59 protein-coding genes (1 of these 59 running past the window's edge) are annotated in these 57,671 nt (G+C 45.6%); 23 read left to right on the forward strand and 36 right to left on the reverse strand.

Going from position 1 to position 57,671, the window contains the following annotated elements; translation table 11 throughout:
* Nucleotides 1-547 precede the first annotated feature (547 nt).
* Nucleotides 548-1,093 (forward strand): gamma carbonic anhydrase family protein, encoded by a 546-nt coding sequence (locus tag BCT34_RS18940; RefSeq protein WP_076654358.1) that lies wholly within the window; start codon nucleotides 548-550, stop codon nucleotides 1,091-1,093.
* Here the strand turns inward: BCT34_RS18940 and BCT34_RS18945 are convergent.
* From BCT34_RS18945 to BCT34_RS18960, 4 genes are all read right to left on the reverse strand, one after another.
* Nucleotides 1,090-1,359 carry a DUF1488 domain-containing protein gene (locus BCT34_RS18945; protein ID WP_076654357.1) on the reverse strand — a complete coding sequence of 90 codons (270 nt, stop codon included), beginning with the start codon at nucleotides 1,357-1,359 and terminating at the stop codon, nucleotides 1,090-1,092. The two genes, BCT34_RS18940 and BCT34_RS18945, sit on opposite strands and share 4 nt — an antisense overlap.
* 16 nt (nucleotides 1,360-1,375) lie before the next feature.
* Nucleotides 1,376-2,206: a shikimate dehydrogenase gene (aroE, locus tag BCT34_RS18950; RefSeq protein WP_076654356.1), complete on the reverse strand. Its 831-nt coding sequence runs from the start codon at nucleotides 2,204-2,206 to the stop codon at nucleotides 1,376-1,378.
* Nucleotides 2,207-2,280: 74 nt separating this feature from the next.
* Nucleotides 2,281-3,198 (reverse strand): oxygen-dependent coproporphyrinogen oxidase, encoded by a 918-nt coding sequence (gene hemF, locus BCT34_RS18955; protein WP_076654355.1) that lies wholly within the window; start codon nucleotides 3,196-3,198, stop codon nucleotides 2,281-2,283.
* Nucleotides 3,199-3,217: 19 nt separating this feature from the next.
* A complete protein-coding gene (locus tag BCT34_RS18960; RefSeq protein ID WP_076654354.1) occupies nucleotides 3,218-3,775 on the reverse strand; it encodes an L-threonylcarbamoyladenylate synthase in 558 nt (185 codons plus the stop codon).
* Between the two features lie 194 nt (nucleotides 3,776-3,969).
* Between BCT34_RS18960 and purE the strand changes: the two genes are divergently transcribed.
* Together purE and BCT34_RS18970 are read left to right on the forward strand one after the other, a co-directional pair.
* Entirely contained in the window at nucleotides 3,970-4,455 is a 486-nt protein-coding gene (gene purE / locus BCT34_RS18965; protein ID WP_004735777.1) for a 5-(carboxyamino)imidazole ribonucleotide mutase, read from the forward strand.
* Between the two features lie 5 nt (nucleotides 4,456-4,460).
* Entirely contained in the window at nucleotides 4,461-5,591 is a 1,131-nt protein-coding gene (locus BCT34_RS18970) for a 5-(carboxyamino)imidazole ribonucleotide synthase (RefSeq protein WP_076654353.1), read from the forward strand.
* A gap of 105 nt (nucleotides 5,592-5,696) precedes the next feature.
* On the opposite strand, the gene BCT34_RS18975 is transcribed toward BCT34_RS18970, so the two are convergent.
* Genes BCT34_RS18975 through BCT34_RS18990 form a run of 4 tightly spaced genes read right to left on the reverse strand, consistent with a single transcriptional unit; the run spans nucleotide 5,697 to nucleotide 8,958 of the window.
* Nucleotides 5,697-6,266, reverse strand: a complete 570-nt coding sequence (locus BCT34_RS18975; protein ID WP_076654352.1) for a topoisomerase DNA-binding C4 zinc finger domain-containing protein — start codon at nucleotides 6,264-6,266, stop codon at nucleotides 5,697-5,699.
* A 12-nt stretch (nucleotides 6,267-6,278) separates the two neighbouring features.
* Entirely contained in the window at nucleotides 6,279-6,755 is a 477-nt protein-coding gene (locus BCT34_RS18980) for a DUF494 family protein (protein ID WP_029235095.1), read from the reverse strand.
* Nucleotides 6,756-6,757: 2 nt separating this feature from the next.
* The gene (dprA, locus tag BCT34_RS18985) at nucleotides 6,758-7,870 is read right to left on the reverse strand and encodes a DNA-processing protein DprA (RefSeq protein WP_076654351.1); all 1,113 of its coding nucleotides are present in this window, start codon (nucleotides 7,868-7,870) and stop codon (nucleotides 6,758-6,760) included.
* The gene (locus tag BCT34_RS18990; RefSeq protein WP_076654350.1) at nucleotides 7,867-8,958 is read right to left on the reverse strand and encodes a LysM peptidoglycan-binding domain-containing protein; all 1,092 of its coding nucleotides are present in this window, start codon (nucleotides 8,956-8,958) and stop codon (nucleotides 7,867-7,869) included. The genes dprA and BCT34_RS18990 overlap by 4 nt, the downstream gene beginning before the upstream one ends.
* A 140-nt stretch (nucleotides 8,959-9,098) precedes the next feature.
* Here BCT34_RS18990 and def point away from each other — a divergent pair, with 140 nt between their 5' ends.
* The 6 genes from def (at nucleotide 9,099) to BCT34_RS19020 (ending at nucleotide 15,543) form a co-directional block, all read left to right on the forward strand.
* Nucleotides 9,099-9,611 (forward strand): peptide deformylase, encoded by a 513-nt coding sequence (gene def, locus BCT34_RS18995; protein ID WP_017058772.1) that lies wholly within the window; start codon nucleotides 9,099-9,101, stop codon nucleotides 9,609-9,611.
* 37 nt (nucleotides 9,612-9,648) lie between these two features.
* On the forward strand, nucleotides 9,649-10,596 hold the full coding sequence (gene fmt / locus BCT34_RS19000; RefSeq protein ID WP_076654348.1) for a methionyl-tRNA formyltransferase: 948 nt from the start codon (nucleotides 9,649-9,651) through the stop codon (nucleotides 10,594-10,596).
* 91 nt (nucleotides 10,597-10,687) lie between these two features.
* On the forward strand, nucleotides 10,688-11,968 hold the full coding sequence (gene rsmB, locus BCT34_RS19005) for a 16S rRNA (cytosine(967)-C(5))-methyltransferase RsmB (RefSeq protein WP_076654347.1): 1,281 nt from the start codon (nucleotides 10,688-10,690) through the stop codon (nucleotides 11,966-11,968).
* A 109-nt stretch (nucleotides 11,969-12,077) separates the two neighbouring features.
* A complete protein-coding gene (gene trkA / locus BCT34_RS19010) occupies nucleotides 12,078-13,454 on the forward strand; it encodes a Trk system potassium transporter TrkA (protein ID WP_004735766.1) in 1,377 nt (458 codons plus the stop codon).
* Nucleotides 13,455-13,531: 77 nt separating this feature from the next.
* Nucleotides 13,532-14,977 carry a TrkH family potassium uptake protein gene (locus BCT34_RS19015; RefSeq protein ID WP_076654346.1) on the forward strand — a complete coding sequence of 482 codons (1,446 nt, stop codon included), beginning with the start codon at nucleotides 13,532-13,534 and terminating at the stop codon, nucleotides 14,975-14,977.
* 26 nt (nucleotides 14,978-15,003) lie between these two features.
* The gene (locus BCT34_RS19020) at nucleotides 15,004-15,543 is read left to right on the forward strand and encodes a DUF3157 family protein (RefSeq protein WP_076654345.1); all 540 of its coding nucleotides are present in this window, start codon (nucleotides 15,004-15,006) and stop codon (nucleotides 15,541-15,543) included.
* A 19-nt stretch (nucleotides 15,544-15,562) separates the two neighbouring features.
* Here the strand turns inward: BCT34_RS19020 and BCT34_RS19025 are convergent, their stop codons facing one another.
* Nucleotides 15,563-16,216, reverse strand: coding sequence for a hemolysin III family protein (locus BCT34_RS19025; protein ID WP_076654344.1), 654 nt, complete (start codon nucleotides 16,214-16,216; stop codon nucleotides 15,563-15,565).
* A 156-nt stretch (nucleotides 16,217-16,372) separates the two neighbouring features.
* Nucleotides 16,373-17,164 carry a sporulation protein gene (locus BCT34_RS19030; protein WP_076654343.1) on the reverse strand — a complete coding sequence of 264 codons (792 nt, stop codon included), beginning with the start codon at nucleotides 17,162-17,164 and terminating at the stop codon, nucleotides 16,373-16,375.
* A gap of 283 nt (nucleotides 17,165-17,447) precedes the next feature.
* Here BCT34_RS19030 and BCT34_RS24490 point away from each other — a divergent pair, with 283 nt between their 5' ends.
* From BCT34_RS24490 to BCT34_RS19055, 6 genes are all read left to right on the forward strand, one after another.
* A complete protein-coding gene (locus BCT34_RS24490) occupies nucleotides 17,448-17,615 on the forward strand; it encodes a hypothetical protein (protein ID WP_165690302.1) in 168 nt (55 codons plus the stop codon).
* A gap of 131 nt (nucleotides 17,616-17,746) precedes the next feature.
* The gene (locus tag BCT34_RS19035; protein ID WP_009848104.1) at nucleotides 17,747-18,010 is read left to right on the forward strand and encodes a YihD family protein; all 264 of its coding nucleotides are present in this window, start codon (nucleotides 17,747-17,749) and stop codon (nucleotides 18,008-18,010) included.
* Between the two features lie 326 nt (nucleotides 18,011-18,336).
* The gene (gene ccoG, locus BCT34_RS19040) at nucleotides 18,337-19,755 is read left to right on the forward strand and encodes a cytochrome c oxidase accessory protein CcoG (protein ID WP_076654342.1); all 1,419 of its coding nucleotides are present in this window, start codon (nucleotides 18,337-18,339) and stop codon (nucleotides 19,753-19,755) included.
* A gap of 73 nt (nucleotides 19,756-19,828) precedes the next feature.
* Nucleotides 19,829-20,815, forward strand: a complete 987-nt coding sequence (locus BCT34_RS19045; RefSeq protein WP_076654341.1) for a serine/threonine protein kinase — start codon at nucleotides 19,829-19,831, stop codon at nucleotides 20,813-20,815.
* Nucleotides 20,816-20,870: 55 nt separating this feature from the next.
* Nucleotides 20,871-21,470, forward strand: a complete 600-nt coding sequence (locus tag BCT34_RS19050) for a thiol:disulfide interchange protein DsbA/DsbL (protein ID WP_017631540.1) — start codon at nucleotides 20,871-20,873, stop codon at nucleotides 21,468-21,470.
* 139 nt (nucleotides 21,471-21,609) lie between these two features.
* Entirely contained in the window at nucleotides 21,610-22,566 is a 957-nt protein-coding gene (locus BCT34_RS19055) for a DUF2860 domain-containing protein (RefSeq protein WP_076654340.1), read from the forward strand.
* A gap of 73 nt (nucleotides 22,567-22,639) precedes the next feature.
* On the opposite strand, the gene BCT34_RS19060 is transcribed toward BCT34_RS19055, so the two are convergent.
* On the reverse strand, nucleotides 22,640-24,163 hold the full coding sequence (locus tag BCT34_RS19060) for a YifB family Mg chelatase-like AAA ATPase (RefSeq protein WP_076654339.1): 1,524 nt from the start codon (nucleotides 24,161-24,163) through the stop codon (nucleotides 22,640-22,642).
* Nucleotides 24,164-24,635: 472 nt separating this feature from the next.
* Between BCT34_RS19060 and ilvG the strand changes: the two genes are divergently transcribed.
* The 5 genes from ilvG to ilvA are packed head-to-tail and all read left to right on the forward strand — an operon-like array spanning nucleotide 24,636 to nucleotide 30,956.
* Nucleotides 24,636-26,282 carry an acetolactate synthase 2 catalytic subunit gene (ilvG, locus tag BCT34_RS19065; RefSeq protein WP_076654338.1) on the forward strand — a complete coding sequence of 549 codons (1,647 nt, stop codon included), beginning with the start codon at nucleotides 24,636-24,638 and terminating at the stop codon, nucleotides 26,280-26,282.
* A 1-nt stretch (nucleotide 26,283) separates the two neighbouring features.
* Nucleotides 26,284-26,568: an acetolactate synthase 2 small subunit gene (ilvM, locus tag BCT34_RS19070; RefSeq protein ID WP_009848112.1), complete on the forward strand. Its 285-nt coding sequence runs from the start codon at nucleotides 26,284-26,286 to the stop codon at nucleotides 26,566-26,568.
* Nucleotides 26,569-26,580: 12 nt separating this feature from the next.
* On the forward strand, nucleotides 26,581-27,534 hold the full coding sequence (locus BCT34_RS19075) for a branched-chain amino acid transaminase (RefSeq protein WP_076654337.1): 954 nt from the start codon (nucleotides 26,581-26,583) through the stop codon (nucleotides 27,532-27,534).
* A 33-nt stretch (nucleotides 27,535-27,567) separates the two neighbouring features.
* On the forward strand, nucleotides 27,568-29,409 hold the full coding sequence (gene ilvD / locus BCT34_RS19080) for a dihydroxy-acid dehydratase (RefSeq protein WP_076654336.1): 1,842 nt from the start codon (nucleotides 27,568-27,570) through the stop codon (nucleotides 29,407-29,409).
* Nucleotides 29,410-29,411: 2 nt separating this feature from the next.
* A complete protein-coding gene (ilvA, locus tag BCT34_RS19085) occupies nucleotides 29,412-30,956 on the forward strand; it encodes a threonine ammonia-lyase, biosynthetic (protein ID WP_076654335.1) in 1,545 nt (514 codons plus the stop codon).
* A 99-nt stretch (nucleotides 30,957-31,055) separates the two neighbouring features.
* Here the strand turns inward: ilvA and punR are convergent, their stop codons facing one another.
* Entirely contained in the window at nucleotides 31,056-31,970 is a 915-nt protein-coding gene (gene punR, locus BCT34_RS19090; protein ID WP_017058788.1) for a DNA-binding transcriptional activator PunR, read from the reverse strand.
* Between the two features lie 163 nt (nucleotides 31,971-32,133).
* Between punR and punC the strand changes: the two genes are divergently transcribed.
* Complete coding sequence (punC, locus tag BCT34_RS19095) at nucleotides 32,134-33,345, forward strand: purine nucleoside transporter PunC (protein WP_076654334.1); 1,212 nt, start codon at nucleotides 32,134-32,136, stop codon at nucleotides 33,343-33,345.
* A 78-nt stretch (nucleotides 33,346-33,423) separates the two neighbouring features.
* Here punC and BCT34_RS19100 read toward each other — a convergent pair whose 3' ends face one another.
* The 24 genes from BCT34_RS19100 to BCT34_RS19220 all read right to left on the reverse strand — a co-directional run bounded on the left by BCT34_RS19100 (nucleotide 33,424) and on the right by BCT34_RS19220 (nucleotide 55,453).
* Nucleotides 33,424-35,043, reverse strand: a complete 1,620-nt coding sequence (locus tag BCT34_RS19100; protein WP_076654362.1) for a sensor domain-containing diguanylate cyclase — start codon at nucleotides 35,041-35,043, stop codon at nucleotides 33,424-33,426.
* A 219-nt stretch (nucleotides 35,044-35,262) separates the two neighbouring features.
* Nucleotides 35,263-36,621: a bifunctional UDP-N-acetylglucosamine diphosphorylase/glucosamine-1-phosphate N-acetyltransferase GlmU gene (glmU, locus tag BCT34_RS19105; RefSeq protein ID WP_076654333.1), complete on the reverse strand. Its 1,359-nt coding sequence runs from the start codon at nucleotides 36,619-36,621 to the stop codon at nucleotides 35,263-35,265.
* Between the two features lie 181 nt (nucleotides 36,622-36,802).
* Nucleotides 36,803-37,225, reverse strand: a complete 423-nt coding sequence (locus BCT34_RS19110) for a F0F1 ATP synthase subunit epsilon (protein ID WP_076654332.1) — start codon at nucleotides 37,223-37,225, stop codon at nucleotides 36,803-36,805.
* A gap of 18 nt (nucleotides 37,226-37,243) precedes the next feature.
* Nucleotides 37,244-38,647 (reverse strand): F0F1 ATP synthase subunit beta, encoded by a 1,404-nt coding sequence (gene atpD / locus BCT34_RS19115; protein WP_019825544.1) that lies wholly within the window; start codon nucleotides 38,645-38,647, stop codon nucleotides 37,244-37,246.
* Nucleotides 38,648-38,681: 34 nt separating this feature from the next.
* Nucleotides 38,682-39,548 carry a F0F1 ATP synthase subunit gamma gene (gene atpG / locus BCT34_RS19120; RefSeq protein ID WP_076654331.1) on the reverse strand — a complete coding sequence of 289 codons (867 nt, stop codon included), beginning with the start codon at nucleotides 39,546-39,548 and terminating at the stop codon, nucleotides 38,682-38,684.
* A 48-nt stretch (nucleotides 39,549-39,596) separates the two neighbouring features.
* The gene (atpA, locus tag BCT34_RS19125; protein WP_076654330.1) at nucleotides 39,597-41,138 is read right to left on the reverse strand and encodes a F0F1 ATP synthase subunit alpha; all 1,542 of its coding nucleotides are present in this window, start codon (nucleotides 41,136-41,138) and stop codon (nucleotides 39,597-39,599) included.
* 13 nt (nucleotides 41,139-41,151) lie between these two features.
* The gene (gene atpH, locus BCT34_RS19130; protein WP_076654329.1) at nucleotides 41,152-41,685 is read right to left on the reverse strand and encodes a F0F1 ATP synthase subunit delta; all 534 of its coding nucleotides are present in this window, start codon (nucleotides 41,683-41,685) and stop codon (nucleotides 41,152-41,154) included.
* 15 nt (nucleotides 41,686-41,700) lie between these two features.
* Nucleotides 41,701-42,171 carry a F0F1 ATP synthase subunit B gene (gene atpF, locus BCT34_RS19135; RefSeq protein WP_010433231.1) on the reverse strand — a complete coding sequence of 157 codons (471 nt, stop codon included), beginning with the start codon at nucleotides 42,169-42,171 and terminating at the stop codon, nucleotides 41,701-41,703.
* 58 nt (nucleotides 42,172-42,229) lie between these two features.
* A complete protein-coding gene (gene atpE / locus BCT34_RS19140) occupies nucleotides 42,230-42,487 on the reverse strand; it encodes a F0F1 ATP synthase subunit C (RefSeq protein WP_004411110.1) in 258 nt (85 codons plus the stop codon).
* A 51-nt stretch (nucleotides 42,488-42,538) separates the two neighbouring features.
* Complete coding sequence (gene atpB, locus BCT34_RS19145; RefSeq protein WP_009848124.1) at nucleotides 42,539-43,336, reverse strand: F0F1 ATP synthase subunit A; 798 nt, start codon at nucleotides 43,334-43,336, stop codon at nucleotides 42,539-42,541.
* 8 nt (nucleotides 43,337-43,344) lie between these two features.
* Entirely contained in the window at nucleotides 43,345-43,734 is a 390-nt protein-coding gene (locus BCT34_RS19150) for a F0F1 ATP synthase subunit I (protein ID WP_017058798.1), read from the reverse strand.
* A 192-nt stretch (nucleotides 43,735-43,926) separates the two neighbouring features.
* A complete protein-coding gene (locus BCT34_RS19155) occupies nucleotides 43,927-44,808 on the reverse strand; it encodes a ParB/RepB/Spo0J family partition protein (RefSeq protein ID WP_076654328.1) in 882 nt (293 codons plus the stop codon).
* Nucleotides 44,809-44,831: 23 nt separating this feature from the next.
* A complete protein-coding gene (locus BCT34_RS19160; protein WP_019825554.1) occupies nucleotides 44,832-45,605 on the reverse strand; it encodes a ParA family protein in 774 nt (257 codons plus the stop codon).
* Between the two features lie 14 nt (nucleotides 45,606-45,619).
* Complete coding sequence (gene rsmG, locus BCT34_RS19165; RefSeq protein ID WP_076654327.1) at nucleotides 45,620-46,252, reverse strand: 16S rRNA (guanine(527)-N(7))-methyltransferase RsmG; 633 nt, start codon at nucleotides 46,250-46,252, stop codon at nucleotides 45,620-45,622.
* Entirely contained in the window at nucleotides 46,252-48,147 is a 1,896-nt protein-coding gene (gene mnmG, locus BCT34_RS19170; protein ID WP_076654326.1) for a tRNA uridine-5-carboxymethylaminomethyl(34) synthesis enzyme MnmG, read from the reverse strand. The genes rsmG and mnmG overlap by 1 nt, the downstream gene beginning before the upstream one ends.
* 482 nt (nucleotides 48,148-48,629) lie before the next feature.
* Nucleotides 48,630-49,064 (reverse strand): FMN-binding protein MioC, encoded by a 435-nt coding sequence (gene mioC, locus BCT34_RS19180; protein WP_076654324.1) that lies wholly within the window; start codon nucleotides 49,062-49,064, stop codon nucleotides 48,630-48,632.
* 50 nt (nucleotides 49,065-49,114) lie between these two features.
* Nucleotides 49,115-50,476: a tRNA uridine-5-carboxymethylaminomethyl(34) synthesis GTPase MnmE gene (mnmE, locus tag BCT34_RS19185; protein WP_076654361.1), complete on the reverse strand. Its 1,362-nt coding sequence runs from the start codon at nucleotides 50,474-50,476 to the stop codon at nucleotides 49,115-49,117.
* Between the two features lie 130 nt (nucleotides 50,477-50,606).
* Entirely contained in the window at nucleotides 50,607-52,226 is a 1,620-nt protein-coding gene (yidC, locus tag BCT34_RS19190) for a membrane protein insertase YidC (protein ID WP_076654323.1), read from the reverse strand.
* Between the two features lie 2 nt (nucleotides 52,227-52,228).
* Nucleotides 52,229-52,486 carry a membrane protein insertion efficiency factor YidD gene (yidD, locus tag BCT34_RS19195; RefSeq protein WP_004735802.1) on the reverse strand — a complete coding sequence of 86 codons (258 nt, stop codon included), beginning with the start codon at nucleotides 52,484-52,486 and terminating at the stop codon, nucleotides 52,229-52,231.
* The gene (rnpA, locus tag BCT34_RS19200) at nucleotides 52,453-52,776 is read right to left on the reverse strand and encodes a ribonuclease P protein component (RefSeq protein WP_241902817.1); all 324 of its coding nucleotides are present in this window, start codon (nucleotides 52,774-52,776) and stop codon (nucleotides 52,453-52,455) included. Before rnpA ends, yidD begins: the two co-directional genes overlap by 34 nt.
* A 45-nt stretch (nucleotides 52,777-52,821) precedes the next feature.
* Nucleotides 52,822-52,956, reverse strand: coding sequence for a 50S ribosomal protein L34 (rpmH, locus tag BCT34_RS19205; protein ID WP_004735800.1), 135 nt, complete (start codon nucleotides 52,954-52,956; stop codon nucleotides 52,822-52,824).
* Nucleotides 52,957-53,162: 206 nt separating this feature from the next.
* The gene (locus tag BCT34_RS19210; protein ID WP_060983465.1) at nucleotides 53,163-53,900 is read right to left on the reverse strand and encodes an amino acid ABC transporter ATP-binding protein; all 738 of its coding nucleotides are present in this window, start codon (nucleotides 53,898-53,900) and stop codon (nucleotides 53,163-53,165) included.
* A complete protein-coding gene (locus tag BCT34_RS19215) occupies nucleotides 53,897-54,568 on the reverse strand; it encodes an amino acid ABC transporter permease (RefSeq protein WP_076654322.1) in 672 nt (223 codons plus the stop codon). The genes BCT34_RS19210 and BCT34_RS19215 overlap by 4 nt, the downstream gene beginning before the upstream one ends.
* Nucleotides 54,569-54,703: 135 nt before the next feature.
* Nucleotides 54,704-55,453 (reverse strand): amino acid ABC transporter substrate-binding protein, encoded by a 750-nt coding sequence (locus BCT34_RS19220; protein WP_009848135.1) that lies wholly within the window; start codon nucleotides 55,451-55,453, stop codon nucleotides 54,704-54,706.
* A gap of 310 nt (nucleotides 55,454-55,763) precedes the next feature.
* Here BCT34_RS19220 and dnaA point away from each other — a divergent pair, with 310 nt between their 5' ends.
* Together dnaA and dnaN are read left to right on the forward strand one after the other, a co-directional pair.
* Nucleotides 55,764-57,185, forward strand: coding sequence for a chromosomal replication initiator protein DnaA (gene dnaA / locus BCT34_RS19225; protein WP_076654321.1), 1,422 nt, complete (start codon nucleotides 55,764-55,766; stop codon nucleotides 57,183-57,185).
* 81 nt (nucleotides 57,186-57,266) lie between these two features.
* Nucleotides 57,267-57,671, forward strand: partial view of a DNA polymerase III subunit beta gene (gene dnaN / locus BCT34_RS19230; RefSeq protein WP_017058809.1) — the start only. The gene runs 696 nt beyond the window's last position; 405 of the gene's 1,101 nt are visible here — the first part of the coding sequence; the start codon lies at nucleotides 57,267-57,269; the stop codon falls past the right edge of the window.

Raw genomic sequence — 57,671 nt, forward strand, 5'->3', positions numbered from 1 at the left:
AATACTGACTTCAAAACTACTATGTAATTTTAAAGCTATTACCATTCCAACAGAATGATAATGAATTGACTGTGCCAAATAACCCCTCTCTATATAGAAAGTAATTATTCGTATTGGTCACTCAGTTCATTGAAATCAATTTGTTACCGAAGTAACTGCTATTACCTAAGTAATAACGTTTTGATATTCATCAACGAGTGCCCACACAGATTGATAGGTTTAAATTGTTAAAGAGCTTTTCCTTTTTGAGCTTCGCTCAAATCGGACGGCCATTTTAGCGATTTAAGTTTTAGTGTCAACCACTATTTTCAAAACTTTTTTCAAGCGCTTAGCTTGGCTAATTTGACCTGCTGATTCGTTTGGGTTTCCTAAGAAGCCATCCCGTGTCAGCGAGGTGGCATTATAGAGATTTCGATCACACTGGCAAGCCCTTTTTGAAGTTTTTCTTACTTTTTTGATTGTTCGAGCGTTTTTTGTTCAAAACACCCCATTTTCACTAGTATTCCCCTTAATTAAGGGCTTAAGGTGCCTATATAAAGGAGGATTTATGAGTTCAATACGCAGTTATAAAGGGATATCACCCCAAATTGGGCAAGGTGTCTATATAGATACAAGTTCGGTACTGGTTGGTGATATCAAAATCGGGGATGACTCTAGTGTATGGCCTTTGGTTGCAGCTCGAGGGGATGTGAACCACATACATATAGGCGATAGAACCAATATCCAAGACGGCAGTGTCTTGCATGTCACCCATAAGAATGCAGAAAACCCTGACGGTTATCCTCTATTAATAGGTAATGATGTCACTATCGGACATAAAGTAATGCTGCATGGCTGTACTATTGAAGATCGTGTACTTGTTGGTATGGGAGCTATCGTGCTTGATGGCGTGGTTATTAAAGAAGATGTGATGATTGGTGCTGGTAGCTTGGTTCCGCCTAATAAGGTACTTGAAAGCGGTTATCTATATGTAGGAAGCCCAGTTAAGCAAGCACGCCCATTAAACGATAAAGAACGTGCTTTCTTGCAGAAGTCGGCTGACAATTATGTTCAGAATAAAAATGATTACCTAGACTCAGTGCTTCCTGTTTAAAGCGCTTTGATCTGAATTCGATTAGAGGAGTCATACTCCTCTTCTTCTATTAGCTCTTCTGCTAATTCTTCAATATCAAAACGAAGCTCAGAAAATATAGCCAACGCTTGTTCACCTTCTTCTATATCTTTACCTGCCAATAGTGATAATTCTTCAATAGACATGACACATTCGATCAATGCACCCGACTGTTGTGCTGGAAAAACGATTGACTGACTCTCTTCATCCCAATCTTGGATATCAGGAAATAAGATTGATTGATTCATTTTTATAAGTACCTTGTTACATCTCTAGATTTCTACGTAGTTCTCTTAAGATCTGCTTGGTTCCCGGACGAAGACCACGCCAGAGCATGAAGCTCTCTGCAGCCTGACCCACCAGCATACCTAAACCATCATAAGCAGCATGAACACCATTATCTAATGCCCATTGATTAAATACTGTAGTTCCCGATCCGTAAACCATGTCATAAACGGCACTATTAGAATTGAAAATAACGTCAGACACTTCAGGAAGCTGTCCGCTTAGACCAGAAGAAGTCGAATTAATAATGACATCAAAGCCTTCGTTCACATCACTTAGCCCCATACCTTTGATATTTCCATGCGACGAAAACATCTCAGCCAATAGTTCTGCCTTTGAACTGGTTCGGTTGGCGATAACCAACTGCTGCGGTTTTTGGTCAAGCAGAGGTTGAATCACTCCTCTCGCTGCACCACCAGCACCTAACAAGAGAACTCGAGCACCCTCTAATATTACCTGATGCTGAAGCAAATCCTGAACGAGACCCTCACCATCAGTGTTATCACCGATGATCTCTCCGTCATCTAACTTCTTCAATGTATTAACTGCACCAGCTAGTTGAGCCCTTTCCGTTAAGCGATTAGCAAACTGATAAGCGTCTTCTTTAAATGGCGCAGTGACATTACACCCTCTACCGCCTTCGCTAAAAAAAGCGTTAGCCGCGGTAATGAATTGACCATGTTCTGGCTGCAGTGCTGTATAGGTAAGTTGTTGATTGGTTTGGCGAGCAAATAATGTGTGAATAAATGGCGATTTGCTTTGCCCAATAGGGTTGCCGAAAACGGCATAACGATCTACTTGCTGTGTCATATCCTTACCTAACAGAAATAAAAAGGGTCATCTATATAGATGACCCTATCACTATCGCTATAAGGAAGGAAGAACTACCAAACTCGAGGCTTTAGGTAGTCACTATAAAGCAGAGCTTCTGGTGAACCCTCTTGAGGTTCGTAGCGATATTCCCAACGAGCCAATGGTGGCATAGACATCAATATAGACTCTGTGCGGCCACCACTCTGTAGACCAAATAGGGTGCCACGGTCATACACAAGGTTAAATTCAACATAGCGACCACGACGATAAAGCTGGAAGTCACGCTCACGTTCACCATAAGGTGTCTCTTTGCGTCGTTCTACAATTGGTAAATACGCGGCAGCAAAACCTTCACCGACCGCTTGCATATAAGAGAAACTCTTCTCAAAGCCCCACTCGTTAAGATCATCAAAGAACAGACCACCAACACCGCGTGTTTCATCTCTGTGAGGCAGATAAAAGTATTTATCACACCACTCTTTATGCTCTTGATAAACATCATCACCAAACGGCGCACACAGATCTTTAGCTGTTTGATGCCAAGACTGGCAATCTTCATCAACCGGATAGAATGGTGTTAAATCAAAACCACCACCGAACCACCAAATAGGGTCTTCCCCTTCTTTTTCCGCAATAAAGAATCGAACATTCGCGTGTGAGGTTGGGATGTATGGGTTTTTAGGGTGGATAACTAATGAGACGCCCATTGCCTCAAACTTACGCCCAGCTAATTCAGGACGATGAGCGGTGGCTGAGGCTGGCATGGCCTTACCCGCTACGTGAGAGAAATTAACCCCACCTTGCTCGAATACCGCACCGTTGGTCATCACACGAGTACGACCGCCGCCACCGAGACGTTCACCAGGTTCACGCTGCCATGCGTCTTCTTCAAACAACGCACTACCATCAGCTTGCTCAAGCTGCTGGCAAATCGAATCTTGTAGGCTCAGTAAAAACTGTTTTACTGCTTCTTTATCAATTGCTGACATCTTTCTTCCTCTGCAGGGTTTAACCCTGTCTTAATATTTTCGACGTTTTTGCATCTCTAATTTCGCTTGGCTTCTCACGACCACCCGTTTGACCTTCTAAAATAGCCACCAAATGTTGGCCAAGTTGCAGCTGAACTTCTTCAGTCGTCATACAAGGCGGCTCGCCGGTCAGGTTAGCACTGGTAGAGGTTAACGGCTTACCAAACTCATTACACATTCTTTGAACCAAAGGGTGATCAGTCACGCGTACCGCGATCGAATCAAATTGACCGCTGACCCAGTCAGTAACTTTACTGCTGGTTGGCATAATCCAAGTGACCGGACCTGGCCATGTCGCTTTAACCGTCGCTAATTGGTCATCCGTTAGTTGACTCTCATCAATATAAGGAAGCAACTGCTCGTAGCTTGCCGCAATTAGGATCAAGCCCTTTTCAGCTGGGCGTTGTTTTAACTCGAGTAATTTCTGGATGGCTTGTGGATTATCAGGATCACAACCGACCCCAAAAACGCCTTCGGTCGGGTAAGCAATGACTTCACCTTGTTGTAATGCCTGCAAAGTATGTTGAAAGTTATCCACGGGTGCCTCATTAATTCAGTTATCTAACTCACTAAGTGTACAAATTATCACTCACTGTGACTAAAGCTATTTGTTTATAAAATGTATCAATTAACAACTTAGACTGACGCAAACGTTTTCCTTGGGCAATTTTACCCGTATAATGCGCGCAAAATATCTAATCACTAATTAAATCGTACCTGAAGGAGTTTGAGATGACTGTCGGTATTATCATGGGTTCTAAATCTGATTGGCCAACAATGAAGCTAGCTGCAGAAATGTTGGACCAGTTTGGCGTGGCGTACGAAACAAAAGTGGTTTCTGCTCACCGCACACCTCAGTTGCTTGCAGACTACGCAACCAGTGCGAAAGAGCGCGGTATTAAAGTGATTATTGCTGGTGCTGGCGGCGCTGCACACCTTCCAGGCATGGCTGCTGCTTTCACAAGCGTACCTGTTCTTGGTGTTCCAGTTCAATCTAAAGCACTGAAAGGCATGGACTCTCTGCTTTCTATCGTACAGATGCCAAAAGGCATCGCGGTAGGTACTCTAGCTATCGGTGAAGCTGGTGCAGCGAACGCTGGCATTCTAGCTGCTCAAATCATTGGTACACACAATGAAGAAGTGATGGCAAAAGTCGAAGCGTTCCGCTCTGAGCAAACAGAAACGGTACTTGCTAACCCAAACCCTGCAGAGGACTAATTCCCATGCATGTTCTTGTGTTAGGCGCGGGCCAACTTGCTCGCATGATGTCCCTAGCTGGGGCACCGCTGAATATTGAAATTTCTGCTTTTGATGTTGGCAGCAAAAATATTGTTCACCCATTAACGCAAGCGATTCTAGGCAACGGCTTAGAAAATGCGATAGAGCGTGCGGACGTCATTACTGCAGAGTTCGAACACATCCCTCACGATGTACTTGAGGTGTGTGAGCGCAGCGGTAAGTTCTTACCGACAACAGAAGCAATCAAAGCCGGCGGCGACCGTCGCCTTGAAAAAGCGCTGTTGGACGAAGCGAACGTGAAAAATGCTAAGTACTATGTGATTAATTCTCGTGAAGACTTTGACGCTGCGATCGCTCACGTTGACTTACCAATGGTACTGAAGAGCACACTTGGCGGCTACGATGGCAAGGGCCAGTGGCGCTTAAAGACACTCGACAATGTTGATGCGACTTGGGCAGAAATGGCTGAGTGTATTGCCGCAACAGACAACCAAGCCATTGTGGCTGAAGAGTTTGTTCCGTTTGACCGCGAAGTATCACTGGTTGGTGCTCGTGGTATCAATGGTGAGATTCAAGTGTATCCACTGGCTGAGAATGTTCACACCGAAGGCGTGTTGAGCTTATCGACAGCGATTGATGACATTGAGCTGCAAGAGCAAGCAAAAACCATGTTCACCGCAGTTGTAGAACGTTTGGACTACGTTGGCGTGCTTGCACTTGAGTTCTTTGATGTTCAAGGTTCACTGCTGGTTAATGAGATTGCACCACGTGTTCATAACTCTGGCCACTGGACGCAACAAGGCGCAGAAACTTGTCAGTTTGAGAACCACCTACGTGCCGTATGTGGTATGCCACTAGGCAGCACTAAACTGATTCGTCCAACCGCAATGATCAACATTCTTGGTGAAGATACCCTACCTGAGGCTATTCTGGCTCAAGGCGGCTGTCATGTTCATTGGTATGGCAAAGAGAAGCGTGCGGGTCGTAAGATGGGCCACATCAATGTGAGCGCTGACTACAACGCCGAACTGCAAAGAACATTATGTTCATTGGCAAACATTCTCGATAAGCAAGCCTACCCTGCTGTGCATGAGTTTGCTGAGCAGATGAAGTAAGCCTACATTGGCTTATTGATGTAAAAAGTTCATTGGATATAGAAACGGCGCTCATTGAGCGCCGTTTTTTTATTTCTGGTGGTTAACTTACTGTGATTAAAATGACTACTGAGATTGAATGTGATGACACTTGCGATCAGCACATTGCTTCTTAGTGCCACTGGCCGTTTTCTTCTCCAGTAACAGCGGGAACTGGCACTCTTCGCAACGACCTATAACAGGTGGCTGGTTAACAGCAAACTTACACTTAGGGTAGTTATCACACGCATAGAAGGTTTTGCCATAGCGAGATTTGCGCTCAACCAAATGGCCTCGACCACACTCAGGGCAGGCGACAAGTGGCTGCTCTTCAGGTTGTTCTTTTGGTTGGTCCAAAGATTCGATGTGATTACACTCTGGATAGTTACTACAACCAATGAACATCCCAAAGCGACCTTGCCTTAATACCAATTCGTTTTGGCATTTAGGACACGGCACGCCCAGCTCTTTCACCACATGACCATCATTTTGATGAAGAGGCTTGATGTAATCACAGTTCGGATACTGCTTACAGCCTAAAAATGGGCCGTGCTTACCATGGCGAAGCTGAAGCTCTCCACCACACTGTGGACATGGTTCATGCTCTAACGCATGTTCATGTGCTGAAAAAAGCTGATTATCAATCTTACTACTCATGACAAGCCTGTATTAATGCAAGATACCTTGCTCTTTGGTGTACAACAGCTCTTCCATTTGCGTGTAAGCACTTTCATTACCCGGCACGTTAAATAGCACCATTAAGATAATCCATTTCAGATCATCCAATTCAAATTCGTTGGTCTCAAGTCCCATCACACGATCAATTACCATTTCACGAATCTCTGTCGTGAGCACGTTGATCTGCTCTAAGAATAGTAGGAAACCTCGACACTCCATATTAATACGTGAAATCTCTTTGCTTGTGTAAACACGCATCGAGGTATTGGAGCACATAGTAATCGCCGCTTGGTTGTCGGTATCTTGCAGTGCCGCAAGATCTTCTAACCAATGGAGGGCCTTATAAATATCATCTTGGTGAAACCCTGCTCGAAGAAGTTCATCTTCCAGTTCGTCTTGATCCACCTGCAATTCTGAATCGCTATGGATGTAGGTTTCAAACAAGTACATCAGTATGTCCATCATCATAGCTAGCCTCTCCCCTTTCGAATATAGCCACCGGAAACTGCAACAACATGCCCTGAGAGCTCAAGCTCTAAAAGCTGCATCATGACCTCATGCACAGGTATATGGGTTCTCTGTGCCAAAATATCAACGGGTGTCGCCTCTAACCCTACGTTAGCTAACAGCTGTGGAAATGGCAATTGTTCATTTTCACCCTCATTCGGCGTAGGTTCGAATAAGCTGGGCTGCTGATCTATAGACCAGTTTAACAGACTCTTTATTTCAATTAGAACATCTTGAGCACTCTGTACTAAGCATGCACCAGATTTAATTAAGCTGTTACCTCCGCGACAGGTTGGGTTATGAATAGAACCAGGAAGTGCAAACACTTCGCGACCTTGCTCCATCGCATAACGCGCTGTAATCAGTGAGCCACTTTTCTCAGCAGCCTCAACAACGAGAGTCCCCAAAGACAAGCCACTTATAATACGGTTACGCCGAGGGAAATGTTCAGATCGAGGTTTAGCACTTGGGCGGAATTCTGATATCAGCGCGCCATTCTCACAAATTCTATCCGCGAGATTTCGGTGACGTGCAGGGTAAATAGAGTCCAAGCCTGAGCCCAACACAGCAAAAGTTTCCCCTCCTTTATCCAGAGCACCATCATGAGCATAACCATCAATCCCAAGCGCTAAACCACTGGTGACAATCAAACCGTTTTGGACGAACTCTTTGGCGAAGGACTTGGCGGTTTGCAGCCCTTCATGACTGGCATTGCGACTGCCGACCATGGCGATTTGAGGTTCAATCAGCTTTTCGACGTGTCCTTTAACGAAAAGAACACTGGGTGCAGAGGCTGTCTCGTTCAGCAGTTTGGGATAATGTGGGCAACTAGGAGTAATGATGTGATGATTAGGCCGTTTTGCTTGCCATGTTAAGCAAGCTTCCACTTCTCTTGGAACTTGCTGTCTTAAGTAGGAGATTTGCTTGGCTGACAAGCCCATCGCTTGCAACTGCTGACTTGAGTAGCCAACGATGTTCGAAGGGGAGTCGATACTCAGCAAGCGAGAAAGGCGTTTGCCACCCAATTGCGGAACAAAACTTAGAGTTAGCCAAGCACTCAGTTGTTGCTCATTCACTCGGTGCCCTTAGCCTCTTCCGTCAAAGCTAGATCCAAAGGAGATACCGCCAGAATTTCATTACTAACCGGCTTAGAACTTTGAGTGATCAAGGCCAAGCTAAAATACTCGTAAGGGCGAATCACCATCAAACTACCCAGAGAGGTACTTGGCAATTGCACCTTATCGCTCGCAGCTGACTCTTTATAGCTATATTTACCCTGCTTACCAAACACCACCGCGCCGCTTTCACTAAGCGTAAACATAGATCCTTGGCGAAGATTGTCCTGTGAGCCTTTATTAATAACCACCACCTGATTCTTTGCACTGTATTGGCTGCCGTCTAATGAACCCAAGATATTAGCAAACTGACCCGCTGCACTAGGCGCAGGATAAAACGTGGTTGAGAGCTTCACCTGATCAACACCAAGTTCAGGTAGCACAAGGTCGTTAAGCAGTACCTCTTGCAGTTGAGTGTCTATTTGCAAGCTACTAAACTCAGCGTCCACCTCTTTGAGACGCGCAGTGGCAACCAAACGTAGCGATGTCATACTCGCTTGGGGTTGCTGTCGTTGGTAGGTTTCAACGGCGCGGTAAATACCCCACTTTTGATGTTGTTGGTTGCCCGAGATAAATAACCTGTCTGCACCCGATAAGAAACGCTTGCCATCACTCGTCCCCAATACTCGTTGCGCGGATTGAATATCTTGCCGCTCAACCAAGCGATCAGATTGTAGATATGGCAGAACTAATCCCTCATTGACGGTTGGCACCGCTTTCTTCTCAGAGACACGAATCTTAGGGCTCAGTTTGATAACCGGTTTAAGACTCAATACCGGTTCACCATTAATCCAAACCAAAGACAATTTATCTCCGGGGTAAATAAGGTGCGGGTTTTCTATCTCAGGATTTACCTGCCACAACCTTGGCCACAACCACGGACTATCGAGATACATCGCAGAGATATCCCACAAGGTATCGCCTTTAACCACTACATACGCCTCGGGTGCGCCCTGCTTTATGGTTAAAGGTTGAGCACTATTTTCAGCCATAGCGGCGAACGAAAGCGAGGCACAAACAACAGAAAAAATGGAAGAAAAATGACGCATGACCTAGGTTCCTTGGTCTGAATATATGACATCTGATTTGAGAATTACCTTCAGGATGCTGTCATTTGACCTCTAAAATGTCTAGAATTGAGCCAACAAGGTTTAAGCTGTTTCGGCACAGTTCAATATTTCGAGTGTATATGTCTGTATTACAAGTATTAACATTACCAGATGATCGTCTACGTACCGTGGCGAAACCGGTAAAAGAAGTTACCCCAGAGATTCAAAAGTTCGTTGATGACATGATTGAAACCATGTACGACGAAGAAGGTATCGGCCTTGCGGCAACGCAAGTAGATTTCCACCAGCGCATCGTTGTTATCGATATTTCAGAAACACGTGACGAACCTATGGTTCTTATCAATCCTGAAATTACTGAGAAGCGCGGCGAAGATGGTATCGAAGAAGGTTGCCTATCTGTACCTGGCGCTCGAGCTCTAGTACCTCGCGCTGCAGAAGTAACGGTTAAAGCATTAGACCGTGACGGTAACGAATTCACGTTCGACGCTGATGACCTTCTGGCTATCTGTGTTCAGCACGAACTTGACCACCTAGAAGGCAAGTTGTTTGTTGATTACCTATCGCCACTAAAGCGTAAACGCATTCAAGATAAGCTAGCGAAGATTAAACGTTTCAACGAGAAACAAGGTTAATAATCGCTGCTATTACTAAATTAGAAGGAAGCCTACCTTGAGTCAGTCTTTAAGAATTGTCTTCGCAGGTACTCCGGATTTCGCCGCCCGTCACTTGGCGGCGTTGTTGTCTTCGGAGCATGAAGTTATTGCTGTTTACACACAGCCAGATCGTCCAGCAGGTCGCGGTAAAAAACTAACGGCGAGCCCAGTAAAAAACATCGCACTTGAAAACAATATTCCGGTTTACCAACCAGAAAACTTCAAGTCAGATGAAGCTAAGCAAGAGCTAGCGGATTTGAATGCTGACATCATGGTTGTTGTCGCATACGGCTTATTGCTTCCGCAGGCTGTATTAGATACGCCTCGCTTAGGTTGTATCAACGTACATGGCTCTATCCTACCGCGCTGGCGTGGTGCTGCTCCGATTCAACGCTCTATTTGGGCGGGTGATAAAGAGACTGGCGTGACGATCATGCAGATGGATATCGGTCTAGATACTGGCGACATGCTAAGCATCGCGACGCTACCTATCGAAGCGACAGATACTAGCGCGTCAATGTACGAAAAGTTAGCGGGCCTTGGCCCTGATGCTCTTGTTGAGTGTTTGGCGGATATCGCTTCTGGCAAATCGGTTGCTGAGAAGCAAGACGATGAACTTGCTAACTACGCGAAGAAGCTAAGCAAAGAAGAAGCACGTATCAACTGGAGTGATGACGCGGCTCATATTGAGCGCTGCGTTCGTGCCTTCAACCCATGGCCAATGAGCCACTTTGAAGCCGCTGAAAATAGCATCAAAGTATGGCAAAGCCGTGTAGCAGAGCAAACTTCTGATAAGCCTGCAGGTACCATTCTGCAAGCGGATAAAACTGGTATCTATGTAGCGACAGGGCAAGGCGTGCTTGTTCTTGAACAACTGCAAGTTCCAGGTAAAAAAGCCATGTCAGTTCAGGACATCTTGAACTCTCGTGCAAGCTGGTTTGAAGTTGGTACTCAACTTTCTTAATCGCTTTTAAAGCAGCTAATTAGCTGCTTAGAAAACCTTTACGAGGGCAGAGATGCCCTCATGTATTCAAATAAAATATTCGGTACCCCTCATGAATGTTCGCGCTGCTGCTGCAAATGTCCTATTCCAAGTTGTCGATAAAGGCCACTCTCTTTCACACGCTCTCCCTGCGGCTCAAAAAACGCTCCGCCCGCGAGACCACGCTCTACTGCAAGAGATTTGCTACGGCGCACTTCGTTACCTGCCTCGCTTAGAGTCAATTGCTAACGAACTGATGGAAAACCCGCTTAAAGGTAAAAAGCGTGTATTCCACCACCTAATCTTGGTGGGCATTTACCAATTAAGCTTCATGCGTATCCCTTCGCATGCTGCGGTAGCTGAAACGGTTGAGGGTACTAAAACACTGCGTGGTCCAAGCCTGAGTGGTTTGATCAACGCTGTACTACGTAGCTACCTACGTGACCAAGAAGAACTAGACGAGAAAGCCGTTAGCCACAATGCGGGCAAATACGGCCACCCAAGTTGGATTCTAAAAATGCTTCAAGAGAGCTACCCAGATCAATGGGAGCAACTGGTTGAAGCAAACAACAGCAAGGCACCAATGTGGCTGCGCGTTAACCGCCAACACCACACTCGTGACGAGTATGTTGAACTGCTTAAAAACGAAAACATTGAATACACATTGCACCCTGAAGCAGCCGATGCCATAAAATTAGCGGCACCTTGTGATGTAACTCTGCTTCCTGGCTTCGACAGAGGTTGGGTATCTGTGCAAGACGCTGCTGCTCAGCTTTCGGTTGATTACTTAACACCAAAAGATGGTGAGCTAATCCTAGATTGTTGTGCTGCACCAGGTGGTAAAACAGCTCACATTCTTGAGCATACCAATGACACTGAAGTGGTTGCGATTGACTGCGACATTAAACGCTTAGACCGTGTTTACGATAACCTTGAACGTCTACAACTGCGTGCCGACGTAATTTGTGGCGATGCTCGTTACCCTGAAGAGTGGTGGATGGGCGACAAGTTCGACCGTATCCTGCTTGATGCACCTTGTTCAGCAACAGGCGTAATTCGCCGTCACCCTGACATTAAGTGGCTACGTCGTGCATCTGACATTGATGCGCTGGCTGAACTGCAAAGCGAGATTATGGATGCAATGTGGCGTCAGCTGAAAGAAGGCGGCACCATGGTTTATGCGACATGTTCTATCACGCCGCAAGAAAACGTACTGCAAGTGAAAGCATTCCTAGCACGTACTGAGAACGCAACGCTTGTTGGGTCTGATATCGAAAATCCGGGTCGTCAAATACTACCTGGAGAAGAAGATATGGATGGCTTCTACTACGCAGTTCTAGTAAAACAGGCATAACAACTAACAGCGGCTAAGAATTTATTTCTTAGCCGCTGTTTCTTTCTAGTGCATTATCAAAACTAAGTTAGATAACTAGAATTACCACGGTAAAGAAAAGAGAAAGGCTATGAAGATCATTATCCTAGGTGCTGGACAAGTAGGCGGTACCCTTGCTGAAAACCTAGTAGGTGAAAACAATGACATCACGATCGTCGACCGTAATGCTGACCGACTGCGTGAACTTCAAGACAAATACGACCTGAGGGTTGTAAACGGCTATGCCAGCCACCCAAACACACTGCGTGAAGCGGGGGCGCAAGATGCCGACATGTTGGTTGCTGTAACCAATATGGATGAAACCAACATGGCTGCATGTCAGGTTGCTTTCTCTCTTTTCAATACACCGAACCGAATTGCTCGTATTCGTTCTCCTCAATATCTAGAAGAGAAAGAAGCGTTGTTCAAATCAGGTGCTATTCCAGTCGACCACTTGATCGCACCGGAAGAGCTAGTAACCAGCTACATCGAGCGTCTGATTCAATACCCTGGTGCGCTGCAGGTTGTGAGCTTTGCTGAACAGAAGGTTAGCCTAGTAGCAGTAAAAGCCTACTACGGTGGTCCACTGGTTGGTAATGCACTATCTGCTTTGCGTGAGCATATGCCACACATCGATACTCGTGTTGCTGCGATTTTCCGTCAAGGTCGTCCTATTCGCCCACAAGGTACCACCATCATTGAAGCCGATGATGAAGTGTTCTTCGTCGCAGCGAGTAACCACATCCGCTCAGTAATGAGTGAGCTACAGCGCTTAGAGAAACCGTACCGCCGCATCATGATTGTCGGTGGTGGTAACATTGGTGCAAGCTTGGCAAAACGCCTTGAACAGAGCTATAGCATCAAGCTTATTGAGCGCAGCTACACTCGTGCCGAGAAGCTGTCTGAAGAATTAGAAAACACCATCGTATTCTGTGGTGATGCGGCAGACCAAGAGCTGCTAACCGAAGAGAACATCGATCAGGTAGATGTGTTCATTGCCCTAACCAACGAAGATGAAACCAACATCATGTCGGCAATGCTGGCTAAGCGCATGGGTGCCAAGAAGGTAATGGTACTGATTCAGCGTGGCGCGTACGTCGACCTTGTTCAGGGTGGCGTGATTGATATTGCTATCTCTCCACAGCAAGCGACCATTTCTGCACTGCTTACTCACGTTCGTCGTGCTGATATTGTAAACGTATCCTCTCTACGCCGTGGCGCTGCTGAAGCGATCGAAGCCATTGCTCACGGTGACGAAACCACATCTAAAGTGGTTGGCCGAGCGATTGGCGACATCAAACTACCACCGGGTACCACTATTGGTGCGATTGTTCGCGGAGAAGAGGTACTTATCGCGCACGATAGAACCGTAATCGAACAGGATGACCACGTAGTTATGTTCCTAGTGGACAAGAAATACGTACCTGATGTTGAGTCTTTATTCCAACCGAGCCCGTTCTTCTTATAGCCTTGTTCTCGTAAGCTTCTTTTCACAACCTTCTTGTGGGAACGAAGCTCCGGTACAAAGCGGTGGTCTATTAAGCTATGGTTAATTTTCGTCCGATATTATTAGTGATAGGGTTAGTGTTATCGAAACTCGCCCTTTTCATGTACATCCCCACATTAGTTGCCTTTTTTACTGGTACCGGTGGCTTCCTCGAGTTTGGTCAATCGGTAGTGATCACGCACGTCGTAGCGTTCACCAGCTTGAGTTTAGGTCGTTCCGCTAAGTTCCGACTTGGGGTTCGGGATATGTTCCTGATCACCTCTCTGGTATGGACAATTGCTAGTGCCTTCGCTGCACTGCCCTTTGTCTTCATCAACCACATCAGCTTCACCGACGCCTATTTTGAAACCATGTCAGGTATCACCACGACGGGCTCAACCGTATTAAGCGGTTTAGACAGCATGGCACCCAGTATTCTATTGTGGCGTTCAATACTGCAATGGTTAGGTGGCATCGGCTTCATCGTTATGGCGGTAGCGGTTCTGCCAATGCTCAACGTCGGTGGTATGCGCCTGTTCCAAACCGAATCATCCGATTGGTCAGATAAAAGTAGCCCACGAGCGAAAACGGTCGCGAAGAACATCGTAGCGGTTTATCTGGTTCTGACTGGCTTGTGCATCATTAGCTATCTGTTTGCAGGCATGGGTATTTTTGATGCGATCAATCATGCTTTCACCACACTATCGACAGGGGGGTACTCAACCTCTGACGGCTCAATGAACCACTTCTCTAACAGTGCTCACTGGGTGGGTACAGTATTCATGTTCCTTGGTGGACTGCCATTCCTACTATTTGTTAGTGCACTGCGCGGCAGAAAACTATCCATCCTCTATAAAGACGCGCAAGTAAGAGGTTTCACGTATCTATTCTTGGTCACCAGTGCCGTAATATCGACATGGCTGGTGGTTAGAGATGGCTATACAGTCATGGATGCCATGCGTGTTTCGATGTTCAACATCGTGTCAGTCGTCACCACAACCGGTTTTGGTTTAGAAGACTTCACCGCATGGGGTGCACTACCTACCACCTTATTTGCGTTTCTAATGATGGCAGGCGCTTGCTCGGGTTCAACCTCTGGCGGTATCAAAATATTCCGCTTCCAGATCGCGATGACCATGCTTCATAAACAAATGATGAAACTGATTCACCCGTCGGGTGTGTTTGTTCAACGTTATAACCAACGACCGGTAAATGACGACATTGTGCGTTCACTCGTCGCATTTGGTTTGATGTTCTTTATTACGATTATCTTAATTGCAGGTGGCTTGAGCGCGATGGGGCTTGATCCTGTGACCAGTATATCTGGCGCTATCACTGCCGTTGCCAACGTCGGCCCCGGCATGGGCAGCGTAATCGGCCCAACCGGGAACTTTGCTCCACTGCCCGACGCAGCTAAGTGGTTATTGAGTTTAGGGATGTTGATGGGGCGACTCGAAATACTGACCCTAATCGTTCTATTCTTCCCTGCTTTCTGGCGACGCTAACCAAGCACAAAATCAAGGAAACACTGATGAAATCATACGTACTTCTCGCAGGCGCATTGCTTAGCTGTTCTGCATTCGCCGACCAGTTAGTGACTCTGCCTGATGGTAAAGAGATCTTACTGAAAGACGATTTCACATGGCAATATCATAGCAAGACTTCATCGGGCGGAGAGCCTGTACTAAAAAGTATTCCGATAACCAAAAATACACGCGGCACTACAATCACAATTGGTGATACAAAACCAAGCTTGCAGGTTTCTAAATCAGGTGTGGATGTTTTGATTGGGGCTGGACTCTACGAAAATGAGCAGTTGATTCTACCGATTTCTATAACTAACCAGAGCACGCAAGCAGTCGTGTTAGTTACCTTAGAAGTTACGGTCTATTCACCAACGGGTGAGTTACTGCATCAAGAAAGCATCAATACATGGCAATCTATCAAACGTATGGCGGATACTTACCTTCGTCCACAAACTTCTGCCGAAGGTAAATACTTAGCGATCGATGTTGATAAGTACCCAGAATATAAGATCGATGTCGAGATCACCGACGTTTCAACACGTTAGAAACCTATCGTAGTAACGTCTAAACCGGAGTCACATACAGATAGATAGCGAAGAAATGGCAAGCGCATCCCGCCAAAACAAACAGGTGCCAGATGGCATGGTTATAAGGGATGCGTTTTGCCACATAGAAAATAACCCCCAACGAGTAGATCACGCCGCCTAGCGCCAGTAACACTAAGCCGCCCATCTCAATATTCATCGCCAGTTGATACACCACAATCAACGACAACCAGCCCATCGCTAAGTAAATGAACAGCGATAGACGCTTAAATCGATAGACGAAGGCTATCTTCATGATGATGCCGACCAGCGCAATACCCCAGATAACCGCCATCAAGCCAATCGCTAAAGGGGTTCTTAAACCGACCAATAAAAACGGGGTGTAACTACCTGCGATCAGTAAATAAATCGCACAGTGATCGAGGGTTTTCAATAAACGCTTGGTTTTTTCTGTGGTGATCGAGTGATAAAGGGTGGAAGCAAGAAAAAGCAGAATAATGCTGCTGCCGTAGATTGCCATGCTGGCAACAGTCAACATGTCGGCTTGATAATCAAACGCGCGAATCAGCAACAAGATCAGGCCAACCACGCCAAGTACGACGCCCAAGCCATGGGTTATCGCATTAGCGCGTTCTTCAATGTCACTGTATTCGCTAGCTGATGATGCAGACATGAGTATCCTACTAGAGTAAATGTTCAATTGACCTAGTATTGCACATTAAGCTTACACGTGTAAGCTTAAATTTTTATGACATCTTTTATGGTAGCAATAACGCCTAACGTATTTGATGAAGCTAGGCTCTCTAGAGCTAAAGAACCAAAGCGCTTACTAAGAGGCGTTATCGAGATACTCAAGTACCATCTTGCCCGCTGCTTCCGGTGAGGTATCCAATGGCACACTCAATTGACGCTGTAGCTGGCCTACTCCCAACAAGCTCGCCAACATGCCTTTTGCACCGTCGCGATTACGATCTATCTCAAACCACAACTTAAGCTCGCGATCATCACGATGAGCAACCACTTCCAGTTCACGCCAACGGCCATGATAAGGACCCGTCGTCGGAACAAACTCGAACTCTTGTACGAACGGCAGTTCAAAACCTTCAACTGCTTCACATTCAACTTGGCGAATGCGCAGGCCGTTAGCTTCAAGCTCGTTGAAAATACCATCGAGGAGTGCATCAGGACGAACCGTTAAAATGTCTTTGTCTGATGGATCAATCGCCATCGCAATATCCAACCCGGTTTCAAGCCATACCTTTGAATCACCAATCGTGACCGGTGTATTCAGCGGGACATCAAACTCACATTCAAAATCACGGGTTTCACCCGGCTGAATAACAAAGGCATACGGCAGGCTCCATTTGGCTAGCGAGTATGTTTGGTGCATTCGACGCGTTTGACCGCCCTCTTGCCTTTGCGAGTTCATGGTGACTTCTTTGACGTAACGACAGCACAAGTTGAGGTCGATGTTGTCGATCTCCTGCGGCTGAGCACCCCCGTAGACATGCACAATAATGCTCGCCTTTTGCCCTGGATAAAGCACTTCCTGTTGCAATACAGAATCCACCTTGGCAGATCCAATTCCAAAACTTGCTAACGTTTTCTTTAAGAACGACATATGCACCTCCTTTAAAGCATCATCTTAAGCCTGAAAGAGGTTCAAACTCAAATATACTGCTCACACTATTTTAGCTCTAATATCGTTTAATTATCACTCAGGCGTCGATCGATAACTTAGATAGTGATAATCTAAGCCTTGATATGCATGCATATCATTATCCTGATTTATTCTTCGGATTGGCGAAAGCCAGACGAGTGACGCTTCAAGCAATTGAAGTGGAGCTCATGGTAAATCAGGCCATTAGATTGGCAATGGATATGCCTGACCGTTAGGTAAATTAATGCGCCCAACAGCTGTCAGGTTCTCGCACACCAACCGTAGTGCGATGCGTCGTCGTAGTGGCTTTGCTGCTGCTCCAACGGCTAAGAAATTGGCTCCGACAATGACTCTAGTTGAGAAGACTGCTTTATTAGCACCGACTACAACAAAAGTGATTAAAGCCGCTTAACAAAAAGCGCAGTTTTTACTGCGCTTTTTTCTTGCTCGCTCCCATCTTGAAATGTGTTTACACATTGGTATTCCCTACCCGATTTGATACCTTAGCCACAAATCATTATAAAATTTGGGGAGAAATAAAGTATGAAGTGTCACCGCATTGAAGAACTGCTTGAACTGATGGAGCCGGAGTGGCAGAAAGATCAAGAGCTTAACCTGTTAGAGTTCATCATTAAGCTATCAAAAGAAGCGGGCTACCAAGGCAAGCTTGAAGAACTGACTGACGATGTTCTGATCTACCACCTAAAAATGCGCAACAGCGAAAAAGATGAAATGATCCCAGGTCTGAAAAAAGACCAAGAAGATGATTTCAAAACCGCAATTCTAAAAGCACGTGGCCTTCTTTAGTCGCCTGTTTGTTTAGAACTCAATTGCCGTATAGATAAAACACTCAATTTTAAAAAGCGACCATCAGGTCGCTTTTTTGTTTCTGTTCGCTATTTTTTCGTCACAACTGTTATGACTTTTGTTGTTAAAGGTTGATAGCGTTAAAGAAATGAGAACAAGATTGTCGCTATAATCGCCATCCATAAGAATCTTCTAAAATAATAAGAGTGAGTGCGATAACAACAAATGCACCAAGCTCAATTTCAACAGGTTCTCTAAACCATACTTTCAAGTAATGTCGTCATGCCCAATTTAACCGGGCAAACAAGCCACAAAAAGGATAGTCCATGAGTCAGGATAAAATCGATATCAAAGATGTGACTCCTAAAACCTTTAACCCGAAAACACATAAAGGTAATGGAGATCGATTTAACCCAAGTAACCGAATCTATGTTCGAGAAAGCAAAGGTAAATTCCAACAACTACGTCGTTATGGCGGTTGGTTCTTACTTTTACTTTTTGCGCTTATCCCATGGATTCCATTTGGTGAACGTCAGGCGATCTTGCTTGATATCGGCAGCCAACAATTCAACTTCTTTGGCACCACCTTATACCCGCAAGATCTGACCCTACTCGCGATCCTATTTATGATTGCCGCGTTTGGCCTGTTTTTCATAACTACCTTCTTAGGCCGTGTCTGGTGTGGCTATTTATGCCCACAAACCGTCTGGACCTTCATGTACATCTGGTTCGAAGAGAAACTGGAAGGTGCTGCCAATAAGCGAAGAAAACAAGACTCGGGCAAACTGACGAGCAATTTAATCCTCAGAAAAACCCTCAAACACATTGCGTGGTGGGCGATTGCCATTGCGACGGGCTTAACCTTTGTTGGTTACTTCATCCCAATCAAAGAGTTAGTGGTTGGCTTCTTTACCTTTAACTCGTCTTTCTGGCCGGTGTTTTGGGTACTGTTCTTTGCTGGATGTACTTATGCCAATGCAGGTTGGATGCGTTCAATTGTTTGTCTGCACATGTGCCCTTACGCGCGTTTCCAATCAGCAATGTTCGATAAAGACACCTTCATCGTTGGTTACAACACAGAACGTGGTGAAAGCCGTGGCCCTCGCTCTCGTAAAGCCGATCCAAAAGAGCTTGGTCTAGGCGACTGTATTGACTGTAACCTGTGTGTTCAAGTGTGCCCAACGGGGATTGATATCCGTGATGGCCTGCAATACGAGTGTATTAACTGCGGCGCGTGTATTGATGCCTGTGACAACACCATGGAGCGTATGGGCTACGAGAAAGGCCTGATTAACTACACCACCGAGCACAGACTTGAAGGTCACTCGACCAAGGTAATGCGTCCTAAGCTATTGGGCTATGGCGCCATCTTGATCGTGATGTTGGGCTTGTTCTTCGCCCAAATCGCGAGCGTTGATCCTGCCGGCCTAAGTGTTCTACGCGATAGAAACCAGCTGTTCAGAGTCAATAACCAAGGCTTGGTTGAAAACACCTACACCTTGAAAATAATCAACAAGACTCAACAAGAGCAAGAGTACAAACTCGATGTTAGCGGACTGCCCGATTCAATCTGGTATGGCAAACAGACGATTACTGTCGATCCAGGCGAGGTTTTGAACCTACCTATCAGTTTAGGCGCCGACCCAAAAAAACTGAGCTCACCAGTTTCGACAATTCAGTTTATACTCTCGGATAATGAAGAGTTTACGATGGAAGTCGAAAGCCGCTTTATCAAGAAGCTCTGATACCCGCACCTTAGTGCTTGGTATAACAACCCAATAAATGGAAAAAGGCTCAGTAATGAGCCTTTTTTATTCTATGACGATGCAAGCCTTTAACTTTGATAACCTGACTCCTGACTTCATGTGGTACGCACTGGAGAGTATTGGGGTTCGCGCTGAATCCGGGCTTCTCGCTCTCAACAGTTACGAAAACCGCGTCTATCAGTTCACCGATGAAGACCGTAAACGCTACGTGGTTAAGTTTTATCGTCCGCAACGCTGGAACAAAGCACAGATCCAAGAAGAACATGACTTCGCACTAGAGCTTATCGAACAAGAGATGCCGATTGCTCCTCCGATGCGAGTCAACGGTGCAACCTTACATGAATATCAAGGCTACCTGTTTGCCTTGTTTGAAAGTGTCGGCGGCAGACAATACGAAGTGGATAATCTGGATCAACTGGAAGGCGTTGGACGTTTTCTTGGTCGAATTCATAAAGCCAGCGCGGGAAGAACATTCCAACATCGCCCAACCATCAGCTTAGATGAATACCTTTATCAGCCACGTAAGATTCTAGAGAACTCTCAGTTTATCCCGACACACCTAGAAAACGCGTTCTTCAATGACGTAGACCTTCTAATCAAAGAGCTAGAGAGCCAGTGGCCAAGCAACATTGAGAATATCCGTCTGCATGGTGACTGCCACCCTGGCAATATCTTGTGGCGCGATGGACCAATGTTCGTCGATCTTGATGACGCACGTAACGGCCCTGCGATACAAGACCTGTGGATGCTGCTTAATGGCGAACGCCAAGATAAGCTAATGCAACTGGATATTTTGCTAGAAAGTTACCAAGAGTTTTGCGATTTTAATACCGCACAACTGAAACTAATCGAACCACTACGCGGTCTACGTATGGTGCATTACATGGCATGGTTGGCGAAACGATGGCACGATCCTGCGTTTCCTCTGGCCTTCCCATGGTTTAATGATCCGAAATATTGGGAGCAACAAGTACTTGCTTGTAAAGAGCAAATTGCTACCCTGCAAGAGCCACCACTTTCGTTAATGCCTCAGTGGTAACAGCAATCGCAACATACAACTAGATAAAAATTCAAACATAATGGAGATTTGATAAATGAAAAAGCTATTCGCATTTTTCTCATTGATCATGTTGAGCCTTTCAGCTCACGCTGCGAAATTTAACGAAGGTGAACACTACAAAGTTCTCGATCTAGAAGCATCAAAAAAACCAATGGTGACAGAGTTCTTCTCTTTTTACTGCCCACACTGTAATAGCTTTGAGCCAATCATCCAGCAGCTAAAACAACAGCTACCTAAAGACGCTAAGCTACAGAAAAACCATGTTTCATTCATGGGTGGCAACATGGGTCTGCCAATGAGCAAAGCTTACGCGACCATGATTGCACTGAAAGTTGAAGACAAAATGGTGCCAGTGATGTTCAACCGCATCCACACAATGAACAAGCCACCGCGTGATGAAGAAGAGCTGCGTCAAATCTTCCTAGACGAAGGCATTGATGCTAAGAAGTTCGATGCTGCATATAACGGCTTTGCAGTAGACTCTATGGTTCGTCGCTTCGACAAAGCATTCAAAGACAGCGGCCTTTCAGGTGTACCTGCTGTCGTGGTTAACAACCGCTACCTAGTAGAAGCTCAAGGTATTAACTCTCTTGATGAGTACTTCGAGCTCGTTAACTTCTTATTGAAGAAGTAAGCCATTGATGAAAGGAAGCTTCGGCTTCCTTTTTTTTGCTAGTTCAAAAAACATCATTGATAAATAATCAGCCAGAATACGCTGTGCTTTACTGATATTAATAACCCGTCCTAAGAACCGGTGGGCAAGGAGCCCTTAAATGAAAATAAAAATAACTCTCTTGGCATTGAGTGTTGCAGCCTCTCCTGCTTTTGCCAAGCTTGCAGACCAACAAGGTTTCAGTGGTGAAATCTCTATCAATACCGGGGTTGCCTCTTCCACCTCAAACTTTAACACCGATGCTGATAGCAACCTTTCATCTAGAAATCAGAAAGCTTCTTCGGAAAGCTCGTTTCTTATCGCCCCTTTAGGCAGCGTCGCTTACACCTTTGGCGATAAGCTAAACCATCAAGTTTATACGGGTACCGCTCGTGATGACGTAGCAACGGGTACGGTTGTGCTAGAGGTTGGTTATAAATACCAACTTGAGTCAGGCATGGTGATCGACGCCTCACTACTGCCAACGATTATGTCAGGTGAAACCTGGGCTGATCCGTATAACACCACATCAGCTCGCACCAAGACCGATGAAACTGGCAATGCTTTTCGTTTGAAGCTAAGCAGCATTGCGGGCTCTGCTTTTTCACTAGACATGGCCTACGCCACCAAAGAAGTCGATCAGGATGATATTGAACAGCAAGAGCTCAAACGAGATGCAAATACGCTCTACTTGAAAGGTCAATACCGCCTACCATTAAGCCGTACCATGATGCTGATTCCATCCGTCATCTATCAAACACGAGATGCCGATGGTAACGCCGAATCTTACGATCAGTTTGGTGGTGAGGTGAGTTTGTTTGGTGGTATGGGACGTCACCAGTATGCATTGACTGCAGGGTACAACCAGCGCTCTTACGATGCCAGCAACCCAATTTACGACAAGAAACGCAGCGACGACAATATCAACCTATTCGCCGCTTACGAATATGATCAATTCATGGATTGGGAAAACTGGTCGTTTGTTTCACTGGCTGGTTACGGTACTAGCGATTCAAACATTACCTTCTACGATGAATCTCAATACATCGTCTCAGTTGGCTTGAACTACAAGTTCTAATTCCAGCCAACACCAGCCAACACCAATAAGTTATCAAATCAAAGCCTGCACCCAAGCAGGCTTTCTTTTATCACTACACAGCTTGAGCCGTGAGTTGTTTCAACAATCTATCCATCGCACGATAGCCCAACGCCTCAGATAAATGTTTCTTTTCAATCTGATCACTACCATCTAAATCGGCGATGGTTCGCGCTACCTTGATGATTCGATGATAGGCTCGAATCGATAACCCCAAACGATGCAGTGCAGTCTCGAGAAACTCCGCATCCTCGCGTCGAAGTGGGCAATACTTCTCAATTTCTCGACTGCCGAGTAAAGCATTCGATTTATGGTTGCGAGATAACATGGTTTGACGAGCCTGTTTGACCCTTTGCTTTACCACTTGGGTGGTTTCACCTCGATCACCGCCTTCAGCGAGCATGCCTTTGGGAAGTAATGGGATCTCTAACGACATATCGAATCTATCCAACAATGGTCCAGATAAGCGATTGAGGTAACGCAGGATGATCTGTGGGTTAGCCCGCGCTTGATTACCTTCGTAGTAACCTGTTGGGCTTGGGTTGAGTGCACCGACCAACTGAAAGCGCGCAGGGAAACGCGTCTTACCCGCCGCGCGCGAAATGATTATCTCGCCCGACTCTAGTGGCTCTCGCAGTGAATCAAGCACTTTACGCTCAAATTCGGGCATTTCATCTAGAAACAATAAGCCATTGTGGGCCAGAGAGATCTCTCCAGGTCGAGGTACCGAACCTCCACCCACTAAGGCCGCCATTGAGCTTGAGTGGTGAGGGGAACGAAATGGCCTCTGCTTCCAGTTGTATTGATTGATCTCTTGTTGCGTTAACGAGGCTACCGAAGCCGTTTCCATTGCCTCGTCATCACTCATTTCAGGTAGCAAGTCACGCAGTCGAGAAGCGAGCATGGTTTTTCCAGTTCCGGGCGGGCCAAGGAAAAGTAAGTTGTGGTTGCCAGCAGCTGCGATCTCCAGAGCTCTTTTGCCTTGCTGCTGGCCGATAATATCTTGTAGGTCGCGGATCTCTGAAACATCAGCCTGATGATGCTCCGTTCTATATAGGCCAAGCTGAGCCGGCCCACACATGTCAGCGCAAACCTCCAACAAAGTTTGTGCCGACTTATGCGCTCCTTTACCCACCAGCGCAGCCTGATCACCGTTATAGTGCGGGACAACTAAGCATCGTTCGACACTATCGGCGGCTAACGTCGCTGGCAGCACACCTTTTACTGAGCGCAGCTCTCCTGACAATGCCAACTCACCGATGAATTCGTGCTGAGCTATTTTTGATGTCGGTAACTGATCAGATGCCACCAAAATCCCAAGCGCGATTGGCAAGTCGAAACGGCCTCCTTCTTTGGGTAAATCGGCAGGGGCGAGGTTGACTGTGATTCTTTTCGATGGAAACTCAAAGCGAGAATTGATGATCGCACTTCTCACCCGATCTTTAGATTCCTTGACCGTCGTTTCAGGTAGACCCACCAGCGTAAAACCAGGCATTCCATTGCTTATATGCACCTCAACGGTCACTTCTGGCGCCTCTACACCCACACTAGCTCGGCTATGAATTATCGCGAGTCCCATAACTTTCCTTTGTCTTTGATTTAAAAGTATTCGCTCTGGATATTCGTTGCTCACCAAAGCTATAAGGTTGTTATATAGCTTGGTGGAATGGTGTTTTAATGTGAAAAAAGAATGACATTTTCCTTGTCATGCGGCAGATTTGTGTGATAACACTAGAGATGTAGACTTTTACTGAAGACAATAAACGAGAAAACTCGAATATTATGATTTTTAACGCTCGCATTTACGCACTGATTAACCTGATTATCGTAGTCATTATTGAGACTGCGCGGGGGCGAGTGGGAAAAAAGTAACCACGAATTAGAAAAAACCCCCGCACTGATAAGTCCGGGGGTTTTTTCTAATTTAAACAATCTAATTTTATATTTTTGAGCATTTTCGGCTTTGCCGATTTACAGGAAGAATGGGAGCACAAGATGTGCAGAGACAAAGGAAACAGTTACCAAAATAAAGGTAATACGGGAGAATTCCGATGAAAGGCGCAGAACTAGTCGTATCCGCACTCAAGCAACAAGGAATTGAGACCGTATTTGGTTACCCAGGTGGTGCCATCATGCCAATCTACGATGCACTCTATGACGGCGGAGTTGAACATATCCTATGTCGCCATGAGCAAGGCGCTGCAATGGCCGCGATCGGCATGGCTCGTGCAACGCAAGATGTCGCTGTTTGTATGGCAACGTCTGGTCCAGGTGCTACCAACCTAGTCACTGGCCTTGCTGATGCCTTTATGGACTCTATCCCACTGGTTGCCATCACAGGTCAGGTTGCAAGTTCCCACATCGGTACCGATGCATTCCAAGAAATGGATGTGATTGGTATGTCTCTGTCATGTACTAAACACAGCTACCTAGTCACCGACATAGAAGAGCTAGCTCCAACTCTAGCCGAAGCGTTTGTGGTAGCAAAATCTGGCCGTCCTGGTCCTGTTATCGTCGATATCGCTAAAGATGTTCAACTCGCAGAAGCGCCTGTTAACACTCTTCCGGAATTTACTCCACCCGCTATTCCTGTTGCGACAACGGATGCTATTGAACAAGCACAGTACTTTTTGTCTCAAGCAACCCGTCCTGTTTTATACGTAGGTGGTGGTGTTCAACTTGCTAAGGCAACCGACGCGGTTCGTGAGTTTTTACGTCTAAACCCTATGCCTGCCGTAAGCACACTAAAAGGCTTGGGCACCATTGAACGTGACGACCCACATTACCTTGGCATGCTAGGTATGCACGGCACTAAAGCCGCTAACCTTGTGGTTCAAGAGAGTGACCTATTGATTGTTGTTGGCGCTCGTTTTGATGACCGAGTAACAGGCAAGCTCGATACCTTTGCACCACACGCGAAAGTTATCCATATCGATATCGATGCAGCTGAGTTCAGTAAATTGCGTCTTGCCAATGCGCCAATTCGTGGTGACATCAGCAAGATCATGCCTCAACTAGAGCTAAGCCAAGACATCTCCTCTTGGGTACACCACTCTGAAGGCCTTCGTAGCTCATTCAAATGGCGTTACGACCACCCTGGCGATCTGATCTTTGCTCCACTGCTGTTGAAGCAACTATCTGACATGATGCCTGCAAGCTCTATCGTTTCGACCGATGTGGGCCAACACCAAATGTGGGCAGCTCAACACATTCAGCCTCGCGATCCACAAAACTTCATCACCTCTGCAGGTTTGGGCACCATGGGCTTTGGTTTACCAGCCGCTATGGGTGCTTCGGTTGGGCGTCCTGATGACCAATCAATTCTTATATCTGGTGACGGCTCGTTCATGATGAACGTGCAAGAGCTTGGCACGCTGAAACGCCGCCAAATCCCAGTGAAAATGGTACTGCTTAATAACTCTCGCTTAGGCATGGTTCGCCAATGGCAATCTCTATTCTTTGATGGTCGACACAGTGAAACCATCTTAGATGACAACCCAGACTTCGTGATGCTCGCGAAAGCGTTCGACATCCCAGGCAAAACCATCACGCGTAAAGAAGAAGTAGAACCAGCACTGAAAGAGATGCTCGAAAGTAAAACCGCTTACCTGCTTCATGTCCTTATCGATGAAGAAGAAAACGTATGGCCACTAGTACCGCCAGGTGCTTCAAACAGTGAGATGTTGGAGAACACATAACATGAAAAGATACCTATTAGACATCAAAGCCGATGATAAGCCTGTACTACTAGAGCGTGTTCTTCGTGTTATCCGCCACCGTGGCTTTATTGTTAAGCAAGTCGCAGGCACTCAAAACCACGAAAGCAAAGTGGCGAGTGTTGAGATCATTGTAGACAGTGAGCGTCCAATCTCTTTCTTGGTCAATCAAATCGAAAAGCTGTGGGATGTGCGTACCGTTGACGTTATCTCTATCAGCCGCAATGAATTGCCAAACAACAACTTACAACAAAAGATAAACGCATAAGGAACCGCAAACATGACAGCTAAAACAGCAGACTATATCTGGTTTAACGGTGAAATGGTTCCTTGGGCAGAGGCGAACGTTCACGTCCTGACTCATGCGATGCACTACGGTACTTCAGTGTTTGAAGGCGTTCGTTGCTACAACACGCCAAAAGGTCCGGTGATCTTCCGTCATCCTGAACACGCAAAACGCCTAAAAGACTCAGCAAAAATCTACCGCTTCCCTATTCCTTACACTGAGGAAGAAATTATGGAAGCGACTCGCGAAACGCTACGCCAAAATAAGCTAGAGTCAGCGTACATCCGTCCTCTAGGCTTTGTCGGTAACGTGGGTTTGGGTGTATGTCCTCCGGAAAACACGGAAATGGACCTTATCATCGCAGCTTTCCCTTGGGGTTCTTACCTAGGCGAAGAAGCGCTAGAAAACGGCGTAGATGCGATGATATCAAGCTGGAACCGTGCGGCTCCAAACACGATTCCAACCGCAGCAAAAGCCGGGGGTAACTACTTATCTTCACTACTGGTTGGTGGTGAAGCGCGTCGCCATGGTTACGATGAAGGTATCGCACTAAGCGTTGATGGTTACCTTTCAGAAGGTGCGGGTGAGAACATCTTTGTAGTGCGTAATGGCGTGCTATCCACACCACCAGCGACCAGCGCAATTCTGCCAGGTATTACTCGTGATTCGATCATGACACTAGCAAAAGACATGGGTTATGAGATCCGTGAAGAGAACATTGCTCGTGAAGCGCTATACCTTGCCGATGAAGTCTTCATGACAGGCACAGCTGCCGAGATCGTTCCGGTTCGCAGCGTAGACAAAATTACAGTAGGTGAAGGCAAACGCGGTCCTATCACTGAAAAAGTTCAAGCGGCTTACTTTGGTCTATTCAATGGCACCACTGAAGATAAGTGGGGCTGGCTAGACTACGTTTATCCAGAAAACCAAACTTCAGAAAACCAGTAAGCAACAGCCAAATATTTTATAAGGATTTAAGCAATGCCAATCTATCGTTCAGCAACGACTACCCACGGACGCAACATGGCTGGTGCGCGCGCTTTATGGCGTGCAACTGGCGTTAAAGATGATGACTTCGGTAAGCCAATCATCGCGGTTGTAAACTCTTTCACTCAATTTGTACCAGGCCACGTTCACCTTAAAGACATGGGTCAACTGGTTGCGGGTGAAATCGAGAAAGCGGGCGGTATCGCTAAAGAATTCAACACCATCGCAGTTGATGATGGTATCGCAATGGGTCACGGCGGCATGCTGTACTCACTGCCATCACGCGAGCTTATCGCAGACTCAGTAGAGTACATGGTTAATGCTCACTGTGCAGATGCGATGGTATGTATCTCTAACTGTGACAAAATCACTCCGGGAATGATGATGGCAGCAATGCGCCTTAACATCCCAGTGATCTTTGTATCAGGCGGCCCAATGGAAGCAGGTAAAACCAAGCTTTCAGATCAGATCATCAAGCTAGACCTTGTTGATGCGATGATCCAAGGTGCCGATCCAACCATTTCTGATGAGCAAAGTGAGCAAGTAGAACGTTCTGCATGTCCAACCTGTGGTTCATGTTCAGGTATGTTCACAGCTAACTCAATGAACTGTCTAACTGAAGCTCTTGGTCTATCTCAGCCAGGCAACGGTTCTATGCTGGCAACGCACGCTGATCGTGAAGAGCTGTTCATCAATGCCGGTAAGCGTATCGTTGACCTTACTAAGCGTTACTACGAGCAAGACGACGAGTCTGCACTACCTCGAAATATCGCTAACCGCGCTGCATTTGAAAACGCGATGGCACTGGATATCGCGATGGGCGGCTCTAGTAACACCGTTCTTCACCTATTGGCTTCTGCTCAAGAAGGTGAGATTGATTTTGATATGGGTGATATCGACGAGATGTCTCGCCGCGTTCCACACCTATGTAAGGTTGCTCCTTCAACACCTAAGTACCACATGGAAGATGTTCACCGCGCTGGTGGTGTAATGGCTATCCTAGGTGAACTTGACCGTGCAGGCCTACTGAACAACCAGACTCGCACAGTGCTTGGTCTAAGCATGCAAGAGCAGCTAGCTCAATACGACATCATGCAGACAGAAGACGAAGCGGTACTTAAGTTCTTCCGCGCAGGCCCAGCAGGTATCCGTACCACCAAGGCTTTCTCACAAGATTGCCGTTGGGATCGTCTAGATGACGACCGCGTCGATGGTTGTATTCGCACCAAAGAGAACGCATTCAGCCAAGAAGGTGGCTTAGCTGTACTTTCAGGCAACATTGCGGTTGATGGCTGTATCGTTAAGACGGCAGGCGTTGATGAAGAGAACCTTAAATTCCAAGGCCCAGCAATCGTATTCGAAAGCCAAGATAGTGCTGTAGATGGCATCTTAGGCGGCAAAGTGAAAGCGGGCGAAGTGGTTGTTATTCGTTACGAAGGTCCTAAGGGTGGTCCGGGTATGCAAGAGATGCTTTACCCAACCACTTACCTAAAATCGATGGGCTTAGGCAAGTCTTGTGCACTCCTAACTGACGGACGTTTCTCTGGTGGTACATCGGGCCTGTCTATCGGTCACGCATCTCCAGAAGCAGCAAGTGGCGGTGTAATTGGTCTAGTGAATACCGGCGATATCATCACTATCGACATCCCTAGCCGCTCAATCACACTTGATGTGCCAGAAGCAGAACTAGAAGCGCGTCGTGTTAAACAAGACGCCCTAGGCTGGAAACCAGAAAACCGTCAGCGTGAAGTGTCGTTCGCACTGAAGGCTTACGCGAGCATGGCAACCAGTGCTGATAAAGGCGCCGTGCGTGATAAGTCTAAGCTTGAGGGCTAACTATGAGTGATGACACCTCCAGCCCCCAGAAACAAACTGGCGCAGATTATCTGCGTCAGATCCTGAGAGCGCCGGTTTACGAAGCGGCAATTGTGACACCTCTACAGGACATGCCACGTTTAAGCGCGCGCATTGGTAATCAGGTTCAGCTCAAACGCGAAGACCGTCAGCCGGTGCACTCGTTCAAGCTACGCGGCGCTTACAACATGGTATCAAGCCTTTCTGAGCAGCAAAAAGCCGCGGGTGTGATTGCTGCATCGGCGGGTAACCATGCTCAAGGTATGGCGTTGTCTGGCTCTAAGCTGGGTATTCAAACCACGATTGTGATGCCAAAAACCACCCCTGACATCAAGGTTGATGCGGTACGTGGATTTGGCGGTAACGTTGTTCTGCACGGCAGCAACTTTGATGAAGCCAAGGCAGAAGCTGAGCGACTATCAGCTGAACATGGTTACACCTTTGTCCCTCCTTTCGATCACCCATTGGTGATTGCTGGGCAAGGCACAATGGGTATGGAAATGCTGCAGCAAAATGGTCACATGGATTACATCTTTGTGCCTGTTGGTGGTGGTGGCTTAGCTGCTGGTGTTGCTGTGTTGGTTAAACAGCTGATGCCAGAGATAAAAGTCATCGCGGTTGAACCAGAAGACTCATCTTGTTTGAAAGCGGCTCTCGATGCTGGTGAACCTGTGATTCTTGACCAAGTAAGTATGTTTGCTGATGGCGTGGCGGTTAAACGCATTGGTGAAGAGACATTCCGTCTTTGCCAACAGTACATCGATGGTCACATTGCTGTATCTAGCGATGAAATCTGTTCCGCAGTGAAAGACATCTTTGAAGACACTCGTGCGATTGCTGAACCTTCAGGTGCGCTTGCTCTTGCTGGCTTGAAGAAGTTTGCTGAGCAGAACCGGTTGCAAGGTAAGCAACTGGCAACGGTACTGTCTGGTGCTAATACCAACTTCCACGGTCTGCGTTATGTCTCTGAGCGTTGTGAGTTGGGTGAGAAACGAGAAGGTCTACTTGCAGTCACTATTCCAGAGCGACAAGGTGCATTCCTTGAGTTCTGTAATATTATTGGTGGTCGTGCGGTGACTGAGTTTAACTACCGCCACAACGACGAAAGCCTAGCAAATATCTTCGTTGGTGTACGTCTGCAGGGTGGGCAAGAAGAGCTCGATAATATCATCAATGACCTTCGTGAAGGTGGCTACCCGGTTGTCGATCTGTCTGATGATGAGATGGCAAAACTGCACATTCGCTACATGATTGGCGGTAAGCCATCAAAACCGTTGAAAGAGCGCCTATACAGCTTTGAGTTCCCAGAATACCCAGGTGCATTGATTAAATTCCTTGATACCTTAGGTACCCATTGGAATATCAGCCTGTTCAACTATCGTAACCACGGTGCTGACTACGGTCGTGTATTGTGTGGTTTCGAACTGGGTGACGATGATTTGGCTCAGTTCTCGACACACCTGCGAGAGCTTGGCTATCAGTGTAAAGATGAAACCGATAACCCTTCCTACAAGTTCTTCTTGTCTTAAGAGTTAACGACCTAACCAAAAAGAGCGAGGATTTACTCGCTCTTTTTGTGGGTGCTGATTCAGCTCAAGCTTGAAAAGGATCTTCTTGTCAAGAGGTCATTAGATCGCCTTACGATGATCCAACCAATCTTGGTGAAGTTGCTCACTCGATCCTAGGTACTTCACCATCCATTCGATCAGTTTATGGTTATCGTCTTTTCGCCATACCAAACAACAATGACTTTGCGGGCTCGGTTCCGGTAATATTTTCTCCACCAGCAAGCCTTGTTCGATAATAGGGGCAGCAATATGTCTTGGCATGTAACCCACCCCAACTCCATTCTTAAGACACTCTATCGCGCTATACCAGTTAGGTAATAAAAGGCGTCTTTGATTAGAGTAGTGACCTGTATGTCGCTTAGGGAGCACGCTAGAGGTATCATCCAAGCATATCGCGGGGTATTGGCTAACAAACTCTTCATTGAGGTTTTGCTCTCGCACACATGGGTGACTTGGCGACATGACAAACGCCCAATCTAAACGGCCCATGTCTTTAACCTCAAAGTCACCACCAACCGGAATCGCAGAGGTTGCTCCAATCACAATATCCGCTCGACCCTGTGCAATGGCTTCCCAAGAACCATTAAACACCTCCATGTTGATCTGAAGCTCTGCAAACTCAAACGTTTGATAGAACTCTTCAATCATCGGCTTCATCTTGTCGAGTTTCACCACGTTATCGAGCGTTAAGCGCAAGGTTTTCTTCCAACCTCGAGCCGCTCGTCGAGTCTGGGCACTGACCTCTTCCATTTGCCTCAGCAACGCGCGCGCCTCTTCAATGAACAGTTCACCTGCAGGTGTCAGCTCTACCTTTCTCGGTAAACGTCTGAAAAGTAAAACATCCAGTTCTTGCTCGACCTGCCTAACACCGTAGCTGATCGCCGATGGTACTTTGTGCAATTGCTCTGCCGCAGCAGTAAAACTGCCCAAGCGAGCAACAGTGTCGAGCATTTCTAAAGAGGATTTAGAGAACATAAGCCTTCAAATTTTTTGATTGATAACTACATATTTTAGCGTTTTATTTTATCATGTCTGAAAAATAGAATGTCAGCATAAATAAACAGGGGCTTTCACTTCTGTATATCAAACAATTTTTTTGATGATAAAAACATCACTACCTTTAGCTTAATGGCATCTTATGAATATTTCTAAATTTCAATTGGTCTACCTTGCAGTTCTTTCAATGCTTGGCTTTATCGCGACCGATATGTACCTTCCTGCATTTAAGGCAATGGAAGTTGATTTCGCAACCGGTCCAGAGCAAATTGCTTTGTCTCTAACCGTATTCCTTGGCGGTATGGCGATGGGTCAACTTCTTTGGGGTCTAGCAAGTGACAAGTATGGTCACCGCAATACGCTGGCGGTTGGCCTGGTTATCTTTACTGCAGCTTCATTTGGCTTAGCATTCAGTACTGAGGTATGGCATCTACTGACACTACGCTTCATCCAAGCGATCGGTGTATGTGCTCCTGCGGTGATCTGGCAAGCAATGGTTATCAAGCGTTACTCGCAAAGCAGTAGCCAGCAAATTTTTGCAACCATCATGCCTTTGGTTGCGTTATCTCCTGCACTAGCACCTCAGTTAGGTGTGTTATTGGCGGATAACTTTGGTTGGCACAGTATCTTCGTTACCTTAACGCTAATGGGTGCGCTACTTGTCGCAACGACTATGGCTCAACCAAAAGAAGCACCAGAAGTAAAACAAACATCTATTAAGACAGACATCAAGATGTTGCTTAAATCAAAGCCTTACATGGGTAATGTTTTAATGTTTGCTTCTGCGTCTGCAGCTTTCTTCGCTTACCTAACGGGTATGCCAGAGATCATGGCTCAGCTAGGTTATGAAGCAAAAGACATCGGCCTAAGCTTCATCCCACAAACAATCGCATTCATGGCGGGTGGTTACTTTGGTAAGCAAGCTGTGAAGAAATACGGCGATGGCGTTGTACTAAGAAATCTTATCGGTTTGTTCAGCGTAGCAGCGATGCTTATCTTCATCGCATCACAGTGGGAACTGACGTCAATCTGGCCTCTACTTGCGCCTTTCTGTTTGATTGCGGTAGCAAACGGTGCACTTTACCCAATCGTAGTAAACCGTGCCCTATCAAGCGCTAAACAAAGCCCAGCAACAGCTGCTGGTCTGCAAAACAGTCTGCAAATCAGCATCAGCGGCCTATCAAGTGCATTGGTTGCGGCAATGGCTAGCCAAGCATTGAGCGCAACAGGTATCGCAGTTGTGATTTGTTTAGGTGCGTTGTGGGTTGGCTACATTATTTCTAACAAAGAGCTTTCTGAACACTTCGCTACGCCAGACAACTCTCGTGTAGTCGCTGACGAGAAACAAGACTAGTTTCTGGGTCAACGAAAACAAAAAAAGAGCGAGATTAATCGCTCTTTTTTTATATCTAAATTTTGCCTGTGCTTATGACTATTTCGACGCAGCTTCACTGTCGACAACTTCTAACGCTGGCGCTTTATGGCGGCTATATTCATCATAGTTAACCACTCGACTACGCCCCATATCTTTCGCCATGTACAGCGCGTTATCAGCCATCTTAACCAGAGATTCGGTATCTGATGCAGGCTTAGGATAGGTTGCGACACCTATCGAAACACCCAACTGACCTAATAAGAGACCCTTGTGTTCGAGATGCATCGAACGCACTGCATCACACAAGGTTTGGCCAAACTCAGTCGCTTGCTTCATGGTGTAATGTGGAAGCAACACAGCTAACTCTTCGCCACCTAGTCGGCAAGCAATCTCGTCCTCGCTGACACTCTGCTTGAGTAGCGCACTGATCTCTTTCAATACGAAGTCACCTGCATCATGACCAAAGTTGTCATTAAAGCGTTTGAAATGATCCAAATCGAGCATCAATAACGATAATGGCTGTTCGCTGGTGGCTGAATTCATCGAGTGCTCTTCTAGTTTTTGCTCGAAGAAACGACGGTTGAATAAGCCAGTCAGCGGGTCGCTCAATGCTTGTGAACGAAGCTTCTCTTGTAAGCTCAAATTAGCCAATGCTAACCCAAGGTGCTCTGAAACACTGAAAGCCAATTGCTCAGTAATAGGATCAATCTTGATATCACCAACACCGAAATATAGGTGCATTATGCCGATAGTATTGCCGTGTGCAGTCAACGGGATACAAAGGGTCTGGTTGTTTTCCATCTCATGCATGTGACCACAAGTTAACGAGTGGAAATCATCATTCGATTGATGTGCTCGCCCTTTGCGAAGTGACCAACATTCTTCCGGTGCAAAGCTCGCACTTCCGGGCCAAGTATCTCCCCAATCGAGCTGCGTGATCAGCTGGTTACGTGATGCACGCATCAAAGAGACACTGCCATTTACGTTACCAAGAATTCGCGGCAATATGTCTGAAACGATCTGTTGTGCTTCCACCATATTATTACAAGCTGCTAGCATATTCGCGAGGCGGTGCATCAACTCGATTTCGTGGGTTCTTTGACGAATGCGTTCGTCTTGCTTCTTCTGTTCCTCTTCTACTCGATGAACAATTTGGCGATTGCTCACGTAAGAAGTGCCAATCAAGAAGCTCAAGCTTAGCAACACCATACCAACCAGAATTCCCATCAATTGGAAATTCATCTGTTTCAGTTGATGCATTGGCGAAGAGATCACGATAACGAAACTGCTACCGTTCATTGATTCTTTGTGGGAATAATAGATGCGATCCACAGACGTAACCGTACTGAAGCGCACATCACTGCCAAGCCCTGTTTTCAAAGCTTGCTGAAACTCGGGACGATTGCTGTGGTTCTCAACACTCGCAAGTGCATGATCGGAAAGGTCTGTATCCCCAATCACGACACCATCAAGGTTAATAACCTGAATTCTCAGTCGCGTACTGGCTTGCGTCAAGTTGCCAATATAATCATCCACATCGACTCCAGCAGTAAACAGACTACTATCTTCACGAATCTCATAAACAACATCAGACATCAATGAGACGAGATGGTTACGTTCGTTCTCTACCACTAACTTTTCCAAAGTGATGTAAAAGCCATACAAGCCCACCAGCATTGAAAAAGACAAAATAACGATCGGCAAGGTTTGCCACTTTTTATCAACAAGTCTCATTTGCGTACACTTCAACTTACAGAACGATAGTCTGAATATTAACAATCTTCCTACAAAATACAATTAGGAAATAGATTATTTTTTTATCAATAAATAATGACAAAAAAGCCAGCAACGTAAATTGCTGGCTTTCACAAGAATCAAACTTTGGATGTTAGAAGATTACTTCTTCTTTGGACGCTGCCAATCCGCAATCTTGCGCTCTTTAGCACGGCTAATAACCAGCTCATTCTCAGAAACGTCACGTGTTACCGTAGAACCAGCACCAACGGTTGCACCATTACCGATCGTAACAGGCGCGATTAATTGGCTATCAGAACCAACAAATACATCGTCGCCAATGATGGTCTTAAACTTATTCGCACCATCGTAGTTACAAGTAATTGCACCGGCACCCACGTTTACACGCTGACCAATTTCAGCATCGCCTAAGTACGTTAGGTGGTTCGCTTTAGAGCCTTCGCCTAATCGAGTGTTTTTCACTTCGACAAAGTTACCTACGTGCGAATGATTACGCATATCAGCGCCAGGACGTAAGCGTGTAAATGGACCAACCGTACAGTCTTCACCTACCGTCGCACCTTCAATTACGCTGTATGGACGAATGATGGTGTTGTCATCAATCTCACAATCTTTCAATACACAACCAGTACCAATAACTACGTTGTCGCCAATGCTTACGCTGCCTTCGATGATAACGTTAGTATCAATCTCAACATCCATACCGCATTGCAGTTCACCACGCAGATCGAAGCGGCTTGGGTCGCGCAGCATTACGCCTTGCTTCAATAGCTTGTCTGCTTGTTCAGCTTGATAAGCGCGCTCTAGGCGAGCCAGTTGAGAGCGATCGTTAACACCTTCCACTTCAATTGGACTCACAGGGTATACCGCTTCTACCGCACGACCTTCATCGTGAGCTGCTGCAATAACGTCAGTCAGGTAGTATTCACCTTGTGCGTTATCGTTACTTAGGCCAGACAACCAACGCTTCAAGTCACCACCAGTCGCTACCATAACGCCAGTGTTGATCTCTTTGATAAGCTTCTGCTCATCCGTTGCATCTTTCTGCTCAACGATAGCCACAACAGGGCCATTACGACGAATGATACGACCGTAGCCCATTGGGTTATCTAACACGACCGTAAGTAGCGCGATGCCACCGTTTGGTTGAGCGTCTAATAGGTTTTCAATGGTTTCAGGTGAGATTAATGGAACATCACCGTATAGCACCAATACTTTTTCATCATCAGCGAAATGTGCAGATGCTTGATCCACAGCGTGGCCAGTACCCAACTGCTCAGCTTGCAATGCCCAGTTTACAGATTCTTCAGCTAAGGTTGCCTTCATCTGCTCACCACCGTGGCCGTAAACCAGGTTGATGTTTTGAGCGCCTAGGCCATTACATGTATCGATAACATGCTTCACCATAGGCTTACCCGCAAGCGTATGCAGAACCTTCGGTGTGTTTGAATACATGCGAGTGCCTTTGCCCGCCGCGAGAATTACCGCGCTAAACTTCATTGTAAACCTATCCAACATTATTTTTATTAAGTAGATATTGTAACCGTTTTTGGCCAAAAAATTAAATCGCAATAACCATTTAACCAGTAGTGATACGTAAAAGAAGTTTTTTGAAGACCTAAAAATGCAAAAAGGCGACCCTTAGGTCGCCTTTATCTCAGAGTCTATAATCTTAAAAAGATTAACGACGCTGTTTTGTCAGTTCGATAACTCGTAACTGAGCAATGGCTTTAGCCAGTTCACCGGCCGCTTGTGCGAAGTCTATGTCGCCATGCTGATTTTGGATATTCTCCACAGCCTTGCGCTTAGCTTCTTCCGCCTTTGCTGCGTCTAGCTCTTCACCACGGATAGCTGTATCAGCCAGTACAGTCGCTGTACCAGGCTGAACTTCTATCATACCACCAGAAACATAAATGATTTCTTCGTGGCCGTGCTGCTTAACAATACGCACCATACCAGGCTTGATAGCGGTCAGCAGTGGAGTATGACCATGGAAAATACCAAGCTCACCCTCACTACCGGTCACCTGAAACGTCTCAACAAGGCCTGAGAAAATTTGTTTCTCTGCGCTTACAACGTCTAGGTGAAAGGTTATTGCTGCCATATCGCCTCCTAGTTAGCCTTATAGCTTCTTAGCATTCTCGATAGCTTCGTCAATTGCACCACAGTACATGAACGCTTGCTCTGGAATGTCATCGTATTCACCAGATAGAAGACCTTGGAAGCCACGTAGAGTCTCTTTAAGAGGTACGTAAACGCCTGGGTCACCTGTAAATACTTCCGCTACGTGGTAAGGCTGAGTTAGGAACTTCTCAATCTTACGAGCACGAGATACAACTTGCTTATCTTCTTCAGATAGCTCGTCCATACCTAGGATAGCAATGATATCTTTCAGCTCTTTATAGCGCTGAAGAGTAGACTGAACGCCACGAGCGATGTCGTAGTGCTCTTGTCCAACTACCAATGGATCCAGTTGACGTGAAGTAGAATCTAGCGGGTCGATCGCTGGGTATAGACCCATAGATGCGATGTTACGGTTAAGTACAACCGTTGCATCCAAGTGAGCGAACGTTGTTGCTGGAGACGGGTCAGTCAAGTCATCCGCTGGTACGTATACCGCCTGTACAGACGTGATAGAACCAGATTTAGTTGACGTGATACGCTCTTGTAGAACACCCATTTCTTCAGCTAGCGTAGGTTGGTAACCTACCGCAGAAGGCATACGACCTAGAAGTGCTGATACTTCAGTACCTGCTAGTGTGTAACGGTAGATGTTATCAACGAACAGTAGAACGTCACGACCTTCGTCACGGAAACGCTCTGCCATTGTTAGACCAGTCAGTGCAACACGTAGACGGTTACCTGGTGGCTCGTTCATCTGACCGTAAACCATCGCTACTTTTGATTCTTCAGGTTTTTCAACGTTTACAACGCCAGCTTCCTGCATCTCAAAGTAGAAATCGTTACCTTCACGAGTACGCTCACCTACACCTGCAAATACAGATAGGCCTGAGTGTTGAAGTGCGATGTTGTTGATAAGTTCCATCATGTTAACGGTCTTACCTACACCAGCACCACCGAATAGACCGATTTTACCACCCTTAGCGAATGGACAAATCAAGTCGATTACTTTAACACCAGTTTCTAGAAGAGCTGTCTCGTTAGACTGCTCTTCGTAGCTTGGAGCTTCACGGTGAATAGCGTAGTGCTCTTCAGCACCGATCTCGCCACACTCATCAATCGCGTCACCTAGGACGTTCATGATACGACCCAATGTCTTAGTACCTACTGGTACTGAGATTGGAGCGCCAGTATTTTCAACTGTCAAACCACGACGTAAACCATCAGAGCTACCCATTACGATTGCGCGAACTACGCCACCGCCAAGTTGTTGCTGAACTTCAAGAACTAGGCGTTCTTGTACTTCATTAACATTCAGAGCGTCGTATACACGAGGTACTTCACCCTGTGGGAACTCTACGTCGACTACCGCACCGATGATCTGTACGATCTTACCTGTAGCCATCGTTAATCCTCTAACTATTTAGTTTTACCTAAGCTTAAACCGCAGCTGCGCCTGAAACGATTTCAGAAAGTTCTTGTGTAATCGCCGCTTGACGCGCTTTGTTATACACAAGTTCTAAGTCATCAATAATGTCACCAGCGTTATCTGTTGCTGATTTCATTGCAATCATTCGAGCCGCTTGCTCACAAGCAAGGTTCTCAACCACACCTTGGTACACTTGAGATTCGACATAGCGAACCAATAGTGCATCTAGTAGTGGTTTTGGCTCGGGCTCATAAATGTAGTCCCAAGAATGACTGCGTTTCATTTCTTCGCTGTCTGATTTAGGCAAAGGAAGTAATTGATCGATCGTTGGTTCTTGAACCATAGTGTTTTCAAACTTGTTGAACACTACGAACAGGCGATCTAATTCGCCTTCATCATATTTCTTCAGCATAACGCTTACAGAGCCAATCAAGTCTTCAAGGCTTGGGCGATCGCCCAGACCAGAAACTTGAGCTGCTACTTTCGCGCCGCTGTTATTGAAAAATGCTGTCGCTTTTGAACCGATAATTGCCAGTTCAACGTCAGCACCTTTCTCAGACCAATCTTTCATATCGTTCATGGCTTTTTTGAACAAGTTAATGTTCAAACCACCACAAAGACCACGGTCTGTAGAAACGATGATGTAACCAACACGTTTGGCTTCACGTTCCTCAAGATAAGGATGCTTATACTCGAGGCTACCATTAGCCAAATGACCGATCACTTTACGCATTGTTTCTGCATATGGACGAGTAGCTTCCATTGCGTCTTGAGAACGACGCATTTTTGAAGCTGCTACCATTTCCATTGCTTTCGTAATCTTCTGTGTGCTTTTAACACTACCGATTTTATTACGTATCTCTTTTGCGCCGGCCATCGTTACTCTCCGTTAATGGTATGAGGTGGCCCTAAGACCACCTACCAATTACCAGGTCTGGGTTGCCTTGAAATCGTCAACAAGCTTCTTCAGCTCAGCTTCGATTTCTTTATTGAAAGCACCCGTTGTGTCGATCTGTGTTGCTAGATCGGCATATTGACCACGAGCAAACGACAGTAAAGCAGCTTCAAAGTCTAGAACTTTAGAAAGTTCAACGTCTTGAAGGTATCCACGCTCTGCAGCGAAGATTACTAGAGCTTGGTCAAATACAGACATAGGAGCGTATTGCTTCTGCTTCATCAGTTCTGTAACTTTTTGACCGTGGTCTAGCTGCTTCTTAGTCGCTTCATCAAGATCCGAAGAAAACTGAGCAAATGCTGCAAGTTCACGGTATTGAGCTAGAGCAGTACGGATACCGCCAGACAGCTTCTTGATGATTTTAGTCTGCGCCGAACCACCTACACGAGAAACTGAGATACCTGGGTCAACAGCTGGACGTACGCCCGCGTTGAATAGCTCAGTTTGTAGGAAGATCTGACCATCAGTAATCGAGATTACGTTCGTTGGTACGAATGCAGATACGTCACCAGCTTGCGTTTCAATGATAGGTAGAGCAGTTAAAGAACCAGTCTTGCCTGTCACTTCGCCGTTAGTGAATTTTTCTACGTATACTTCGCTTACACGAGCAGCACGCTCTAGTAGACGAGAGTGAAGGTAGAAAACATCACCTGGGAACGCTTCACGACCTGGTGGACGCTTAAGTAGTAGCGAGATTTGACGGTAAGCGACAGCTTGCTTAGATAGATCATCATAAACAATCAGTGCATCTTCACCGCGATCACGGAAGTATTCGCCCATCGCACAACCAGCATACGGTGCAAGGTATTGCAGCGCTGCAGATTCAGAAGCCGATGCAACAACAACAACAGTGTTTGCTAGTGCGCCGTGCTCTTCTAGTTTGCGAACTACGTTAGCGATAGTCGACGCTTTTTGGCCGATAGCTACGTAGATAGAGAAAATACCAGAATCTTTTTGGTTAATAATCGCATCGATCGCCATTGCTGTTTTACCAGTCTGACGGTCACCGATTACTAGTTCACGTTGACCACGACCGATAGGGATCATTGAGTCAACTGACTTGTAACCAGTTTGAACAGGTTGATCTACCGATTTACGGTCGATTACACCCGGTGCGATAATTTCTACAGGCGAAGTCAATTTAGCTTCGATTGGACCCTTACCATCAATTGGCTCACCTAGCGTGTTTACAACACGGCCAAGCATTTCAGGACCTACTGGTACTTCTAGAATACGACCAGTACCTGTAACTTTCATGCCTTCCTGTAGGTCAGCATACGGGCCCATTACAACAGCACCAACCGAATCACGGTTCAAGTTTAGTGCTAGAGCGTAACGGCCACCCGGTAGTTCGATCATTTCACCTTGCATCACGTCCGCTAGGCCGTGGATGCTAAGGATGCCATCGCTTACAGAAACGATAGTACCTTCATTGCGAGCTTCACTAACAACGTCGAAAGATTCAATACGTTGTTTAATTAGATCGCTAATTTCAGTGGAATTAAGTTGCATGCTCCAATCCCCATTAAGACTGCAATGCATCGCTCAGGCGGTCTAAACGACTGCGCGCTGAGTTATCGATGACTAGGTCTCCGGCTCGAATAATAACTCCGCTAAGCAGAGTCTCATCTATACTGCAATTCAGCTGAACTTTGCGCGCTAAGCGCTGTTCCAATTTGCTGCTGATCTCTGCGCGTTGTTCTTCAGAAAGTTCTACCGCTGAAGTTACTTCAACGTCGATCTCTTTCTCATACTCTTTTTTGAGTATAAAGAACTCTTTACAAACATCAGGAAAAGCCATTAAGCGGCCATTCTCTGCCATCACTTTAATTAAGTTCTGACCGAATTCATCAAATTGTTCGCCACAAATTACAATGAATATTTCAGCTAATTTTTCAGCAGTCATAGAACCGCTTAATAAATTATGAACATCATCATTTTGTGCCACTTCGGCAGCAAAAGTAAGCATCTGACCCCATTGGTCTAGCTCACCTTTGTCTACCGCAAAGTCAAACGCTGCTTTAGCATAGGGGCGTGCGATTGTAGTCAAATCAGACATATACAGCCCCTTGCTTTAAAGTTTTGCAGTAATGTTGTTAAGAAGATCATCGTGTACATCTTTATCGATTGTACGTTCAAGGATTTTCTCAGCACCAGCTATAGCCAGAGTTGCGACTTGTTTGCGCAGGTCATCACGGGCACGTGTACGCTCTGCTTCAATTTCTGCTTCAGCTTGCGCTAAGATTTTCTGGCGTTCTGCCTGAGCTTCTTCGCGTGCTTCATCAATAATTTGAGCTTTACGTTTGTTTGCCTGATCAATAACCTCAGTTGCAGTGCGCTTTGCTTCTTTCATTTGCTCAGAAGCGTTGGCTTGTGCCAGGTTCAAGTCTTTAGCAGCGCGTTCAGCGGCTACTAGACCGTCAGCAATTTTTTTCTGACGTTCTTCAATTGCTTGCATGATTGGTGGCCATACATATTTCATGCAGAACCAAACAAACAATGAAAAAGCAATTGCTTGACCTAACAGAGTTGCGTTCATATTCACAACAGCTACCCCTCGTTAAGAATCAACTACAAAAATTTAATTAACTATTAAGAGTTAATTAGCCTGCTAGTTGACCAACAAATGGGTTAGCAAACGTGAATAGTAGTGCGATTACGATACCGATCATTGGAACAGCATCCAGTAGACCAGCGATGATGAACATCTTAACTTGTAGCATTGGAGCCATTTCAGGTTGACGCGCAGCGCCTTCTAGGAATTTACCACCAAGAATAGCAAAACCAATTGCAGTACCTACGGCACAAAGACCAACAATAATAGCAACAGCGATTGCTGAAAAACTTAGTACAGTTTCCATTTACGTTCTCCGATTAACATTAATAGTTAGAATAAAGCTTAAAAATTTTTTTTAGTGATCACTATCTTCATGAGCCATTGATAGGTAAACGATTGTCAACATCATGAAAACAAACGCTTGAATCAAAATGACCAAGATATGGAAGATAGCCCAAGGTAGTGCACCTACCCATTGTAAGTACCACGGTAGCATTGCCGCGATAAGAATAAACACCACCTCACCCGCAAACATATTACCAAATAAACGCATACCTAGAGATAGTGGCTTCGCTAGTAACGAAATTACCTCAAGTACCAAGTTAAATGGAATCATGATTGGGTGATTAAATGGATGCAGTGCCAATTCTTTAGCAAATCCGCCTAGACCTTTCACTTTGATGCTGTAGTAGATCATCAGAGCAAAAACACCTAAAGCCATTGCCATTGTTATATTAACATCAGCTGTAGGAACCACTTTCAAGTAAGGGATACCTAGCCAATGCTCTGCAGGATATGGTAAGAAATCGATAGGCACTAAGTCCATCAAGTTCATAATGATAATCCAGCAGAATATAGTCAGTGCTAGTGGGGCAATCAGAGGGTTGCGGCCATGGAAAGTTTCCTTAACGTTGTCGCCAACGAATTCCACTACCATTTCAACAAAACACTGAAGCTTACCAGGTACACCTACTGTTGCTTTCTTAGCGACTGAGCGAAAAACCCAAAGGAATAACATCCCTGTCAACACCGAAAAAAACAGACTGTCTATATGTACGTTCCAGAAACTTGTCTCCTCTACAAGACCAAACTTAGCTAAAGAAAGGTTTTGTAAGTGGTGCTCAATGTATCCGGATGCTGTTGGCGCAGCCATAACTCATCCTATTTTTTATTGTTAATGAAAAGCACTGGCGCAAAGATATTAATACCTAGAACCAGTAAATAGGTCAGTTTGAGGGGAACTAATTCCACCTGCATATACATGTAGACAATAGAGAATAGTAGAACTGTGATAAGGATTTTTAGCGCTTCGCCTGCATAGAACGACGCCGCAACTAACTTAGTTGCGCGAGCTCCACTAAATAGGAAAGCACACACACAAAAAACTGCATTTGCGATGACAAAAATACCGCCACCGATTAATGCAGCAAAACCCCAATCAGGATTAACAGCTAAACCTAACCCTATCGCCACTAATATAACCGCGCTAAGCTCGATCAATAACATTTGCTTTGCAAGCACTCGTCCTGGTCTTGCTAACGCCGCTACCATGTATTCGTTCCTCTTTTAAGCCTTCTTTACTACTCGCTTAAAAGCGTGCTGAGAAATTGGCGAAAATTATACGTTCAGCCAAATTGATTGCAATAACAATGCAGCAATCATTTACATTTTTATATACAAACCTACAACTTTTGTACGAAATTACTTGTTTATTACATAATTGACCTAAATCAATTATCTCATTTAGTACTCTAGTTTAGCAATAAGTTGCTCTAATTTGTGAGGCTCATCAAGAGTAATTGTCACTTTTGACTTACCGCTAACAGAACGAGTAACTGAAACGTTTGCTTGCAATTTTTCCGTGAGTCTTCGTGAAAGTTCGATAGCTTCTGTGTCTTCAGGCTTCGATTCAGCTTCAACGTCTAGTTTTAAGCACTTTTTAACAAGTTGCTCAGTTTGACGAACAGTCATTTTTTTGGTTGCCGCGATGTTTGCTGCTTCAACCTGGGTATCACCTTCGAGCGCAAGCAAGGCTCGAGCATGCCCCATTTCCAATTGTTTATTGGAAACTAAACCTTTTACTTCATTTTCGAGCTGATTTAGACGTAATAAGTTACTTACCGTCGCTCTCGATTTTCCGATCACTTCAGCAACTTGTTGGTGTGTCAGCTCAAATTCGTTCTGTAGGCGCTCTAGCGCTTGTGCTTCTTCGATAACATTCAGGTCTTCACGCTGAATGTTCTCAATCAATGCCATCGCAATTGCGGCCTTGTCTTCAACTCTCTTAATCAGACATGGCACTTGCTTAAGGCCAGCTTGACGAGCCGCTCTCCAACGACGCTCACCAGCAATAATCTCGAACTGGTCATGCGCCAACGGGCGAACGACGATCGGTTGGATAATGCCTTGAGATTGAATCGATGCAGCCAGCTCTTCTAGCGCTTCAGGCGCAATATCCTTACGCGGTTGATATACACCAGGCTTCAAGCAACCAACAGCCAGTTCGATAAGCTCACCATCAGCCGACAACGCCTGACTATGGGAAGCAACTTGCTGTTTTTCACGAGCCAATGAGCTAGTTGCAAGCAATGCATCTAGCCCTTTTCCTAAACCACGCTTAGACATTGAGCGAATTCCTTTGGTTGGACCTATACTGGGACTTCTTCACGACGCAACATTTCGCCAGCAAGAGCAAGATAAGCCTTAGCTCCTGCGGAATATTTGTCGTAGTACATTGCTGGCTTGCCGTGACTCGGGGCTTCTGCCAGACGTACATTTCTAGGGATCACAGTTCGGTAGACTTTGCTACCAAAGTGTTTTTTGAGTTGATCAGATACTTCGTTCGATAAGCGGTTACGAGGATCGTACATGGTACGCAGAAGACCTTCGATCTTCAGATTCTCGTTTACAACTGCCGCTAGCTTACTGATGGTATCCATCAATGCAGTCAAACCTTCCAAAGCAAAATATTCACATTGCATCGGAACCAATACGGAATCGGCCGCAGCCATCGCGTTGATTGTAAGAAGGTTTAATGAGGGTGGGCAATCAATAAAGATGAAATCATAGTTATTGCGAATGGATTCGAGTGCGTTTTTTAAACGAACTTCACGAGCAAACACTTCCATCAACTTGATTTCTGCCGCAGTAACATCACCGTTCGCGGCGATGAGGTCATAATTGCCAGATGTACTCCGACAAACTACCTCATCAAATGGGGTGTCTTCAACCAACAAATCGTAAGCAGTTGCTTCAACTTGATATTTGTCGACACCGCTCGCCATAGTGGCATTACCTTGAGGATCGAGGTCAACAACTAATATCTTGCGTTTTGTTGCCGCCATTGATGCTGCTAAATTAATGCAAGTTGTTGTTTTTCCTACGCCACCTTTTTGGTTGGCAATTGCTACGATTCTACCCACTATGGCCTCGCTGATTATCCCTGACGCGATAAAGTAACTAGATGACGCTCTCCATCAAGCTCTGGCACTTGCAAAGCTTTAATGTCTGTCACTGAACACCATTCAGGTAACAGGTCGATTTCGTCTCTAGGATGTTGTCCCTTAAGAGCCAAAAATACACCGGATTGCTCTTTAGGTAAATGGTGACACCACTCTACCATGTCTGTCATTGACGCAAATGCACGACTGAGCACTGCATCAAACTTTTCTTCTGGTTGAAATTCTTCAACGCGACTTTGAACCGGTACCACGTTGTCGATACCCAGCTCATGAATCACTTGCTTGATAAAACGAATACGCTTACCTAGGCTGTCTAGCAAGTAAAACTCGCAGTCTGGATTCATGATTGAGAGCGGAATCCCAGGAAGACCCGGTCCCGTGCCAACATCAATAAAGCGCTTACCTTGTAAGTGAGTGCTAACAATGATGCTATCTAAGATATGTTTCACCATCATTTCTAGTGGGTCACGAACTGACGTTAGGTTATAGGCTTTGTTCCACTTGTTCAGTAACTCAACGTAGCCAACCAGTTGGCCACGTTGTTTTTCAGATACTTCAAGTTCAGTCTGGCCAATCAGGTGATCCAGTTTTTCGCGTAATGCGCTCATTATGCTTCCTCACCCTTTTTCAACAGGCCATGTTTTTTCAAGTAAACCAACAAAATTGAGATTGCTGCAGGTGTGATACCTGAGATTCGCGAAGCAATACCAATTGAGTCAGGCTTAGCGGTCGTTAGTTTAAGAACCACTTCGTTAGAAAGCCCTTTTACCTTGCTGTAATCAATATCAGCAGGCAGTTTGGTGTTTTCATGACGCAGTGATTTTTCAATTTCGTCTTGTTGACGCTGGATGTAACCATCGTACTTCACTTGGATCTCAACTTGCTCAGACGCTTGTTGATCTTCCAGTGCAGGACCAAAACGATCCAATGCGGTTAGCTGTGAATAAGTCATTTCAGGGCGACGAAGAAGATCTTCACCGCTCGCTTCACGAGACATTGGTGTTTTCAGAATTTGGTTCAGTTGATCAATATCTTCAGATTTTGGATTAATCCAGGTCTCTTTCAGACGTTGACGTTCTTTCTCCATGTTTTCCATCTTTTCGTTGAAACGAGCCCAACGAGCATCGTCAACCAGGCCAAGTTCACGCGACTTCTCAGTCAAGCGAATATCGGCGTTGTCTTCACGAAGTAGCAGACGGTATTCCGCACGAGACGTAAACATGCGGTAAGGTTCTTTGGTTCCCATGGTCGATAGGTCGTCAATAAGCACACCCATGTAAGCTTGGTCACGACGCGGGCTCCAGCCTTCTTTGCCTTGAGTAAACAAACTTGCATTTAGACCCGCCATCAAGCCTTGCGCAGCCGCTTCTTCGTAGCCAGTGGTACCGTTGATTTGACCCGCGAAGAATAGACCTTTAATAAACTTAGTTTCGTAAGTCAGCTTAAGGTCTCGAGGATCAAAGAAATCGTATTCAATCGCATAGCCAGGGCGAACGATATGAGCATTTTCAAAGCCCTTCATCGAACGAACAATTTGAACCTGTACATCAAACGGTAGACTGGTAGATATACCATTCGGGTATAACTCATGAGTCGTTAGACCTTCAGGTTCAATAAAAATTTGGTGACTGTTTTTATCAGCAAAACGCATCACTTTGTCTTCAATCGAAGGACAGTAGCGAGGGCCAATACCTTCAATTACACCCGCGTACATTGGGCTGCGATCAAGGTTAGCGCGAATCACATCATGCGTATTTTCATTTGTATGCGTGATGTAACATGGAATTTGACGAGGTTGTTGAGCTCGGTTACCCATGAACGAGAAAACAGGCGTCGGGTTATCCCCGTGCTGAATCTCAAGTTCAGAAAAATCAACACTGCGCGCATCGATACGAGGAGGTGTACCTGTTTTCAGGCGATCAACTCGGAATGGAAGATCACGAAGACGGTCAGCCAGTGCGATCGATGGTGGATCGCCAGCACGGCCGCCAGAAGAACTTTCCATACCAATATGGATCTTTCCGCCTAGGAATGTGCCCACAGTTAGGACCACAGCGCTTGCACGGAACTTAAGCCCCATTTGCGTTACCACACCCACCACTTGATCTTGTTCAACGATCAAATCATCAACCGATTGTTGGAACAAAGTTAGGTTTGGTGTGTTTTCAAGAGCGTTGCGAACAAAGGCTTTGTAAAGTGCGCGGTCAGCTTGTGCACGAGTCGCACGAACTGCAGGGCCTTTTGATGCGTTCAATGTTCTGAACTGAATACCTGCATGATCAATAGCTTGCGCCATTAATCCACCCATTGCATCGACCTCTTTTACCAAGTGGCCCTTACCGATCCCGCCAATGGCAGGGTTACAAGACATTTGTCCTAATGTATCGATATTATGAGTAAGTAATAACGTACTTTGACCAGTACGTGCAGATGCGAGTGCGGCTTCCGTTCCTGCATGGCCACCACCAACAACGATGACGTCAAATTTTTCGTGATAAAGCATGAACCGACCTCAGGTATTCAAACGTTTTCTAGATTGATAAAAAGGAGCGATATTCTACCTGTTTTCATAGCCTGAGAAAACGTTTTTGGGATTTTTCGAAAAAGCGTTTTTTAATTAATATAGATAAGATCTTTAAGGAGATCTTTTATTAGATCTATTATTAGGATCGAAGGTGTCTGTGGATAAGTCGAAAATGATCAACGAGATCATGGATCTTTTTTGGATCAAATGGTGTGATCTAACTTTGATCAGGATGAGGATTAGCTGGGATCAAAATGGCTACTTATTCACAGGGGAGAATTAGCCTAAAACTTGTTATTTGGATAACTATAGGTTAATCACCGTATATGTATGATCTTATCCACAAAGAAAATTGAAAATAGATCGCTAATTTTCAATGTTTTTTCGAAAAAGTTATTCACAACGGCGATGTTCAGAGGCAAAAAAAGCGGCATAAGCCGCTTTTTTAGAGAAGGGAGAGGTTAGAATTGGTCGTTATGATCGTTAAACCACGCTTCTGCTGCGTCTTCTGGAACCGGAGTTTCCAATACATCGATGGTAAAACAGTCAGAAATAGGCAGAGCACCGAGTTCTTTCATCTGGTTGTGGACTGATTTACCCGCCAAACAGAAGGTATCGTAACTTGAATCTCCAAGCGCCACGACAGCAAAACGAACCTGGCTTAAATCTGGAGATTGCTGGGTTAATGCGTCGATAAACGGCTTAATATTATCTGGAAATTCACCAGCACCATGAGTTGAAGTCACAAGCAGCCAAAAGCCTTGTTGGGGAATATCATCGTACTCAGGCTGATTGTGAAGGGTTATCTCATGACCTTGCTCTTCAAGAAGATCATTGAGGTGGTCGCCAACGTATTCTGCGCCACCTAAGGTGCTGCCCGTAATAATGTGGATCATTAAGCTGTCCTTACAAAGAAAAAAGGCCAGCATGAGCCGGCCTTTAAAGGTTATTTACCAATACAGAATGAAGAGAAGATGCGACCTAAAAGATCATCGGAACTGAACTCACCGGTGATCTCATTGAGGTGTTGTTGGGTAATACGAAGCTCTTCCGCTAAGATCTCACCCGCCATGTAGCCTTCAAGCTGTTGTTGACCGATATCTAGGTGCTCAGATGCACGTTCTAGGGCATCTAAGTGACGACGACGCGCCATAAAGCCGCCTTCATGACCACCAGCAAAGCCCATACAATCTTTTAGATGGCTACGCAGAGCATCAACACCTTGGCCTGTTTTTGCTGACAAGCGAATGAGGGTTGGATCGTTCACATGACAAATCCCCAGCTCTTCACTGGTTTGATCCGCTTTATTACGAATTACCGTCATACCGATGTTATCCGGTAGACGATCAACGAAATCTGGCCAGATATCTTTCGGGTCTGTGGCGTCTGTTGTTGTGCCATCGACCATAAATAAAACTCGGTCAGCTTGAGCAATTTCTTCCCAAGCACGTTCAATACCGATTTTTTCTACTTCATCAGAAGCATCACGCAGACCTGCAGTGTCAATAATGTGCAGTGGCATACCGTCAATATGGATATGTTCACGCAGTACATCACGCGTGGTACCAGCAATATCAGTCACAATTGCAGACTCTTTACCTGACAGTGCATTCAATAGGCTCGATTTACCCGCATTTGGGCGACCTGCAATCACGACCTTCATACCTTCGCGCATGATGGCGCCTTGGTTAGCTTCTTGGCGTACAGCTTCGAGGTTATCGATGATAGCTTGTAAGTCAGCACTTACTTTACCGTCAGCAAGGAAATCAATTTCTTCTTCAGGGAAGTCGATAGCGGCTTCAACATAGATGCGTAGATGAATCAGTGAATCCACCAACGTATTAATGCGCTTAGAGAATTCACCTTGTAGCGATTGAAGTGCCGATTTCGCCGCTTCTTCCGAGCTGGCATCAATTAAGTCAGCAATTGCTTCTGCTTGAGTTAAATCCATCTTGTCGTTCAAGAACGCACGTTCTGAAAACTCACCTGGACGCGCAGCACGTACGCCAGAAATAGCAAGGATGCGTTTGATGAGCATATCCATCACTACCGGGCCGCCGTGGCCTTGCAGCTCTAACACGTCTTCGCCAGTAAACGAATTTGGGTTAGGGAAGTAAAGCGCGATACCTTGGTCGAGTTCGATGCCATCTTGAGATTTAAACGGAAGGTACTCAGCGTAGCGAGGCTTAAGTGTTTTTCCTGTTACTTCTAGGGCAACCTGAGTCGCCAGTGGGCCTGAAACGCGGATAATACCAACGCCACCGCGGCCGGGCGCAGTCGCTTGAGCAACAATCGTATCTGTAGTCATAGTTGTGCCTGCTAGCATGTGAAAGCCAAAACGGGGCGTTCACGATTAATCAATTAGCTGAATTGTAATCAGCTAAAAACAAAAAGGCGACCTTTTGGTCGCCTTTCTTTATCTCTTTCTACTATCGAACTTACTTAGAATGTAAGCCTTTCTTTTCCAGCGCGCGGTAGATAAGCGTTTGCTGAATCAGAGTTACGATGTTCGATACTAGCCAGTAAAGAACCAGACCTGAAGGGAAGAACAGGAAGAAGAATGTGAACATAACCGGCATAAAGGTCATGATCTTCTGCTGCATAGGATCCGTTACAGTTGTCGGGCTCATCTTCTGGATTAGGAACATTGAAGCACCCATCAGAAGTGGCAAGATGTAGTATGGGTCTTGTGCTGAAAGGTCGGTAATCCAACCGAAGAACGGTGAGTGACGCAGTTCAACAGACTCCATTAGTGCCCAGTAAAGCGAAATGAAGATAGGCATTTGTAGAAGGATAGGTAAACAGCCACCTAGTGGGTTTACTTTCTCTTTCTTGTAAAGCTCCATCATTTCTTGGCTCATGCGTTGACGGTCGTCGCCAATACGCTCACGCATTGCAGTCAGCTTAGGCTGAAGCATACGCATTTTCGCCATAGACGTGTACTGAGCTTTCGTTAGTGGGTACATAGCACCACGAACGATGAAAGTTAGACAGATGATTGCCAGACCCCAGTTCACAACGATGCCTTGAATGAACGAAAGCAGAGTATGAAGTGGTTTAGCAATGAACCATAACCAACCGTAGTCAACTACTAGGTCTAGGTTTGGTGCAACAGCAGCCATTTGGTCTTGAAGTTTAGGACCAACCCAAAGCGTTGCTTTGAAGCTTGCTTCGTCGCCATTAGCGATGGTCTTGTTCGGCATGCGAACACCGATGTCGCCAAGGTTACCAATTACACGAGTGTAAAGGTTGCTGCCTGCTTCGTCGCGTGGAATCCAAGCACTAGCAAAGTAGTGTTGAATCATCGCTGCCCAACCTTGACCGTTTGCTAGGTTAAGAGACAGGTTGCGATCTTGCATGTCGTCGAAGCTGTATTTTTTGTAACGCGTATCTTCCGTAGAGTAAGCACCACCACGGTAAGTTGGCATTGTTAGGCTACCACCGTCATCCATAACGTTTTGACGTAGGTGAGCGTACATGCCGAATGTAGCGTTATTGCCAGAGTTGTTGATTACATCGTATTCAACGTCAATCGCGTAGCTGCCGCGCTTAAGTACGAATGTTTTTGTGTAATCAAGGCCGTTCGCTTGGTAAGTCATTGGGATGCGTAGTTCATCTTGACCTTCAGCCAGCGTAAAGCTGTCTGCTGAAACCGTGTAGCTAGGGCGGTTAGTGCTGCTTAAATCGATACCTTGAGGACCCACTAGACCGCTTTGAGCGATAAACTGGTGACCAGCTTCGTTTTTAAGAAGAACAAAAGTCTCTTCTGAATCGAACTCAGCAGAGTAATCGTTTAGGTTTGCTTTAACGACATCACCACCAACCGTATCAATTGACAGAGTCAGTACATCAGTTGTTACTGTGATAGTTTTAGCAGAAGCAACTTGACCAGGAGCCGGGTCTAGATCATCTGCATAAGATGGCGCTGGTAGGGTGCTGCCAGATTGTGCCTGCTCAACCGCTTGTGGTGCTGGATTCTGAGCTACGTTCCATTGTTGGAACAGTAGGAAAGAAACCAAAGCCAATGCGATTAACAGGATATTACGTTGAGAATCCATCGTTATTTATCTCTGTCTTGTTTTTGGACTGGTGGAACGGGGTCAAAGCCCCCTTCGTTCAAAGGATGGCATTTTAATAGACGTTTGCCTGATAACCAACACCCTTTTACAAAACCGTGAGCTTTCAACGCTTCTATCGCATATAAAGAGCAGGTTGGAGTAAATCGGCAGCGTGGGCCGATGAGTGGACTAATAAACCATCTATAAAAATAGATGGGTATTAGCGCTATCCACGCGAAGGGCGAGACAGGCGAAGCCATAATTTGTCGAGTAGCTTGAACATTTCTTCATTGCTTAAATCTTGCGCGCTCTTCTTAGCGATTACAACAAAATCTTTGTTAGGAAGTTTGTGTTGAGTGTTACGAAAGCTTTCACGAGTAAGACGCTTGAATCGGTTACGACCCACGGCTGTTTTAATCTGCTTTTTCGGAACGGCTAATCCAAGACGAGGATTTAAAAGAGAGTTATTTCGAGCAATGATGGTGAAATGAGGAGAGCCAGCTCGATGAGCTTGCTTGAAGACATTTTGATAATGTTCGGGAGTTAACAAGCGTAACTCCCGACCGAAGGCTAGCTTATTCAAAATAATCAAAGATTACTTAGAAAGACGCTTACGGCCTTTTGCACGACGTGCATTGATTGTTGCGCGACCGTTCTTAGTAGCCATGCGAGCACGGAAACCGTGAGTACGCTTACGCTTTAGAACTGTAGGTTGAAAAGTGCGTTTCATTGTAATTACCTTACTGATCAGTAGTTTTAGGTTTTTGTTAAACCCGGCGTGGGCATTTTTTCTCTTCTTTATATAAGAAAGGAAAACCGACGCCTCTCAACAAAGAGGCGGAATTGTAATCACTGTCACAAAAAGTGTCAATGATTGGGTTAACTAAAATTCCGGTCGGGGGATTATACGTAGAATAACTAAAATCACAAGGATCCTTAGTCGATCCCAACCTTATTTAAGAATTTTTTTAATTTAGGATCCTGTGGATTACCAAAAATATCCTGTGGAGATCCCTGCTCGACAATATGACCGTCAGCCATGAAGATCACTCGGTCTGCGACCTCTCTAGCGAACTGCATTTCATGGGTAACCACCAGCATGGTTTGATGTTGATTTGCCAGTTTTTTCATTAGGTTAAGCACCTCGCCAACCCACTCAGGATCGAGCGCTGAAGTTGGCTCATCAAACAGTAATAGCTCTGGTTGTAGTGCCATTGCACGGCCAATACCTACCCGTTGTTGTTGGCCACCTGAGAGCGCGGCTGGGTAGCTATCACCTTTGTCACCCAAGCCTATATCATCAAGTATTTGTTGTGCTTTTTCATGGGCTTGCTGTTTTTTCCAACCACGAACGGTTATTAAACCTTCAGCAATATTCTGTCTCGCGGTTTGGTGAGCGAACAGTGCATAGTTCTGGAACACAAAGCCGGTCTTACGACGCAGTGCAAGCACCTCTGCTTTAGTGTGTTTCTGAGCATCAACCTTGATATCATCAATAGAAATGGTGCCTTGATCGGCTTGCTCTAGAAAATTCACACAACGCAGCAAGGTAGACTTACCTGTACCACTTGAACCTATGATGACAATTATCTCACCTTGTTTGATTTCTAGGTCGATCCCTTTCAAAACTTCGGTGTCACCAAACTGCTTGTGGATATTTTGTAATTTGATCATCGTACATACGCCTTATTCAGTTTCACTTCGGCCCAAATTTGAATACGAGTGAGGATAACCACCACGCCCCAGTAAATCAGCGCTACCGCTAAGAAAGCCTCGAAGAAGCGAAAACTTGAAGAAGCCTCCATCTGAGCTTTAGCCATGATTTCAGCCACACCTAGGGTGAATGCAAGTGAAGTCGATTTGATCATGTCGATGAAGTAATTCATCAGTGAAGGCAGTGCCACGCGAGTTGCTTGCGGTAATATCACTCGGCGCATCGCTTGGCTGGTAGTCATACCTACCGAAAGGCTGGCTTCCATTTGGCTGCGATCAATTCCGATAATCGCGGCACGAATACTCTCTGCCATATACGCGGCAAAGTGCAGGGTTAAGCCAATTACAGCGGCGCTGAAGGCATCTAAGCCAACCATCCACGGAAATACTTGTGGCAAGCCGTAATAAAGGAGGAACAGCTGTACCAACAGTGGTGTGCCTCTAAAGAAGCTAATATACAGTTGGCTGAGTTGGTCGAGTACTGGGATTTTGAATGCACGAATGTTCGCCAGTATCAGAGACAAGATCAGAGCAAAGAACAAGCCCCAGATCGCCATCTCCATTGTGGTGCCCAGATACTTCAGTAGTATCGGCAACAGCTCTAGCATGTAATTAAAGTCAAATCCCATAATCTATCTCGTATTTTTATTGGAAGTGTTGTTCTATATGTAAGTACTGTTTTATACGGTTTTTTAATCAGTGCACAAAAGCAAAAAGCCCACCGCAGTATAAAGCAGTGGGCCTTGAATGGAGAAAGTGAGTAATTACTTCTGAGTAATGTCCGCACCAAACCATTTCTGAGAGATACTTTCTAGCGTACCATCTGCGCGCATTGCTGCTAATGCTTCGTTTACTTCGGCTTGCAGTTTTTTGCCGTTATCGTTGTCCACGAAAGGCCAAGCGTTTTCAATGGTTTCGAATGGCTGACCCGCTAGTTGTAATGGTAGACCAGTCTTCTTGATAAGCTCTAGTGCTGATAAGCGATCCATTACGAATGCATCTGCACGACCCAGTGCGACATCATGTTCAATACCTGTATCGTAGGTTTTTACATTGATCTTGCCATCTTTGTCGTAGCTGCGAAGCAGTTGTTCAAAGTTTGAGCCTAGGTTTACCGCAACCGTCTTGCCATCAAGATCTTCGATACCCTTAATGCTGTCATTACCTTTACGAACGGTAATTTGTGCGCCGTCTACTACGTATGGGTCTGCGAATAGGTATTTCGCTTTACGTGCATCCGTCATTGTAATTTGGTTTGAAATGGTATCGATACGACCCGTTTCAAGAAGACCAAACAGACCAGAGAAGTTTGCCGTTACGTATTCAACCTTGTAATCGTTACGCTTACCTATCTCATCCCATAAATCCACTTCAAAACCTTGTAGTTGGTCTTGTTTAACGAACGTAAACGGGAAATAGCGACCAGACATGCCGACTTTTACTTCAGTCGCAGCTTGAACAGTAGCAGCAGAGAGTGCGATAGCCGCAATTGCAGCCTTAATCCAGTTATTCATTTGGTAACTCCTTATATTTATGGGATTGGATGTTACTGGGAAAATGCTCACTAGAATAAATAACCAGATGTTATTAACCATAACCAGATTGAATTCCCGATTTGGGGATAACTAACAAGGATCCGGGCATAAGTGGATCATTGTGTGAGTAAATTTGGGGCAAGATGTGTGGATCCACCGATAAATTACAAATTTATTGTGAATAACTTGGATCTTATTCACTGGATCTGTGATCAATTGCTGGTGATCTGACTTATCAACAGGTAAAATTAGCAGTCATTTCATATTACTTAAATAGAGTGAGGGCACCGTGTCATCTTCGCTTTGGTTGCAGTGTTTGCAACAGCTTCAAGAAGAGTTACCAGCTACAGAATTCAGTATGTGGGTTCGTCCGTTACAAGCGGAACTCAATGACAATACTCTAACTCTATTTGCACCGAACCGTTTCGTACTTGATTGGGTTCGTGATAAGTATCTAAATAGCATTAACCGCTTACTGCAAGAATATTGCGGTAACGATATCCCACATCTTCACTTTGAAGTGGGAAGTAAGCGTGTGGCTGCACCAAAGCCAGCGACACCGGCACCGACTCAAACTCGTACTGCAGCCGATGTAGCCGCTGAATCATCAGCACCTGCGCAATTACAAGCTCGCAAGCCAGTCCATAATATCTGGCGTGATGAAGAGCCTGTTGCGGTTGACTTGAACCACCGCTCAAACGTGAACCCAAAGCACAAGTTCAATAACTTTGTTGAAGGTAAGTCGAACCAACTGGGTTTGGCTGCGGCACGTCAGGTTTCTGATAACCCTGGAACAGCCTACAACCCGTTATTCTTATACGGCGGCACTGGTCTAGGTAAAACGCACTTATTGCATGCGGTGGGTAACGCCATTGTTGATAATAAGCCGAATGCAAAAGTGGTTTACATGCACTCTGAGCGTTTTGTTCAGGATATGGTTAAGGCGCTGCAAAACAACGCGATTGAAGAATTTAAACGTTACTACCGTAGTGTTGATGCATTGCTTATCGATGACATCCAATTCTTTGCTAATAAAGAGCGTTCTCAAGAAGAGTTCTTCCATACCTTTAACGCGCTGCTTGAAGGCAACCAACAGATCATCCTAACGTCTGACCGTTATCCAAAAGAGATCAACGGTGTAGAAGATCGTCTTAAATCTCGCTTCGGCTGGGGTTTGACGGTAGCGATTGAGCCACCAGAGCTTGAGACGCGTGTTGCGATCTTGATGAAGAAAGCCGAAGACCACCAAATTCACCTAGCGGATGAAGTGGCGTTCTTTATTGCGAAGCGTCTACGTTCGAACGTTCGTGAGCTTGAAGGCGCATTGAACCGTGTTATTGCGAATGCAAATTTCACTGGCCGCCCGATCACGATTGATTTTGTGCGTGAAGCTCTGCGTGACCTACTTGCGCTGCAAGAAAAACTGGTCACCATTGATAATATTCAAAAGACAGTAGCCGAGTACTACAAAATCAAAGTGGCTGACCTACTGTCTAAGCGTCGTTCTCGTTCTGTTGCTCGTCCACGTCAATTGGCGATGGCATTGGCTAAAGAGTTAACCAACCACAGCTTGCCTGAGATTGGCGATGCATTCGGTGGTCGTGACCACACGACGGTATTGCATGCTTGTCGTAAGATTGCTCAGCTGCGTGAAGAGAGCCACGACATTAAAGAAGATTATTCGAACTTGATTCGTACCCTTTCTTCTTAATACACAGTATTCTTAACCTTAATAAGCAGAATCTTGGCCACGTACTATTACGCAGTGCCATTTAGACCGTAAGAGCAAGATATGAAATTTACCATTGAACGTAGTCACCTGATTAAGCCATTACAACAAGTATCTGGCGCACTCGGTGGCAGGCCAACGCTTCCAATTCTAGGAAACCTACTGATTAAAGTAGAAGATAACGTGTTGTCGATGACAGCAACGGATCTAGAAGTTGAACTGATCAGCCGCGTAACGCTTGAAGGTGATTTCGAAGCGGGCAGCATTACCGTACCTTCACGTAAATTCCTAGATATCTGTCGTGGATTGCCAGATAACTCAGTGATCACTGTAGTATTGGATGGTGACCGTATTCAGGTTCGCTCTGGTCGTAGCCGCTTCTCATTAGCAACATTACCTGCGGCAGATTTTCCAAATATTGAAGACTGGAGCAGTGAAGTTGAAGTGTCAGTGACACAAGCTGAACTT

Source organism: Vibrio sp. 10N.261.45.E2, from assembly GCF_002875705.1.
GTDB lineage: Bacteria > Pseudomonadota > Gammaproteobacteria > Enterobacterales > Vibrionaceae > Vibrio.

Coding starts and splice junctions, on each gene's coding strand:
- BCT34_RS18940 (WP_076654358.1), top strand. CDS start 548: ATGAGTTCAATACGCAGTTATAAAGGGATATCACCCCAAATTGGGCAA.
- BCT34_RS18945 (WP_076654357.1), bottom strand. CDS start 1,359: ATGAATCAATCAATCTTATTTCCTGATATCCAAGATTGGGATGAAGAG.
- aroE (WP_076654356.1), bottom strand. CDS start 2,206: ATGACACAGCAAGTAGATCGTTATGCCGTTTTCGGCAACCCTATTGGG.
- hemF (WP_076654355.1), bottom strand. CDS start 3,198: ATGTCAGCAATTGATAAAGAAGCAGTAAAACAGTTTTTACTGAGCCTA.
- purE (WP_004735777.1), top strand. CDS start 3,970: ATGACTGTCGGTATTATCATGGGTTCTAAATCTGATTGGCCAACAATG.
- BCT34_RS18970 (WP_076654353.1), top strand. CDS start 4,461: ATGCATGTTCTTGTGTTAGGCGCGGGCCAACTTGCTCGCATGATGTCC.
- BCT34_RS18975 (WP_076654352.1), bottom strand. CDS start 6,266: ATGAGTAGTAAGATTGATAATCAGCTTTTTTCAGCACATGAACATGCG.
- BCT34_RS18980 (WP_029235095.1), bottom strand. CDS start 6,755: ATGATGATGGACATACTGATGTACTTGTTTGAAACCTACATCCATAGC.
- BCT34_RS18990 (WP_076654350.1), bottom strand. CDS start 8,958: ATGCGTCATTTTTCTTCCATTTTTTCTGTTGTTTGTGCCTCGCTTTCG.
- def (WP_017058772.1), top strand. CDS start 9,099: ATGTCTGTATTACAAGTATTAACATTACCAGATGATCGTCTACGTACC.
- rsmB (WP_076654347.1), top strand. CDS start 10,688: ATGAATGTTCGCGCTGCTGCTGCAAATGTCCTATTCCAAGTTGTCGAT.
- trkA (WP_004735766.1), top strand. CDS start 12,078: ATGAAGATCATTATCCTAGGTGCTGGACAAGTAGGCGGTACCCTTGCT.
- BCT34_RS19015 (WP_076654346.1), top strand. CDS start 13,532: ATGGTTAATTTTCGTCCGATATTATTAGTGATAGGGTTAGTGTTATCG.
- BCT34_RS19020 (WP_076654345.1), top strand. CDS start 15,004: ATGAAATCATACGTACTTCTCGCAGGCGCATTGCTTAGCTGTTCTGCA.
- BCT34_RS19025 (WP_076654344.1), bottom strand. CDS start 16,216: ATGTCTGCATCATCAGCTAGCGAATACAGTGACATTGAAGAACGCGCT.
- BCT34_RS19030 (WP_076654343.1), bottom strand. CDS start 17,164: ATGTCGTTCTTAAAGAAAACGTTAGCAAGTTTTGGAATTGGATCTGCC.
- BCT34_RS24490 (WP_165690302.1), top strand. CDS start 17,448: ATGCGCCCAACAGCTGTCAGGTTCTCGCACACCAACCGTAGTGCGATG.
- BCT34_RS19035 (WP_009848104.1), top strand. CDS start 17,747: ATGAAGTGTCACCGCATTGAAGAACTGCTTGAACTGATGGAGCCGGAG.
- ccoG (WP_076654342.1), top strand. CDS start 18,337: ATGAGTCAGGATAAAATCGATATCAAAGATGTGACTCCTAAAACCTTT.
- BCT34_RS19045 (WP_076654341.1), top strand. CDS start 19,829: ATGACGATGCAAGCCTTTAACTTTGATAACCTGACTCCTGACTTCATG.
- BCT34_RS19050 (WP_017631540.1), top strand. CDS start 20,871: ATGAAAAAGCTATTCGCATTTTTCTCATTGATCATGTTGAGCCTTTCA.
- BCT34_RS19055 (WP_076654340.1), top strand. CDS start 21,610: ATGAAAATAAAAATAACTCTCTTGGCATTGAGTGTTGCAGCCTCTCCT.
- BCT34_RS19060 (WP_076654339.1), bottom strand. CDS start 24,163: ATGGGACTCGCGATAATTCATAGCCGAGCTAGTGTGGGTGTAGAGGCG.
- ilvG (WP_076654338.1), top strand. CDS start 24,636: ATGAAAGGCGCAGAACTAGTCGTATCCGCACTCAAGCAACAAGGAATT.
- ilvM (WP_009848112.1), top strand. CDS start 26,284: ATGAAAAGATACCTATTAGACATCAAAGCCGATGATAAGCCTGTACTA.
- BCT34_RS19075 (WP_076654337.1), top strand. CDS start 26,581: ATGACAGCTAAAACAGCAGACTATATCTGGTTTAACGGTGAAATGGTT.
- ilvD (WP_076654336.1), top strand. CDS start 27,568: ATGCCAATCTATCGTTCAGCAACGACTACCCACGGACGCAACATGGCT.
- ilvA (WP_076654335.1), top strand. CDS start 29,412: ATGAGTGATGACACCTCCAGCCCCCAGAAACAAACTGGCGCAGATTAT.
- punR (WP_017058788.1), bottom strand. CDS start 31,970: ATGTTCTCTAAATCCTCTTTAGAAATGCTCGACACTGTTGCTCGCTTG.
- punC (WP_076654334.1), top strand. CDS start 32,134: ATGAATATTTCTAAATTTCAATTGGTCTACCTTGCAGTTCTTTCAATG.
- BCT34_RS19100 (WP_076654362.1), bottom strand. CDS start 35,043: ATGCTGGTGGGCTTGTATGGCTTTTACATCACTTTGGAAAAGTTAGTG.
- glmU (WP_076654333.1), bottom strand. CDS start 36,621: ATGAAGTTTAGCGCGGTAATTCTCGCGGCGGGCAAAGGCACTCGCATG.
- BCT34_RS19110 (WP_076654332.1), bottom strand. CDS start 37,225: ATGGCAGCAATAACCTTTCACCTAGACGTTGTAAGCGCAGAGAAACAA.
- atpD (WP_019825544.1), bottom strand. CDS start 38,647: ATGGCTACAGGTAAGATCGTACAGATCATCGGTGCGGTAGTCGACGTA.
- atpG (WP_076654331.1), bottom strand. CDS start 39,548: ATGGCCGGCGCAAAAGAGATACGTAATAAAATCGGTAGTGTTAAAAGC.
- atpA (WP_076654330.1), bottom strand. CDS start 41,138: ATGCAACTTAATTCCACTGAAATTAGCGATCTAATTAAACAACGTATT.
- atpH (WP_076654329.1), bottom strand. CDS start 41,685: ATGTCTGATTTGACTACAATCGCACGCCCCTATGCTAAAGCAGCGTTT.
- atpE (WP_004411110.1), bottom strand. CDS start 42,487: ATGGAAACTGTACTAAGTTTTTCAGCAATCGCTGTTGCTATTATTGTT.
- atpB (WP_009848124.1), bottom strand. CDS start 43,336: ATGGCTGCGCCAACAGCATCCGGATACATTGAGCACCACTTACAAAAC.
- BCT34_RS19150 (WP_017058798.1), bottom strand. CDS start 43,734: ATGGTAGCGGCGTTAGCAAGACCAGGACGAGTGCTTGCAAAGCAAATG.
- BCT34_RS19155 (WP_076654328.1), bottom strand. CDS start 44,808: ATGTCTAAGCGTGGTTTAGGAAAAGGGCTAGATGCATTGCTTGCAACT.
- rsmG (WP_076654327.1), bottom strand. CDS start 46,252: ATGAGCGCATTACGCGAAAAACTGGATCACCTGATTGGCCAGACTGAA.
- mnmG (WP_076654326.1), bottom strand. CDS start 48,147: ATGCTTTATCACGAAAAATTTGACGTCATCGTTGTTGGTGGTGGCCAT.
- mioC (WP_076654324.1), bottom strand. CDS start 49,064: ATGATCCACATTATTACGGGCAGCACCTTAGGTGGCGCAGAATACGTT.
- mnmE (WP_076654361.1), bottom strand. CDS start 50,476: ATGACTACAGATACGATTGTTGCTCAAGCGACTGCGCCCGGCCGCGGT.
- yidC (WP_076654323.1), bottom strand. CDS start 52,226: ATGGATTCTCAACGTAATATCCTGTTAATCGCATTGGCTTTGGTTTCT.
- yidD (WP_004735802.1), bottom strand. CDS start 52,486: ATGGCTTCGCCTGTCTCGCCCTTCGCGTGGATAGCGCTAATACCCATC.
- rpmH (WP_004735800.1), bottom strand. CDS start 52,956: ATGAAACGCACTTTTCAACCTACAGTTCTAAAGCGTAAGCGTACTCAC.
- BCT34_RS19210 (WP_060983465.1), bottom strand. CDS start 53,900: ATGATCAAATTACAAAATATCCACAAGCAGTTTGGTGACACCGAAGTT.
- BCT34_RS19215 (WP_076654322.1), bottom strand. CDS start 54,568: ATGGGATTTGACTTTAATTACATGCTAGAGCTGTTGCCGATACTACTG.
- BCT34_RS19220 (WP_009848135.1), bottom strand. CDS start 55,453: ATGAATAACTGGATTAAGGCTGCAATTGCGGCTATCGCACTCTCTGCT.